Source organism: Hymenobacter polaris (assembly GCF_012927305.1).
Lineage (GTDB): Bacteria > Bacteroidota > Bacteroidia > Cytophagales > Hymenobacteraceae > Hymenobacter > Hymenobacter polaris.
This window is the reverse complement of the sequence record NZ_JABBGH010000001.1, coordinates 972,927-1,030,597: the sequence shown is the minus strand read 5'-3', so window position 1 is coordinate 1,030,597 and position 57,671 is coordinate 972,927. Positions and strand designations below refer to the sequence as shown.

Annotated in this window: 45 protein-coding genes (2 of these 45 cut by a window edge); 36 read left to right on the top strand and 9 right to left on the bottom strand. The window is 64.1% G+C overall.

Translation table 11 applies throughout. The features are described 5' to 3' along the window. Positions 1-381, bottom strand: partial view of a COG4705 family protein gene (locus tag HHL22_RS04350; RefSeq protein ID WP_169529729.1) — the start only. It extends 387 nt beyond the left edge of the window; the window shows 381 of its 768 coding nt (coding positions 1-381); it begins with the start codon at positions 379-381; the stop codon falls past the left edge of the window. Positions 382-412: 31 nt separating this feature from the next. Beyond that, positions 413-1,249, bottom strand: coding sequence for a phosphatase PAP2 family protein (locus tag HHL22_RS04345; protein WP_169529728.1), 837 nt, complete (start codon positions 1,247-1,249; stop codon positions 413-415). Between the two features lie 491 nt (positions 1,250-1,740). Between HHL22_RS04345 and HHL22_RS04340 the strand changes: the two genes are divergently transcribed. The 6 genes from HHL22_RS04340 to HHL22_RS04315 all read left to right on the top strand — a co-directional run bounded on the left by HHL22_RS04340 (position 1,741) and on the right by HHL22_RS04315 (position 11,035). Next, entirely contained in the window at positions 1,741-4,107 is a 2,367-nt protein-coding gene (locus tag HHL22_RS04340; protein ID WP_169529727.1) for a TonB-dependent receptor, read from the top strand. A 3-nt stretch (positions 4,108-4,110) separates the two neighbouring features. Then, positions 4,111-5,160 carry a sulfite exporter TauE/SafE family protein gene (locus HHL22_RS04335; RefSeq protein WP_169529726.1) on the top strand — a complete coding sequence of 350 codons (1,050 nt, stop codon included), beginning with the start codon at positions 4,111-4,113 and terminating at the stop codon, positions 5,158-5,160. Positions 5,161-5,263: 103 nt separating this feature from the next. Then, positions 5,264-5,476, top strand: a complete 213-nt coding sequence (locus tag HHL22_RS04330) for a hypothetical protein (RefSeq protein WP_169529725.1) — start codon at positions 5,264-5,266, stop codon at positions 5,474-5,476. Between the two features lie 20 nt (positions 5,477-5,496). Next, positions 5,497-6,846, top strand: coding sequence for a TolC family protein (locus HHL22_RS04325; protein WP_169529724.1), 1,350 nt, complete (start codon positions 5,497-5,499; stop codon positions 6,844-6,846). Positions 6,847-6,881: 35 nt separating this feature from the next. Further along, positions 6,882-7,805 (top strand): efflux RND transporter periplasmic adaptor subunit, encoded by a 924-nt coding sequence (locus HHL22_RS04320; RefSeq protein WP_169529723.1) that lies wholly within the window; start codon positions 6,882-6,884, stop codon positions 7,803-7,805. Continuing rightward, the gene (locus HHL22_RS04315; RefSeq protein WP_169529722.1) at positions 7,802-11,035 is read left to right on the top strand and encodes an efflux RND transporter permease subunit; all 3,234 of its coding nucleotides are present in this window, start codon (positions 7,802-7,804) and stop codon (positions 11,033-11,035) included. The genes HHL22_RS04320 and HHL22_RS04315 overlap by 4 nt, the downstream gene beginning before the upstream one ends. Positions 11,036-11,272: 237 nt before the next feature. Here HHL22_RS04315 and HHL22_RS04310 read toward each other — a convergent pair whose 3' ends face one another. The 5 genes from HHL22_RS04310 to HHL22_RS04290 form a co-directional block, all read right to left on the bottom strand. Continuing rightward, complete coding sequence (locus tag HHL22_RS04310; protein WP_169529721.1) at positions 11,273-12,013, bottom strand: phosphatase PAP2 family protein; 741 nt, start codon at positions 12,011-12,013, stop codon at positions 11,273-11,275. A gap of 289 nt (positions 12,014-12,302) precedes the next feature. Continuing rightward, positions 12,303-13,577 (bottom strand): sensor histidine kinase, encoded by a 1,275-nt coding sequence (locus tag HHL22_RS04305; protein ID WP_169529720.1) that lies wholly within the window; start codon positions 13,575-13,577, stop codon positions 12,303-12,305. Positions 13,578-13,589: 12 nt separating this feature from the next. Then, the gene (locus tag HHL22_RS04300; protein ID WP_169529719.1) at positions 13,590-14,267 is read right to left on the bottom strand and encodes a response regulator transcription factor; all 678 of its coding nucleotides are present in this window, start codon (positions 14,265-14,267) and stop codon (positions 13,590-13,592) included. Between the two features lie 355 nt (positions 14,268-14,622). Continuing rightward, positions 14,623-15,255 carry a carboxymuconolactone decarboxylase family protein gene (locus tag HHL22_RS04295; protein ID WP_241737962.1) on the bottom strand — a complete coding sequence of 211 codons (633 nt, stop codon included), beginning with the start codon at positions 15,253-15,255 and terminating at the stop codon, positions 14,623-14,625. Between the two features lie 96 nt (positions 15,256-15,351). After that, complete coding sequence (locus HHL22_RS04290) at positions 15,352-15,708, bottom strand: cyclophilin-like fold protein (protein WP_169529718.1); 357 nt, start codon at positions 15,706-15,708, stop codon at positions 15,352-15,354. Between the two features lie 221 nt (positions 15,709-15,929). Between HHL22_RS04290 and HHL22_RS04285 the strand changes: the two genes are divergently transcribed. The 7 genes from HHL22_RS04285 (at position 15,930) to HHL22_RS04255 (ending at position 25,755) form a co-directional block, all read left to right on the top strand. Beyond that, positions 15,930-17,561 (top strand): IS1182 family transposase, encoded by a 1,632-nt coding sequence (locus HHL22_RS04285; RefSeq protein WP_169529717.1) that lies wholly within the window; start codon positions 15,930-15,932, stop codon positions 17,559-17,561. Between the two features lie 32 nt (positions 17,562-17,593). Further along, positions 17,594-18,160: a recombinase family protein gene (locus HHL22_RS04280; RefSeq protein ID WP_169529716.1), complete on the top strand. Its 567-nt coding sequence runs from the start codon at positions 17,594-17,596 to the stop codon at positions 18,158-18,160. A 43-nt stretch (positions 18,161-18,203) separates the two neighbouring features. Continuing rightward, entirely contained in the window at positions 18,204-18,773 is a 570-nt protein-coding gene (locus HHL22_RS04275; protein ID WP_169529715.1) for a hypothetical protein, read from the top strand. A 335-nt stretch (positions 18,774-19,108) separates the two neighbouring features. Further along, complete coding sequence (locus HHL22_RS04270) at positions 19,109-20,749, top strand: glycoside hydrolase family 43 protein (RefSeq protein WP_317172622.1); 1,641 nt, start codon at positions 19,109-19,111, stop codon at positions 20,747-20,749. Positions 20,750-20,818: 69 nt separating this feature from the next. Then, positions 20,819-22,756 carry a glycoside hydrolase family 97 protein gene (locus tag HHL22_RS04265; protein WP_169529714.1) on the top strand — a complete coding sequence of 646 codons (1,938 nt, stop codon included), beginning with the start codon at positions 20,819-20,821 and terminating at the stop codon, positions 22,754-22,756. Positions 22,757-22,806: 50 nt separating this feature from the next. Next, positions 22,807-24,396 (top strand): glycoside hydrolase family 43 protein, encoded by a 1,590-nt coding sequence (locus HHL22_RS04260; RefSeq protein WP_169529713.1) that lies wholly within the window; start codon positions 22,807-22,809, stop codon positions 24,394-24,396. Between the two features lie 12 nt (positions 24,397-24,408). Next, entirely contained in the window at positions 24,409-25,755 is a 1,347-nt protein-coding gene (locus tag HHL22_RS04255; RefSeq protein WP_169529712.1) for a family 43 glycosylhydrolase, read from the top strand. 248 nt (positions 25,756-26,003) lie between these two features. Here the strand turns inward: HHL22_RS04255 and HHL22_RS04250 are convergent, their stop codons facing one another. Together HHL22_RS04250 and HHL22_RS04245 are read right to left on the bottom strand one after the other, a co-directional pair. Next, positions 26,004-27,794 (bottom strand): histidine kinase dimerization/phosphoacceptor domain -containing protein, encoded by a 1,791-nt coding sequence (locus tag HHL22_RS04250; protein WP_169529711.1) that lies wholly within the window; start codon positions 27,792-27,794, stop codon positions 26,004-26,006. A 236-nt stretch (positions 27,795-28,030) separates the two neighbouring features. Continuing rightward, positions 28,031-28,798 carry a response regulator gene (locus tag HHL22_RS04245; RefSeq protein WP_169529710.1) on the bottom strand — a complete coding sequence of 256 codons (768 nt, stop codon included), beginning with the start codon at positions 28,796-28,798 and terminating at the stop codon, positions 28,031-28,033. Positions 28,799-29,310: 512 nt separating this feature from the next. On the opposite strand from HHL22_RS04245, the gene HHL22_RS04240 reads away from it, so the two are divergent. The 23 genes from HHL22_RS04240 to HHL22_RS04130 form a co-directional block, all read left to right on the top strand. Further along, the gene (locus tag HHL22_RS04240) at positions 29,311-30,138 is read left to right on the top strand and encodes a type 1 glutamine amidotransferase domain-containing protein (protein WP_169529709.1); all 828 of its coding nucleotides are present in this window, start codon (positions 29,311-29,313) and stop codon (positions 30,136-30,138) included. Next, positions 30,128-31,903: a thiamine pyrophosphate-binding protein gene (locus HHL22_RS04235; protein WP_169529708.1), complete on the top strand. Its 1,776-nt coding sequence runs from the start codon at positions 30,128-30,130 to the stop codon at positions 31,901-31,903. Before HHL22_RS04240 ends, HHL22_RS04235 begins: the two co-directional genes overlap by 11 nt. A 32-nt stretch (positions 31,904-31,935) precedes the next feature. Further along, a complete protein-coding gene (locus HHL22_RS04230; RefSeq protein ID WP_169529707.1) occupies positions 31,936-33,498 on the top strand; it encodes a GMC family oxidoreductase in 1,563 nt (520 codons plus the stop codon). A gap of 48 nt (positions 33,499-33,546) precedes the next feature. Next, complete coding sequence (locus HHL22_RS04225; protein ID WP_169529706.1) at positions 33,547-34,422, top strand: ester cyclase; 876 nt, start codon at positions 33,547-33,549, stop codon at positions 34,420-34,422. 35 nt (positions 34,423-34,457) lie between these two features. Continuing rightward, positions 34,458-34,871: an ester cyclase gene (locus tag HHL22_RS04220; protein ID WP_169529705.1), complete on the top strand. Its 414-nt coding sequence runs from the start codon at positions 34,458-34,460 to the stop codon at positions 34,869-34,871. Between the two features lie 48 nt (positions 34,872-34,919). Then, positions 34,920-35,729: a nuclear transport factor 2 family protein gene (locus HHL22_RS04215; RefSeq protein WP_169529704.1), complete on the top strand. Its 810-nt coding sequence runs from the start codon at positions 34,920-34,922 to the stop codon at positions 35,727-35,729. A gap of 33 nt (positions 35,730-35,762) precedes the next feature. Then, positions 35,763-36,200: an ester cyclase gene (locus HHL22_RS04210; protein WP_169529703.1), complete on the top strand. Its 438-nt coding sequence runs from the start codon at positions 35,763-35,765 to the stop codon at positions 36,198-36,200. Between the two features lie 45 nt (positions 36,201-36,245). After that, positions 36,246-36,686 carry an ester cyclase gene (locus HHL22_RS04205; RefSeq protein WP_169529702.1) on the top strand — a complete coding sequence of 147 codons (441 nt, stop codon included), beginning with the start codon at positions 36,246-36,248 and terminating at the stop codon, positions 36,684-36,686. An 86-nt stretch (positions 36,687-36,772) separates the two neighbouring features. Continuing rightward, positions 36,773-37,180, top strand: a complete 408-nt coding sequence (locus HHL22_RS04200) for an ester cyclase (RefSeq protein WP_169529701.1) — start codon at positions 36,773-36,775, stop codon at positions 37,178-37,180. A gap of 141 nt (positions 37,181-37,321) precedes the next feature. Continuing rightward, entirely contained in the window at positions 37,322-37,714 is a 393-nt protein-coding gene (locus tag HHL22_RS04195; protein WP_169529700.1) for a nuclear transport factor 2 family protein, read from the top strand. A gap of 64 nt (positions 37,715-37,778) precedes the next feature. Further along, positions 37,779-38,204 (top strand): hypothetical protein, encoded by a 426-nt coding sequence (locus HHL22_RS04190; protein WP_169529699.1) that lies wholly within the window; start codon positions 37,779-37,781, stop codon positions 38,202-38,204. 16 nt (positions 38,205-38,220) lie between these two features. Further along, positions 38,221-38,808 (top strand): DJ-1/PfpI family protein, encoded by a 588-nt coding sequence (locus HHL22_RS04185; protein ID WP_169529698.1) that lies wholly within the window; start codon positions 38,221-38,223, stop codon positions 38,806-38,808. A gap of 9 nt (positions 38,809-38,817) precedes the next feature. Further along, entirely contained in the window at positions 38,818-39,255 is a 438-nt protein-coding gene (locus HHL22_RS04180; protein ID WP_169529697.1) for a VOC family protein, read from the top strand. A 64-nt stretch (positions 39,256-39,319) separates the two neighbouring features. Beyond that, the gene (locus tag HHL22_RS04175; RefSeq protein ID WP_206680685.1) at positions 39,320-41,209 is read left to right on the top strand and encodes an AGE family epimerase/isomerase; all 1,890 of its coding nucleotides are present in this window, start codon (positions 39,320-39,322) and stop codon (positions 41,207-41,209) included. A gap of 88 nt (positions 41,210-41,297) precedes the next feature. Continuing rightward, positions 41,298-41,636: an STAS domain-containing protein gene (locus tag HHL22_RS04170; protein WP_169529696.1), complete on the top strand. Its 339-nt coding sequence runs from the start codon at positions 41,298-41,300 to the stop codon at positions 41,634-41,636. Continuing rightward, entirely contained in the window at positions 41,636-43,984 is a 2,349-nt protein-coding gene (gene glgX / locus HHL22_RS04165; protein ID WP_206680684.1) for a glycogen debranching protein GlgX, read from the top strand. The genes HHL22_RS04170 and glgX overlap by 1 nt, the downstream gene beginning before the upstream one ends. Positions 43,985-44,076: 92 nt before the next feature. Next, positions 44,077-44,547 carry an STAS domain-containing protein gene (locus HHL22_RS04160; RefSeq protein ID WP_206680683.1) on the top strand — a complete coding sequence of 157 codons (471 nt, stop codon included), beginning with the start codon at positions 44,077-44,079 and terminating at the stop codon, positions 44,545-44,547. A 110-nt stretch (positions 44,548-44,657) separates the two neighbouring features. Then, positions 44,658-45,095 carry an ATP-binding protein gene (locus HHL22_RS04155; protein WP_169529695.1) on the top strand — a complete coding sequence of 146 codons (438 nt, stop codon included), beginning with the start codon at positions 44,658-44,660 and terminating at the stop codon, positions 45,093-45,095. 159 nt (positions 45,096-45,254) lie between these two features. Then, positions 45,255-48,443, top strand: a complete 3,189-nt coding sequence (locus HHL22_RS04150; RefSeq protein WP_169529694.1) for a WD40 repeat domain-containing protein — start codon at positions 45,255-45,257, stop codon at positions 48,441-48,443. Positions 48,444-48,563: 120 nt separating this feature from the next. Further along, entirely contained in the window at positions 48,564-51,176 is a 2,613-nt protein-coding gene (locus HHL22_RS04145) for a TonB-dependent receptor plug domain-containing protein (RefSeq protein ID WP_169529693.1), read from the top strand. Positions 51,177-51,232: 56 nt separating this feature from the next. Next, positions 51,233-51,832 carry a GNAT family N-acetyltransferase gene (locus tag HHL22_RS04140; RefSeq protein WP_169529692.1) on the top strand — a complete coding sequence of 200 codons (600 nt, stop codon included), beginning with the start codon at positions 51,233-51,235 and terminating at the stop codon, positions 51,830-51,832. After that, positions 51,786-54,407 carry a HEAT repeat domain-containing protein gene (locus tag HHL22_RS04135; protein ID WP_169529691.1) on the top strand — a complete coding sequence of 874 codons (2,622 nt, stop codon included), beginning with the start codon at positions 51,786-51,788 and terminating at the stop codon, positions 54,405-54,407. Before HHL22_RS04140 ends, HHL22_RS04135 begins: the two co-directional genes overlap by 47 nt. Before the next feature lie 166 nt (positions 54,408-54,573). Next, positions 54,574-57,671, top strand: the 5' portion of a protein-coding gene (locus tag HHL22_RS04130; protein ID WP_169529690.1) for an ATP-binding protein. The gene runs 619 nt beyond the window's last position; 3,098 of the gene's 3,717 nt are visible here — the first part of the coding sequence; it begins with the start codon at positions 54,574-54,576; the stop codon falls past the right edge of the window.

Below are 57,671 nucleotides of genomic sequence, written 5' to 3'. Positions count from 1 at the left end.
ACCGCGGCGGGTGGTAATCTCGCTTACTGATAGTGACTTCTCGCTGAGCCGCCAGGTGCCCAGTACCAGTACCAGCAGCCCCACCAAGATGGCCGAGCCGGTGGCGTAGCCCAGCCCTAGGGTACGGTCCATGTAGTCGGACATAGTCGTACCGGCCGTGCTCGTGGCCAGAATCACGGCCCAGTACAGGGCCGGGATGTAGTGCGTGACGGCCAGCTGCCCCAGCAGCGTAACGATGAAAAACCCGATGAACAGCAGCGAGCTGACGCCGTAGCCCACGTTGAGGGTTTGGGCCAGCAGGTCGCCGCCGGTTTCGCCCAGGGTGGTGGCGCAGATTTTCATGACCCAGAACAGCAGCATAACCTCGGGGATTTTTTTCATGGTATCAACCAAGTAACTGTGAAAGAAAGGGTTAGCGAGGACGCCAGGTCAGGCATAGGCCGGGCGTATTGCCGTAGAAGGTGGGTATGATGCCGAGGTCGCGCCCGATGGGCTTGCGGCCCCAGCGGTTGCGGTGGGTGAGGTAGGCCAGGTGGGCGCTCAGGATGCCGAAGCCCGCGCCGGCCACCACGTCGCTCTGCCAGTGCTTGTCCACCACCATGCGCAGCACCCCCACGCTGGTGGCGATAGTGTAGGCCCCAATGCCGTACCACTGACTTTTGTCGCGCAGCTCGGTGTGCACGATGCTGGCGGCCAGAAACGCCTGCGCCGTGTGGCCCGACGGAAAGGAGAGATTGTCCGACCCGTCGGGCCGCTGCTCGTGGGTGAGCGACTTGACCAGGAAAGTGCTGCCCAGCATAATGGCTTCGCTTTTGGCGATAACCAGCAGCACGTTTACTCGGTCGTTGCGGCCCTGCACGCCCAGTAAGGCCGTGGCACCCAGTTCCAAGTAGGGCGCGAAAATCAGCAGGTCGGCCACGCGGGTCTGCGACGAGGGAAACAGGCGGTGGACGTCGCACTGAGCCTCCTGGTTGGTGTAGAAGCCCCGGTTGCCCCCCACAGTGTAGGCTCCGTAGCCAATGAGCACGGTAGGCACGATAAGGGCTTTGACCAGCTTTTTATGAAAAAACGGTTTGGGCCTAGCCGCCACGGGCACCCCTAGGGGATTTTCGTACTTATGCGTGGTATCGACTGGCGCAGCCGGTGCAGCCGGCGCGGCTGGATTGAGCGGCACTTGCGCTAGGGTGGGGATGGCTAACCCGACGCTTAGCAGCAGAAGCCGTAGGTGTAGGAGCAAGGGAAGATGCATAGCCGGCAAAAGCGGTCGGATAGGAATAGCTGGCTACCGGCCGGTAAGCCGGACGCTTACGCACAGCTTGCGTCCAAACCTAGCGGGCAATTCTGGCGCAAATCTGGAAGTGACTTTTTTAGCCGACTGCCTTTCCCAGGCTTTAACCGCCTACAGCAATTTCAAGCTTCGAGCAGCTCGAAGTCAAGCCTCAGCGGAGCTGCTCGCGCCGAGCGCCTATTCTCCGCCGGCGGATTCACGCAGGATAGGAAGGGCCTTTATTGACTTTTCCTAACCAGTGCCAACTACAAATTGACACCAGAATCGACCGGTAGGTTTGCGCAAATAAACGCGCTGCATTACGAGAAACTGCGAATAAGTAGAAGCCACCGCAGCCAGTGGACCCGACGCAAAAAAGATACCTAGGCAGCGCTTACACCCGCCTAAAAAAATCAAGTAACATGTTGAAGTTGAGAAGGGGATGTCGGCTGGTAGCCTTGCTAACAATGTTGATGAGCACGGCCACCGCCTGGGCCCAGACCGGCACCGTGCGCGGCACCTTGCAGGAGACGGGCGGGCAGCCGGTGCCGTTTGCCAGCGTGGTGCTGCTGCGAGCCGGGGCCAGCGACTCGACGCAGGTAACCGGCGCGCAGGCCAGCGAGAGCGGCGCGTTTGAGGTAGCCGGAGTGCCACTAGGTACCTATCGGCTGCGGGTGCTGGCCGTGGGCTACGGCCCCCTCCGGCGCACCATCAGCCTGACCAGCGCCGCCCCGACCCTAGCCCTGGGGGTGCTGCGCCTGCCCGCTACCAGCACCCGCCTCAAAGACGTGGTGGTGACGGCCGAGCGCCCGCTTGTCAGCGGCGGCTTGGATAAGAAGGTGGTGGACGTGAGCAAAGACCTGACCGTGACCGGCGGCACGGCCGTGGACGTACTCCAGAACGTGCCCTCCGTGACGGTGGACCAGACCGGGGCGGTGAGCATTCGCGGCTCGGGCGGGGTCACGATTTTCATCGACGGCAAGCCCACCACCACCACGCTCGACCAGATTCCGGCCAGCAGCATCCAGAGCGTAGAAGTGGTCACCAACCCCTCGGCGCGCTACGACGCGAGTGGGGCGGGCGGCATTTTGAACATCATTCTGAAGAAGGAAAAGCGCGACGGGTGGAACGGGCAGGTGAGCGCCACCGGCGGTACCGGCGACAAGGCCAACGGCTCGCTGAGCTTGAATTATCACAAGGGCAAGTTCAACCTGTTTGGGCAGTACGACTACCGGCGCGACCGGCGGCGCATCGACGGCTACCTCGACCAGACTACGGCGGCCAACGGGGCCACCCTGCTGCTGCGCCAGGACCGCCGCGGCGTGAGCTTGCCGCAGTCGCACGGCCTTCGCTTGGGGCTGGACTACGACCTGACGCCCGAGCAGTCGCTGACGCTGGCCGTGCAGCCGCGCTTCAACTCTTCGGTGCAGCAGGAAACGCTGGACTCGCGGCAAGTAAATCAGACGGCCGGCGACCAGCTGGTAGCGGCCGGCACCAGCAACCGCCAGAACGCCACCACCGGCACCTTCCCCTCGTCCGACGTGACGCTGGACTACCGCCACATCTGGGACCAGCACAAGGGCCGCGAGCTAACGGCGCTGGCCGTGTACACGCCGCTGCTGGCCGAAACCGACGTGGCCTCGCGCGTGCTCTACCCGCGCGACAGCCTCGTGACGCAGCAGCAGCGCACCACCAACCACACCACGCAGCTCACGGCGCAGGTGGACTACGTGCACCCCCTCGGGGAGAAGAGCCGCTTCGAGCTGGGCGCGCGCAGCAGCCTGCGGCAGTACGACCTGGACTACGTATTCGCCAGCCAGCCGGCGCTGCGCTTCGACCCCTCCAACCGCTTTATTTACAAGCAGTACGTGCAGGCGGCCTACGGCATCTATGCCGGCGCCGTCAGCAAATTCGGCTACCAGTTAGGGCTGCGGGCCGAGCAAACCAACCTCACCGGCACGCAGCTGGCGGGCAGCAATCCGCCCTTCAGCCAAAGCTACCTCAGTTTGTTTCCGAGCGCGGCCTTCACCTACGAGCTGCCCCACGACCAGCAGCTGCGCCTGGGCTACTCCAAGCGCATCGGCCGGCCCGACGCGGGCGAGCTGAACCCCTTCACTGACCGCTCGGACCCGCTGAACCTGCAAACCGGCAACCCGCAGCTGCTGCCCGAGTACGTGCACTCGGTGGAGCTGGGCCACGAAGTAACCTGGGCCGGCGGGCGCAGCCTGAGCAGCACGGCCTTCTACCGCCTCGAAACCAATACCGCCCAGGGCTTCCGCCAGGTAATCACTGATTCGCTGACGGGCAACGTGGTCACGAACACCACGCGCTACAACCTGGGCCAGGAAACCTCCTACGGCCTGGAGGTGGTGGCCGCCAGCCCGCTCACGGCGTTCTGGAAAGTGAACGCCACGGCCTCCACGTTCCGGCGCCTCATCAGGGGCGGGGTGGCCAGCACGCCAATCAACACGGCCAGCCAGGTGTACACGGCGCGCCTCAATAACGTGTTCACGCTCAGCAAAAAGCTCGACGCCCAACTGGCCCTCAACTACCGCTCGCCCATCAACTCGGCCCAGGGCACACGCAGCGCCAACTTCAACGTCGATGTCGCGGCCAAGTACAACGTGCTCGCTGACCGGGGCACCATCACGCTGCGGGTAGCGGACATCTTCAACACCCTGCACTACGACTTCACGGCCTACGGCGCGGAGTTTTCGACCTTCAGCCACTTCAAGCGCGAGTCGCGCATTGCCTACCTAGGCTTCAGCTACCGTTTCGGGCAGGGCCAGGAGAGTCGCAAGCGCCGCAGCGCCGACGAAGAGGGCGGCAGCGACAACTAACCGATGGGAGTAGCCTTGGTTTTTCTGGCGGCGCTGGTGGCTTTCGGCATCAGTACGGTGAGTGGCGGGGGCGCGGGCCTGCTGCTGCTGCCCGTGCTGGCGCGGGTGCTGCCGGCGTCGAGCGTGCCGGCGGCCCTCACGGTGGGCACGGCCACGGGCACCGTGTCGAAGCTGGCCCTGTTTTGGCGTAGCATCAACTGGCCCGTGACGCGGCGCTTTGTGCCGGGGGCGGTACCGGGGGTGCTGCTCGGGGCCTACCTGCTCAAGTACCTCAACCCATTGTACCTCGAAGTCTTCATCGGGCTATTCCTGCTTTCTAACCTGCCGGCCGCGCTCAAGCGTAGCCACCCGACGAGCGAAGCCGCCGCCCCCGAGCGAGCCGGCTGGCTCAAGCTGAGCACCATTGGCTTTTTGGCCGGCTTCCTCTCGGGCCTGACGGGGGCGGTGGGCCTGCTATTCAAAAAGTTCTACTTCCGCTACGGCCTTAGCCGCGACGAAGTGATTGCCACCCGCGCCGCCAACGAAATGCTGCTGCACGCCATCAAGCTGGTGCTCTACCTGTACCTGGGCTTGCTGACGGGGTCGGCCTGGCAAGCGGGCGCGGTGGTGGCCGTGGCGGCAGTACTGGCCACAACCGGGGCCAAGCGGCTGGTCAAGTACTTATCGGAAACCCTGTTTCAGCGCATCGGCTACGCGGCGATGGTGTTGAGCGGGGTATTTATGCTGGCCGGGGCCGGGCAGGAGCTGCGCACTACCGAGAACCTGCGGGCCAGCACCGCCCTGCTCGGCGACAACCTGGAGATAACCGGCTGGTGGCGCAGCACCAGCCTCACGCTGGAACTGGAAATCAACGACAGTCCCGCCATCGAGCAGCCGGTAGCTTTCAGCGATTTGCCCCGTAGGGTGCAGGCCGAAGTACGCCGCTTGCAGCGGGGCCGGCGCCTGCTCAATCTGGAGGAGGTGTGGGCGATAGGCGGCCACTACTACGAGGCGTACTTCAGCGCGGGCGGCCGCGTGCAATCGGTAGACATCAAAGAAGAGTCGGCAACTTAACCCAGCCAGTCTGAAAAGCAGGCCCGCCTGAATAACGCCAGAATATGCACAGAATTGGCGGATAGCTTGCCGTCCGGTAAGGCGCCGGACGCGCCGGTTTCCGATGAGAATAGCCCCCTTCTATTACGACCCGCCAACGGCGGCTACTCCCCCAGCCACCCGGCCACCCCGCGCTCCCTACCACGACAATAGCGACTGTCCCGAGGGCCAGCGCGTGCGCGCCAGCGGCCACTGGCGGCCCTACGAACCGACGCGCGTGGCCGATACCCGGGTGCGCTGCCCAGTTTGCCTGGCCCTCGATAAGCTTTCATCCTAGCTACCTCTTTTCCTAGTGCTATGCGCTTAGTATTGCCTGTTGCGCTGCCTCCTACCTTGCTTATTTGGCTGGCGCTGGCTGGCAGCATGCTCCTATGGCTACCCGGCCGGGCGCAGACGCCGCCTGCCGCCGCTACCCGCGACCTAACCTACTACCTCACTCAGGCCCGTCAGAACAGCCCACTCAGCGCCGACGCGCGCAACCAGGGGCGGGCGGGCCAGCTCGAAACCGAGCGCCTGCGGGCCTTTTACACCAAGGCCACCGGCACGCTGGTGGGCAACTACACGGCCGTACCGGTGCTCAGCACCGACGGGGGGCGCACCCGCCTGAGCTACGCGGCCGACGGCAGCACCGCCAACTATCAGGGCTACGACGTGGCCCTGAGCAACGGCTCGCTTTACCAGGGCTACGCGCAACTCACACAGCCGCTCTTCAATCAGAAGCGCTACCAGGCCTACGCCGCCCAGGCCCAGAGCCTGGCCCTGAGCCAGCAGAACCTCGCGCAGCTCTCGCTGCACGACCTGGAAAAGCTGGTGGGTGACCAGTACATCCTCTGCCGCCAGGACCTCGACCAGCTGACCTACGTGCGCGAGTTGCTCGGCATCCTGGGGCGGCAGCGCCTGCTGGTGCAGAAGCTGGTGGCGGCCAGCTTGCTCAAGCAGTCGGACTACCTGCTGCTGCAAATCGAGGTGGAAACCCAGCAGATGTTTCTCAATACCTACCGCACGGCTTATCACCGCGACCTGTTGGATTTGAACGTGCTCTGCGGTATCGGCGACACGACGGAGGTGCAGCTGGCCGCCCCCTATTTGCCGCTGAAGCAGCCGGGAGTACTGCCGAGCCTGTCGGGCTTCACGCAGCGCTACCGGCTCGATAGCCTGGTGTACGCGGCCAACCAACGGGTATTCGAGACGCGCTACCAGCCGCTGGTCAACGGCTTTGCCAACGGCGGGCTGGAGGCGGTGGACTACCGCGACATTCCGCGCCGCTTCGGGGTGAGCGCGGGCCTGCAATTCAGCGTGTACCTGTTTGACGGGCACCAGCGCCAGCTCAGCCGCGACCGCACCAGGGTGCTGACCAAAACCACCCGCGCCTACCAGCAAAACTTCGCCACCGTCAATCCCGTGCGCCAGCAGCGCCTGCTCTACGAGCTGCGCCAGGTGGAAGAACGCCGCCGGCTGGCCCAGGCCCAGATTGCCAACTACCGCCAGGTCCTCGACTCCTACAAGCGCGAAAGTATTGCCGGGCAGCTCTCCATCGTGTTCTACGTGCAGGTGCTTAAGAACTACGCCACCGCCGCCCGCGACCTGGTGCTGCTGGAGAACAGCCGCCTGCTGCTCATCAACGCCTACAACTACTGGACGTGGTAGCCCGCCGCCCCGTGCCAACCCGAACGACCTTCCCCATGCGCTTTTCCCAATTGCTTGCTACTGCGCCTTTCCTAGGGTTGCTTGCTGCCTGCCACGGGGCGGCCCCGGCCGACGAGGCGGCCGCGCCGGCGCCCCGCGCCCAGGTGCAGGTGGTGCAGCCCGCCACGCAGAGCCTGACGCAGTACCGCACCTTCCCGGCCACCTCGACCTACCCGCGCAAGAGCGCCGTGACCGCCCCGGTGGCGGGCTACATCACGGGCGTGAACGTGCGGCTCGGCGATAGGGTGACGGCCGGTCAGGTGCTCTTTACGCTCGAAACCAAGGAGCGGCGGGCGCTCGGTAATTCTATCACCCGCATCGACCCCTCGCTCAAGGGCTTCGGGCTGGTGTCGGTGACGGCCCCCTCGCCGGGCATCGTGAGCGTGCTCAACATCCAGCAGTCGGGCGACTATCTGCTCGAAGGCTCGCCGCTGGCCACGGTGGCCGAGAGCAGCCAGCTCGTGTTCCAGCTCAACCTGCCTTACGAGTACAATCAAATAGCGCAGGGCAACCCGTTGTGTACGATTGTGTTGCCCGACAGCACCCGCCTGCAAGGACGAGTAGAGTCGCCCCTGGCCAGCGTCAGCCCCGGCCAATCGGAAATCTACCTGGTCCGTCCAATTAACCCCCAGGGGGTAATCCCGGAAAACCTCATCGTGCAGGTGCGCCTCACGCAAACGCGGCAGCCCAACGCGCAGGTGCTGCCTGCCGGCTGCGTCCTCTCCGATGAGACGCTGCACAGCTTTTGGGTGATGAAACTGGTGAATGACTCGACGGCCGTGAAGGTGCCCGTGACCCTGGGGGTGCAGAAGCCCGACGAGATTGAAATTAAAACCCCCGTGTTCGGCCCCCACGACCGCATTTTGAGCGCGGGCAACTACGGGCTGGCTGACACGGCGAAAGTAAAGGTGGTAAAATGAGCGAGCCAACGACCCAGACTCCGCCCGCGCCGCTGGCTTCGCGTCAGCCCGCGCCGCCGCCCCCCGCCGACCCAGCCGACAGCTCTTATTTATACACCCTGCGCAAGCCCATCGTACTGCTGGGGCTGCTGCTGCTGGCCGTGGGCCTCTTCGCCTACTCGCAGATGCAGACGGCGCTGTTTCCCGAAGTCACTTTTCCCAAAATCACGCTCATCGCCGACGCCGGGCAGCAGCCCATCGACCGCATGATGATAACCGTGACCAAGCCCCTGGAAGCGGCCGTGAAGCGGGTGAAGGGCGTGACGGTGGTCAAAAGCAGCACCAGCCGCGGCTCGTGCGTGATTCAAGTATTCCTCAGCTGGAACGTAGACGTGTACGCCACCAAGGCGCAGCTCGAAAGCCGCGTGAACGAGATAAAGGGGCTGCTGCCGCCGGGCGTGACCATCGCCACCGAGGCCATGAACCAGTCGCTGTTTCCGGTGCTGGGCTACTCGCTGGAAAGCAATTCGCGCTCGCCCATCGCCCTGCGCGACGCGGGCAATTTGCTGGCCCGCCCCATTTTCTCGCAGGTGCCGGGCGCCTCCAACGTCATCGTGCGCGGCGGCAAGGCCAAGGAGTTTGTCGTCACGCCCGACCCGGCCAAGCTGGCCGGGCAGCGCCTCACCCCAGCCCAGCTGCAAGCCGCGTTTGCCACCACCAACTTCGTGCAGTCGGCCGGCAATTTGGGCAGCTTCCGCCGCCTCTACCTCACCCTCACCGATACCCGCCTAGGGTCGCTGGATGAGTTGAAGCAGGTGGTGGTGCGCGCCGACTCGGGCCGGGTAGTACGGGTGCGCGACGTGGCGACGGTGGATATTCAGGAACAGCAGGAGTTCGTGCTTATCAACGCCAACGGCCACGCCGCGGTGCTGATTGACCTCGTGAAGCAGCAGGGCGTGGACCTGGCCACCTTCGCGGCTAACGCCCACGCCAAGGCGGCCGAGCTGCGCAAGCTGTTGCCCCCCGGCATGACGCTCAAGCCCTACTATGACCAGTCGGTGTTCGTGGCCGACAGCATCGACAGCGTGATTCATAGCATCGTGGAGGGACTGGCGCTGGCCATCCTGGTGATGATTGTCTTCCTGCGCTCGTGGCGGGCCAGCCTGGCGGTGTTGCTCACTATTCCGGTCACGGTTTGCTTCACCCTGCTGGTGCTCTATTTGTTCGGCATCACCTTGGATATCATGTCGCTCGGGGCCATTGCGGCCTCGGTAGGCCTGATTATCGACGACGCCATCGTCATCATCGAGCAGATATACCGGCAGCACGAGGAAAACCCCGCCCACAGCAACATCCAGGTGGTGCGCGGGGCCATCGCGGGGCTGTTTCCGGCCATGGTGGCTTCCTCGCTGAGCACCATCGTCATCCACTTCCCCTTCCGGTTGATGAGCGGGCTGGCGGGCAGCTTCTTCAAGGAATTATCTGACACCATGCAGATTACCATGGTCTGCTCTTTTTTGGTGACGTGGCTGCTGCTGCCGGTACTGCACCTGTTTATCGGCTACCGGGCGGGCAAAAATGCCCACGCCCACAACGCGGCGCAGGAGCAGGCCGCCAAGCTGAGCTGGCTCACCAACTTATTTGCCCGGCCGCTGCTGGCCCTGGTGCTGGTGGTGGGCCTAGGGGTGGGCGCGTACCTGGTGGCGGGCCGCCTCGAAACCGGCTTTTTGCCCGACCTCGACGAGGGCAGCATCGTGCTCGACTACCACATGCCACCCGGCACCAGCCAGGTAGAAACCGACCGCGTGCTGCGCCAGGTGGAGCGTGAGATTATCACCAAACACCCCGAAATTCAGAGCTACTCGCGCCGCACCGGCATCGGCCTGGCCTTCGACACCCGCCCGCCGGAGTACGGCGACTACCTCATCCAGCTCAAGCGCGACCATAAGCTGACCACGCCCGAGGTCATCGACCAGCTGCGCCAGCGCATCGAGGCCAGCCAGCCGGCCCTGACCGTGGACTTTGGCCAGCGCATCTCCGACCTGCTGGGCGACCTTATGAGCAGCGCCAAACCCATCGAAATTAAAATTTTCGGCGACGACCAGCCCACGCTGGAAAAGCTCTCCAACCAGGTGGGGCAGGTACTGGAGAAGGTCAACGGCGTGGCCGACGTCAACAACGGCCTCATCCCTTCCGGCCCGAGCATCGTGTTCCGGCCCGACATCGCCAAGCTGGCCCGCTACGGCCTCACGCCCGTGGACTTCCAAACCCAGCTCGGCGACCTGGTGGGCGGCCAGGTGCTGAGCAACAGCAGCGGGCCGCAGGCCAGCATCTCGCCCGCGCAGTCGGCCTCCCTAGGAGGCGCGCAGGTGGGCCAGGTGCAGGACGGCGAGCAGCTGCGCCAGGTGCTGCTGCGCTACGTCGATTTCACCCACAACTCGCTGGCGCAGCTGGAGCGTCAGGTTATCGCCCTGCCCAACGGCACGGTGCGCCCGCTCACGTTCTTCGCCACCATTATCGTCGAGCCGGGCAACGTGGAGCTGCGCCGCGAGGACTTGAAGTCGGTGGCCCTGGTTACAGCCCGCCTCAACGGCCTCGACTTGGGCACGGCCATCCAGGACATTCGCCAGCGGGTGAGCCGGCAGGTGACGCTGCCGCCCGGCTACAGCATCGTGTACGGCGGGGCCTACGCCGAGCAGCAGGCCTCGTTCCGCGAGTTGGAGCTGATTCTGCTCACGGCCAGCCTCTTGGTATTCGCGGTGCTGCTATTTCTGTTCCGCGAGTGGCTGATTTCCCTGCTGGTACTCTTCATTTCCGTCATGGGCATTACCGGCTGCTTGCTAGGGCTCTTTTTGGCGGGTATCCCCTTGAACGTGAGCAGCTACACGGGCATCATCATGGTCGTGGGCATTATTGCCGAGAACGCCATCTTCACGGTACATCAGTTCTACGAGTCGCTCCGCGAAACCGGCGACGTGGACACGGCCATCCGCTACGCCATCGCCCTGCGCATCCGCCCCAAGCTGATGACGGCTATCGGGGCCATCCTGGCCCTCTCGCCTCTAGCCCTCGGCATCGGCCTAGGGGCGCAGATGCAGCAGCCGCTAGCCGTAGCCGTTATCGGCGGCTTCGTGGTAGCCCTGCCCATGCTGCTCTTCGTTTTGCCCACTGGCATGCGCCTGATTTATCACCACGTCAGCAAGCCGGAAGCGGTGGAAACGGTTGCTATTGACCCTGGCACGGCTATTTAATGCAGTAGCATCCTGACGCTTTCCCCTGGCAAATACCCACTAAATCGGGCTGCGACCGCTGGCTGGTTGCAGCCCGTTTCGGTTAGCCTGGTGCAGGTCACGCGAAAACCACCATTCGCAGGTTAAGTACAGTAATCAGTCATTCTACTATTACAGCCCAGTCGGCGAAGGGGCTTACCGGCGGGCCGGTGGGGAGGACGAGCGATACAACCGGCCTTCGAGTTGCCCGCGCCTGCCTTACTCGCGTGGGCCCGCGCCTCGCACGCGCTGCAGGAGCCGGCCCAACTCCGTAAGGTAGCGCGACGATGCCAGGTACAGCGTCCCAACCCAGGCCCCGGTCGCGAACCAGCCCGCCAGCACGTCAGACGGGTAGTGCGCCGCCAGGTACAGGCGTGACCACGACACCCCCAGCGCAAACAACGACCCGGCGCCCCAAGCTACCCAGCGCCAGCGCGTGGCCCAGCACAGAATGCCCACCGTGCTGGCCAGCGCCACCGAGGCCATGGTGTGGCCGCTAGGAAAACTAGGGTCGGGGAGCTGCTGAACGGTTTCGCGGCATATCTGGTGGTAAAAATCAGGCCGTAGGCGCTCAAAATGATACTTGGCCAGCAGGTTGAAGGCCACCGTGCCGCCCACCGCGCCCACCGCGAAGAGTAACTCCCGGTAGCGCCGACGGCGCAGCAGCTGCCACGCGCCCAGCGCCGCCAGGGCGTATACGCCCTGGCGGCGCTGGGCGCGTGGCAGCGCACTGAGCTGGTCCGCCAAGGCGCAGCGGGTACCGCCTTCGTGCTGGTGCAAGTAATTGAGGATGGGCCGGTCGAAAGGAAAGCCGTGGTCGGGTTGCCGACGGTCTTCGCGTAGCTCGTGGGCTACTTCCAAAAATAAACCCCAGGACCCCACGATGACGGTCAGCAATAGCCCAAGCAGACGGTGACGGCGGGCTAATCGCAGCAGAATAGGGAGCGGGGGGAAACTCATGGTAAAAGGAGGGGCTGGTGCTTGCTCAGCTAGGAAAGACCCAGTGGGAGTTACTGATTAAAGCGCGAGACTACCCTCTGATTCTGAATATATTCTGGCTTTAGGACCCTGTTCGGCGTCAGCGACGTTTTGCCGCGAAAAAAACCTGCCCGCGCTCAGCTGGCAGCCGAGCGCGGGCAGGTTTCGCTGGCAAGGCGGTCTCGGCTGCTGCGAAGCTGTGCGTGTTCAATCCACCCAGGAGTTGTCTATGCACCACGGTCACAACCACTGTCCGGGGGCGCTGAAACAACTAGGTAAACTCAACCCGTAGCGTGTGCCAGCTCGACCCGGCCACATACTCATAACGCACCCGAAAGCCGTAGTAGGCGCAGATATGCTGCACGATACTCAGCCCTAGCCCCGACGAGTCGGAAGCCGCGTTGTGCTTGCGGAATCGCTCAAAAAACCGCATGGGGTCGCCGGTAACGGCCGGGCCGGTGTTGCTCACTTCGAACGCCGACTTATCGAGTGATACGGCCAGGGTGCCGCCTGGCTGATTATGCTTGATGGCGTTCTGCAGGAGGTTGTGCAGTAGGGAGTCGGCTAGGCCGGGGTGCATGGTGCGGGCGGGCAGGTTGTCGGCAATGTGCAGCGTGACGTGCAGGCTACGGGCTTCCAGCAGGGGTTCGAGCATGGCCAGGCGGTCACGCAGTAGTTGGTCGAGGGGCAGCGGCACGGCTTGAGCCGGTGCGAATTGGTGATTTTCAAGCCTGGTAAGCAGCGTGAGGGACTGGTGCAAACGCGAAAGCCGCCGGGTAGCCTGGTGTAATTCTCCCAGCAGGGTCAGCGTCCTTTCGTCTTCCGTCAGGGTGGGGGTTTGCAATAGCTGCTCTACCTTGGCCTGCATGATGGCCAGTGGCGTCTGCGTTTCATGGGAAGCGTTTTCCGTAAACTCGCGGAGGCTCTCGTAGTCGGCCACCAGGCGCTCACTCAGCTGGTTGAGGGCCTGGTTTAGCTCCGCGAATTCCGTGATGGGTGGGGCCGGTAGACTTAACGGCTGGTGTTTTTGCAAGTCATACTCTCGCAGCCGGGCCAGCGTGTGCTGAAAGGGGCCCCACAGCCGCCGGGCCAGCCAGTGGTTGAGGACCACTACGCCGACTAGTAGCACAACCAAGGCTCCGAGCATCACGCCCACCACCACGCGCAGCAGGTCGTGAGTTTCCACCAACGACTTACGGATAGTAATCCACTCGGTCGATTGGCCGGCGGCTGCGAGCGGCAGTTGAAACGTGAGCTGGCGGTGGGGTACCAGCTCGTGCTCCACTGAGTCGAGCAGCAGCGTATCACTGAAGCCCGTGGGTCGGGGGTGTGTACTGCGGCTAAGCTGATAGGCGAATAAAGTGGGTGGCAGGCGCTGCTCACGCATTACCAGGCGCTGCACGTAGAGTTGCTCGCTGTAAAGCTGCTCGTCGGCCTCGTGGCGCAGGGCCCAGTTCAGGCGCAGCAGCAGCAGGCCGCTGGCCAGCGCAAACAAGCCGGCCACCAGCGGCACATAGTAGCGGGTAGTGGCGGTGAGTAGTTTCATAAGGGGGCGGACTTACTCCAGGCTGAGTTTATAGCCTACCCCGTAGAGCGTGCGGATGTAATTGTCGGCGCCGTGCTCCTGGAGTTTTTTGCGCAGGTTTTTGAGGTGCGTGTAAATAAAGTCCAGCGAGTCGGCCGCGTCAATCTGGTCGCCGCATAAGTGCTCCGCGATGGCCTCCTTGGTGAGCACCCGGCCCGGATTGGCTAGTAAATACAGTAATAAATCATATTCCTTACGCGTCAAGGCCAAGGGCTCGCCGCGCACGGTTACCTCATTTTGTTCGGGCCAAACCAGCAGGTCACGGAATACGATGTGGTGCTGGCCCTGAAATTGCCGCCGCCGGATTATGGCTCGCAGCCGGGCATTCAGTTCCGAGAGGTGAAACGGCTTCACCAGATAGTCGTCGGCCCCCAGGTCAAGGCCTTTGATGCGGTCGTCGAGCCCGTCGCGGGCGGTGAGCACCAGCACCCCGGCGGGCGAGCCATCGGACTTAAGCGCCCGCACCAGGTCGAGGCCATCGCCGTCGGGCAGCGTCAAATCAACCAGCACGCAGTCGTAGCGGTAAAGCTTAATTTTCTCGTAGGCCTGCGTAAAATTGACCGCCACCTCCACCACGTAGCCATTTTGGCGTAGAGCTTCTACTACCGTTCTGCGCAGGGCGGCTTCGTCTTCGACAAGTAGTAGTTTCATGAGTACTGGGCAGCAGGTGGTAAGCTGGTTGCACAAAGCAAGCCGTCAATCCTGAAGCAATTCTGGTGATTAATACCCCTGTTAAATAGTCGCTCTCTCATTAAAGAGTAGTGCCCGGCCGCTACGCTGCCTGATAGAGCAACTGCAAGTGTAGGATAAAGAGCGAGCTGCCTGAAATACTAAAACGAACTGCATCAGCTAGTTGCTCACAAGACCAGTCGGCTCAAAGGCCGCTTGCCAGTAAGAAGACCGAACCGGTTTATTAGGGCGCCAGTACCTTTACCAATACGGCCCGGCCAGCGTCCGCCTTTTGTTTGCCGACAGCCGCTTCCGTCAGGGTCAGCAGTTGCTGGAGTTATGCGGCGGTAAGCCCAAGGTGCAGGCCGATGCCCAGGTGGCCTTGCAGCTGCGCTTCCACGCCGCCCAGGCTCACGAGGGCGGTAATGGTGGTCAGCTCCCGCTCCTGGTACGTGAGTACGTCACGCTCGAAAATATCGGCGAACAGGTGCTCTTTGAGAAAGCGGTCAATTTCCGGGCTGAAGGCCCCGTAACCGGTTTTGACGGCTGGCTCGGGACGGCCGGTGAGGGTTTCCAATACCTTTTTGCCGCGCTCGTACTTGGAGCCGTTCTCGGCAATGGGAGATGCTTCCTTGCCCAACTCACTTTTGAGACCTTTGGCCTTGCGCTCGTCCAGCAACTTCAGCAACGTGTTTAGTCCGTTAATGCTGCGCGGAAAGCCGCAGTAAGCGTACAGGTGCACTAACTCTTCTTTTTCCTCATTCACTGTCAGGCCCGCGTCGAGCCCCTTAGCCAGCGCGTCGTGCAGGTGGGGTAAATCGCCGGTAGCCGTCAGGGCGGAGATAGTGACAATGGCTTGCTGCCGGGCCGATAAGGGCCCGGCGGGCGGGGTGTGGTGGGCCTGCATGGGGAGGATGGGTGTCGTCAGGAGGACAGTCAGACCGGTTAATAATCGCGTGTTTATGTTCATGGAGCTAGCGAATGGAATGGGCTGGAGACCAAGCCCGGCGCAAGTGCTGTTTAGTAGACTGGGGAACAAGCTGCTAAGGTAGACTACTTAAGGCTTTTATACAGCTTCAAACCTGACTTTTTGCGCGCCAGGAATGTTAAACAGCGTAGTGCCTTCCGGCAACCTGGCTAGCACAATCAGTCCGGCTTTTACTTGGTGGCCGTCCTGGTAATAGAAGGCCGCGACGCCCCCACCCAGCCAGTAGGCGATATCGCCCACCTGGTAGGTGGTACGCATAGTACCCGCCTCGGATAGTTTGGCGGGTAGGGCGCCGTATTTTTCCCGGTCGCCGAGGTCCTCCAGGTGCAGGGTTAGCGGCAGCAGTTTCACAAAGTCCCGCGTCGTTTCGCTCGCTACCAGCTGAGCGATAACTGATTGGCTGCCCACCGTTATTCTCAGTTGCTGGTGCGCCATGCTTGGCGGAACTTGCTGCCCGGTGAGTGGAGGATTGAAATTATCCGCTCGTTTACCAGCTGCTGCCAGCAATCTAGTTACTGCTTGCTCAAAGCTGATAGCATACTAGTCAGAGGACTGAGGTTGTTGGGAAATATTAAACACTTCAGGACCTTAGCTGCGTCAGAAAGGTGCAGTGGCTGTTGCAGAAGTAGGTGGCTAGCCCGCGGTACCTTAGGTCTATGCAGGGCCATAAACAGTTCGTCGACAAAGTCGTGCTGCGCTTCCAGTTGTCGGAGCGCGTGCCGAAGCACAATCTCTACCGCCGCCTCGCTGAGCTGCTCAACTGGGATTTTCTGTATGCGCAGACGCAGCCCTTTTACAGCCACACGGGGCAGCCCTCGCTCGACCCGGTCGTGTTCTTCAAGCTGATGCTCGTCAGCCGGTTAGAAAACCTGGTCAGCGACCGCCGTCTCGTGGAGCACTGTAGCCTGCGCTTGGATATTCTCTACTTTTTAGGCTACGAAGTGGACGAGGACCTACCCTGGCACTCCACTATCAGCCGTACCCGCCAGCTCTTTCCAGCCACCGTTTTTGAACACCTGTTTGACCACGTCTTCGCCCAGTGCATGGCCGCCGGCCTGGTCACGGGCCACACCCAGGCCGTCGACTCCGCACCCGTTAAGGCCAATGCCTCGCTCGAGAGCCTGTGCGAGAAGCAGGCGGCCGAAGTGCTTGCTCCCTTGATGCACGTAGCCGGTGAGTCGGCGCCGGACGCAGCCGTCACACAGCCAGCGGCTTTACTCGCCAGCCCAGCGCATGAGTTGCGGCGCGTCGCCGCGGCCCACGCCCGCTACGCCCGGAATGATAGTGGTCCGTTGGGGCGCGACCGGCCGCAAGCGCGGCTGCTGAGCAACAAGACCCACTACAGCCCCGCCGACCCCGATGCCCGCATCTCGGTTAAGCCAGGTAAAGCGCGGGCGCTTAATTACCTATGCAGCATGGCCATGGATGAGGCCAGCGGGATTATCAGTCACATCCAGGCCGATTTTGCCGACCACCGCGATAGCGTGCTGCTGGAGAGCATCGTTGCGCCACTTCAGCAGCGCTTGCTCACCCTCGACTTACCGGTAGTGGAGCTGGTGGCGGATACCAACTACTCGAATGGGGTGAACTACGCCTTGCTTGAAGCCCGGGGCATCACGCCCTGGATTCCTGTTTTCGGCAAGTTTAAAGCCGAAACGGAGGGCTTTACTTACCATGCTGACACTGATTGCTACACTTGTCCCGCTGGTAAGTTGCTGCCTTTTAAGGGCTTCGACCGGAACTTGGATGGCGGCCTACTTAAGAACTACCGCGCGGCCAGTCGGGATTGCCGTCTCTGTGCCCATAAGCCAACCTGCGCGCCGAAGGCCAAGAAGCGACAGCTCATTCGTACCGCCTACGCCGCCCACTACCGTCGGGCGCTTACTCGACAGCAAAGTCGGCAAGGTCAGCGTATGCGTCGGCTGCGGCAGCGCACGATAGAACCTGTTTTTGGCAGCTTGCTCCAGCACTATGGGCTGCGACGAGTCAACACGCGGGGCCGCAGTAGTGCCCATAAGACGATGCTCTTGACTGCTATCGCGTTCAATCTCAAGAAGCTGCTCAAGCACCAGCCCCAAAGACGCTCCGCTTGGCCATCACCCTACCTAAGCCACCGCCTGCGCAGCAGCTTTTGCGCTGCTGCAGGAGGCACTACCGCTATCATAACCAGCTTGGCAACCAGAGGCAGGAATGGGGGCAGGAGTTCTGCAACAGCCACTGCACCTTTCTGCAGCATACCCAAAAGCGCCGATTTAGCCTGTTTTTGCGGGTCAAGAAGTGGGTTCTGAAACGTAGCTTTGTGAGCTATACTTTCAGAGCCATGCAACACACCTTTGGGTACGCCCGCGTTTCGGCCACCGATCAGAACCTCGACACGCAACTGGAAGACCTGACCCGCGCGGGGTGCACGCGCATCTTTCAGGAGAAGGTATCCGGCACTCGCACCCGGAGCCACGCGCTCGACGAGCTACTAGCGGCCGTGCGCGAGGGCGACGTGGTGGTGGTGAACCGCCTGGCGCGGCTGGGGCGCAACACGGTGCACACGATTCAGCTGGTGGAGGAGTTCAACCGGCGCGGTGTGCACTTCCGGGCCCTCGACCTGAGCATCGACTCCCGGACACCAGCCGGTAAAATGATTATTGGGGTGTTCTCCTCGTTCAATCAATACGAGCGCGAGAACAACCGGCAGAAGAGCCTAGCGGGGATTGCCTTAGCCAAGCAGGAGGGCAAGCACTTAGGCCGGCCAGCTGGGCGCGATGCCGAGAAGGTAGCCAAGGTGGCCACAGCTTTGGAGCGGGGCCTCTCAGTGGCCGAGATTGTCACGCTCACCGGCATCAGTCGCGCTAGTGTCAAGCGCTACCGCCAGGAGCTCTTAGCTTCGCGCTAGGTAGTCGCGCGGGTACTTACTGCTACCTTCTTAAACCTCCCGAATGAAGCTTGCCCTCGTGTCACTGCTTGCTAGCATGCTGTTTCCAGCGGCTACCTGGGCGCAGCGCAGTGAATACCAACCACCTTCGTGTTCCGCGATGCAGAAGGCTTATACCGTGCTGCGACAACGAGATACCCGGCCAGCGGAACAAGCTTTCTTACGCGCGTTCCCGGCAACTTATCCCACCTTTACGCGCGTGTTTGGCTATAGCGGACGCGACAGCCGAACGACTTCTGTCCAGTTTGGCTGTCTGTATGAGACTTCCTGGCCGTACATCGAGCACCTGTTTAGTCTGCGCCAAGTAGCGCGCCCGGAAGTATTTAGCAAACTACTCGGGATTGCTCGGCACGCCCAGTGGCAATCAGACGGGTTGAACTACCTGCAAGACCACTGCATCAAGCTCGCAACGACCGATAGGCTCTTCTTAGCTTTTCTCAATCAACAACCGGAAGCTGAGCAGCGCAGCTTTACCCGCTTTTTACTCCTGAATCCGGTACCAAACGAGCCGTTGCAGAAGCAGCTAAAGGCCACGTATGCGCCCTACAGCCAGTTAAAAAAGGTGTTACACTAGAAGAGAGAGTGACACTACATCTGCCACTAGTTTTTGCAAAAGTGCCAATTCAGCTCAGATTGGCCGTTTCAGGTCGTGCCGGGTGGCGCGGCCTTTTTTTGTGCCCTAGGGGAGGGGTACTCGTGGCTGGGTAGTGCTGCTGAGCACCCCAAACCGCAGCGGTACTACCCGGCTCGGGGTGCTCGAAAAAGCGGGCGTGCTACCTATCGGTGTAGTTGCACTGAAAAAGGTATTGTAGTTTAGTTCCGTGCCCGGTCGAGCGCGGGGCAGTGGCCAGCCTACTGCCCCGGCGCCTGCTGTTTCGCTACCAAAACAGGGGCCCTACTTTATTGCCAATGAAAGCCAAACACTGGCTGGCCGCCCTAGGGGTGAGCTGGCTGCCAACCACTGCGTTGCTCGCACAATCGATTGAGTTGGGTAATCCCATCCCAATGGGCTTTTATTCAGACCCGAGCATCGTGAAGGTGGGGCCGACTTATTACCTGGTCAACGCCACCTTTTCGTACTTCCCCTGCCTTCCGGCTATGCACAGCCGGGACCTCAGAAATTGGCGGCAGGTGGGCAGCGTCATCAGCCGGCCGGCGCAGTTGGACTTCCTGGGCGACCGCATGACCCGCGGCTTGTTTGCGCCGGCCATTGCCTACCACAACGGCACGTACTACGTCACCTGCACGCTCATTGACCACCAGGGCAACTTTGTGGTGACGGCCAAAAACCCCGCCGGGCCGTGGAGCAACCCTACGTTTCTGCCCGACGTGCGGGGCATCGACCCCTCGCTGTTCTTCGAAGACGATAAGGCCTACGTAGTCTACAACAGCGACCCGCCCAACAACAAGCCGCTCTACGAGGGGCACCGCTCCATCAAGATGATAGAGCTAAATCCCAGTACGCTAGCGACGGTGGGCGAAGCCTGGATAGTGGTGAACGGGGGCGTGGACCTCAACAAAAAGCCCGTTCGGATAGAAGGCCCACACCTGCTGAAGCGGGGCGACTGGTACTACCTCTACGCGGCCGAGGGCGGCACGTCGGTCAACCACACCGAGGTGATATTTCGCAGCCGGGCGGCCCTAGGGCCGTTTGTGCCCTACGAACACAACCCCATCCTCTCGCAGCGCGAATTGCCTAAATACTGCCCCAACCCCATTACCTCGGCCGGGCACGCGCAGTTGGTAGAGGGGCCGGATGGCCAGACGTACGCCGTTTTTTTGGCGGTGCGGCCCTACCAGGACAACTTCTATAACACGGGCCGCGAGGCGTTTATCACGCCCGTGGAGTGGAAAGACGACTGGCCGGTGATGAACCCCGGCCCCGGCGGCGTGCAGTACCGCTACCGGGCCAGCTACCCCGAGGTGAAGCAGCCCGGCGCCCGGCCCCAGAGCGGCAACTTCGGCTACACCCTCACCTTCGAGCAGCAGCTTGACCCCGCACTGCTGTTTTTGCGCATGGTAGACAGCAGCAGCTTTTTCTTGAGTAAAGCCAAGGGGCTGACTCTAAAGCTAAAGCCCAAAACCTGCGCGGAGCGAGGCAACCCGTCCTTCATCGGCAAGCGGCAGCAGCACCTGCATGGCAGCGCCGAAACCGAACTGACGTTTGAGCCGCGCGGCGAGGTAGAGCAGGCGGGCCTAGTGGCGTTTCAGGACGAAAAGCACTTTTACTACTTCTGCGAGTCAATGGCCGGCGGCAAGCCCGTGCTCGCGCTGTACAAGAGCACCGACGCGCCCAACACAATGACCCTGCTGGCCCAGGCGCCGCTGCAAACGGCGGCCGGTAAGGTGCAGCTGCGCCTACTGACCGAAGGCGACACCTATGGCTTCGCGTATTCAGAAAACGGCAGAGCCTGGCGCACACTCCAGGACAAGGTGGACGCGCGCTTTTTGAGCACCCAAACGGCGGGCGGCTTCATTGGCTGCCTCATCGGGATGTACGCCACCTCCGGGGGCAGCCCACGCGCAACACTGCCTCCTTCAAGTATTTAAAGTACGAAGGCCACGACCCGATGTACCAGCAATAAGGCGCGCGATGTGCCTGGCTTTGCGTTTCATTTTATGCGTTTAGTATCCATGATTTGCCTGCTGGCCCTGCCCCTGGCCGCCGCCCAGGCCGCCCCGCCCGTGCACATCAGCAGCCCCGACGGGGCCGTGCTGGTGACGGTGGCCCTGACGGCCCTAGGGCAGCCCACCTACGCCGTGCGCTACCGCCAGGCCGAGCTGCTGCGGCCCTCGCGCCTGGGGCTGCAGCTGGCCGGCGCCGACCTCACCCAGGGCCTGCAGCTCACCAAAGCCGACCCGCCAACCGCCGTGGCCGACGACTACCAGCTGGCTACCGACAAGCGCGCCAACTGCCGCTACCGGGCCAACCGGCGGGTGCTGCACTTCGCCAGCAAGGCCGGGGCGGCCGGGGCGCCGCGGCTCAGCGTGGTGTTTCAGGTGTCCAACGACGGGGTGGCGTTTCAGTACGTGCTGGAGGGTAAAAGCCAAGACGTACAGCGCATTACGGCCGAGGGCACCACGTTTCACCTGCCGGCCGGGGCTAGGGGCTGGCTGCACCCGCACGCCAAGGCCCAAACCGGCTGGGCCCACACGCAGCCGTCGTACGAGGAGTACTACCAGCGCGGCGTGGCGGCCGGCACGCCCTCGCCGCTGGGCGAAGGCTGGTCGTTTCCGGCCTTGTTTGAAACCGGCGGGCATTGGGTGCTGCTAACCGAGGCCGGCATGGGCCGCAGCTACTGCGGCAGCCACCTGGCGCACCAGTCGCCCAATGCCGAATACGCCGTGGCCTTTGCTCAGGCCCCCGAAAAAACCACGCCCGAGGCGGCGCTGCTGCCCGAAGGCCGCCTGCCGTGGCGCACACCCTGGCGGGTGCTGGTGGTGGGCAACTCGCTAGCTACCATTGTCGAGTCGACGCTGACGACCGACCTGAGCGCGCCCGCCCAAACGGCGCTGCTGCCCGAGGCACCGGGCAAGGCCGCGTGGTCGTGGGTGCTGCTCGGCGACCAAAACACCACCTACGACGTGCAGCGCCGCTTCATCGACTACGCGGCGGGCATGGGCTGGCGCTACTGCCTGGTGGATGCGCTGTGGGACCAGCAGATAGGCTACGACAAGATGCAGGAGCTGGCCCAGTATGCCCGCGCCAAAAACGTGGGTTTGCTGGCCTGGTACAACTCGAACGGCCACTGGAACGAGGCGCCGCAAACCCCGATTAACGTGCTGTTTGAGGCCGGGAGCCGACGCCGGGAATTCGCCCGCCTCAAGCAGATGGGCGTGGCGGGGGTGAAAATCGACTTTTTCGGCGGCGACGGGCAGTCGTTTATGAACTACTACCAGGACCTGCTGACCGACGCCGCCCAGGCCGGCCTGCTGGTGAACTTTCACGGCACCACCATCCCGAGGGGCTGGAACCGCACCTACCCCAACCTGATGACGATGGAAGCCGTGCGCGGCTTCGAGTTCCTGACCTTCGACCAGGCCAATACCGACCAGGAGCCCACCCACTGCGCCACGCTGCCCTTCACCCGCAACGCGGTGGGGCCCATGGACTTCACGCCGATGGCGTTTTCGGAAATCCGAGGTAAGCAGCGCCGCACCTCTAATGCCTTCGAGCTGGCCTTGGCGGTGCTGTTTCAGTCGGGCATTCAGCACTACGCCGAGGTGCCCGAGGGCATGGCCGCCCAGCCCACCTACGTGCAGGACTTCGTGAAAAAGCTGCCCCCGCGCTGGGTTGACGTGAAATTTGTGGCCGGCTACCCCGGCCAGTACGCCGTGCTGGCCCGGCAGGCGCCCGGCGGCGCGTGGTACGTGGCCGGCATCAACGGCACCGACGCGCCCCAAACCGTTCAGGTAGACCTAGGGAAGCTGGGCCTGAAAGGCGGCACGCTCATTACCGACGGCGCCACCAACCGCAGCTTCAGCACGCGGGCCGTGGCGGGCAGCTCGCTTAGCCTGACGCTGCCCGCGCGCGGCGGCTTCGTGGTGCAGCCCTAGGGCCCTGGCCGAACGGCAATTGATACCCTCGCACCGCTAACTTCTGGCTCATGCCTTACTCTCTCAAGCGCAGTGCTTTAGGCTGCGCAATAGCCCTCGCCGCCGCGGCTGCTTCGCCGCTGGCGGCGCAAGTGCGGCCGGCGCAAAACCCCATCATCTTCGCCGACGTGCCCGACATGTCGATGATTCGGGTAGGGAAGACCTACTACATGAGCAGCACGACCATGCACCTGAGCCCCGGCGTGCCGATTATGAGATCGACGGACCTCGTGAACTGGCACCTTGTCAGCTACGCCTACGACACGCTGGCCAGCCTCGATGCGCTGACGCTAACCCACGGCCAAAGCACCTACGGCCGGGGCTCGTGGGCGAGCAGCCTGCGACTGCACCAGGGCACGTACTACGTCACGACCTTCGCCCAAACGACCGGCAAAACCTACGTTTACTCCACCCGAGATATCGAGAAAGGGCCCTGGAAAGTCGCCTCCTTCAAGCCAAGCTACCACGACCACTCCCTGTTTTTTGACGACGATGGGCGCGTGTACCTGGTGTACGGCGCCGGCCGGCTGCACCTGCTTGAGCTGACGGCCGACGCGTCGGGGGTGAAGCCCGGCGCTACGGCGCAGGTGCTTATCGAGAACGCCAGCGCCCCGGCCGGCCCCGACATCAGCTTGCCCGCCGAGGGCTCACAGCTGTTTAAAATCAGGGGCCAGTACTACCTTTTCAACATTGTGTGGCCTAGGGGCGGCATGCGCACGGTGGTGGTGCACCGGGCCGCCAAGCTCACGGGCCCCTACGAGGGCCGGGTGGCGCTGCAAGACCTGGGCGTGGCGCAGGGCGGGCTCATCGACACGCCCGACGGGCGGTGGTTTGCCTATTTATTTCGCGATTTTGGGGCCGTAGGCCGCATTCCGTACCTGGTGCCCGTGGCCTGGGCCGACGGCTGGCCGGTGCTGGGCACCGCCGGCAAAGTGCCCGCCACGCTGGCCCTGCCCCCCAGCACCGGCCCGGTGCCGGGCCTGGTGGCTTCGGATGAGTTTGCGCGGCGCAGGGGCGAGCCCGCCCTGCCGCTGGTGTGGCAGTGGAACCACAACCCCGACAACGCCCTCTGGTCGGTGGCCGAGCGCCCCGGTTACCTGCGCCTCAAAACCGGCCGCCTGGATACCACCTTCCTGCTGGCCCGTAACACCCTGACGCAGCGCACCATTGGGCCCACCTGCGCCGGCACTACGGCCCTGGATGTATCGCACCTCCAGGACGGTGATTTTGCCGGCCTGGCCCTGCTGCAAAAGCGCTACGGCCTGGTGGGAGTTGATGCCCGCCACGGCGCGAAGTTCATTGTCATGGTGAGCGCCGAATCGGAGAAGCCCGTGGAGCTGCAGCGCCTGCCGCTAACGCAGAACACCGTCTACTTCAAAGCCGCGTGCGACTTCACGGACCGCCGGGACGTGGCCACTTTCTACTACAGCCTCGATGGCAAGGCATGGCAAGCCATCGGGGTGCCGCTCAAAATGGCGTATACGCTGCCGCACTTCATGGGCTACCGGTTCGGGCTGTTCAACTATGCCACCAAGCGGGCCGGCGGCTACGCCGATTTCGACTACTTCCGCCTTGCAAACACCACTATCGGCCCCCGGTAACTCCCTAGCTCCATGCTACTTCGTAAACTGCCTTACCTGCTGAGTGGACTGGCGCTTTTGCTGGGCGCCGCCGCCAAAGCCCAAAACCCGCTGATTACCACTCAATTCACCGCCGACCCGTCGGCGCGCGTGTTCAACGGCCGGGTGTACGTGTACCCGTCGCACGACATCCTGGCCACGCCGGGGCGCGGGCGCGTGGGCTGGTTTTGCATGGCGGACTACCACGTGTTTTCGTCGGCCAACCTCACCGACTGGACCGACCACGGCGTCATCGTGACCCAGAACCAGGTGCCCTGGGTGAAGCCCGACAGCTACAGCATGTGGGCGCCCGACTGCATTGCCCGCAACGGCAAATACTACTTTTACTTCCCGAGCACCCCTAGGGATACCACTGACGGCAAGGGTTTTAGGGTGGGCGTGGCCGTGGCCGACCAGCCCACTGGCCCCTTCGTGCCGCAGCCGCTGCCCATCCGCGGCGTGCACGGCATCGACCCCAACGTGTTTATCGACCGCGACGGGCAGGCCTACCTCTACTGGTCGCAGGGCCACCTCTACGCCGCCAAGCTCCAGCCCAATATGCTGGAGCTGGCCTCGGCGCCCGTGACGCTAGGCGAGCTGCCCACCAAAGGCCTCAAGGAAGGGCCGTACATGTTTGAGCGCAAGGGGATTTACTACCTCACCTACCCGCACGTGGCCAACAAGACGGAGCGCCTCGAATACGCCACCAGCCCCAGCCCCCTAGGGCCGTTTACCGTGCGGGGCGTTATCATGGACGAGTCGCCGACCGGCTGCTGGACCAACCACCACTCCATCACGCAGTTCCGCAACCAGTGGTACCTGTTCTACCACCACAACGACTTGTCGCCCCAGTTCGACAAAAGCCGGTCCATTCGCCTGGACAGCCTGTTTTTTGAGCCCGACGGGGCCATCCGCAAGGTAGTGCCCACCCTGCGCGGCGTGGGCCTGACCGCGGCCCGCCAAAAAATTCAGGTGGACCGCTACAGCCGCCTGAGCAGCCGCGGCGCCACCATTGCCTTCCTAGACCCGGCCAACCCTTTCCTGGGCTGGCAAACACTGCTGGCCGACAGCCAGGGCTGGGTGCAGTACAACGGCGTAGCCTTTGGCAAGCAGGCCCTTAAGGCAGTGACGCTGCGTGTGCGGACCGCCGCCGGCGCCACAGTGCAGCTGCGCACCGACGGCGCCACCGGCCCGGTGCTAGCCCAGGTAGCCGTGCCGAAAGGCAGCGAGTGGCAGGAAATAAAAGCGCCCTTAGCCAGCTTCCAGCCCGGCACGCACGCGCTGGTCGTGGCCGCCAAAACCAGTGCGCCCGTTGCCGTTGACTGGGTGCGGTTTGAGTGATTGACTTAGCCGCCACTAAAGTGCCATGCGCATCTGGCTGGATGAGTTGGGCATCAAGTACACGAATACAGCGAGTATCCCGGTGGCTACGCCTGGCCCGTGTGGCGCCACAACTTGTACTTGTTTGCCCAAGGGCTGTTTTAGGGCCCTAGGGCAGTGCGAGCTCCGCCGCTGGACTTTAAAGCACTTCGCCGCCCAGCTGGCCCCTAGGGGCCGGCCTATCCCTAACTGGGTTTGGGGCTGATTAGCTAGGTAGGGCAGGGTAGCAGCAGCTGGTAGTGCGTGCCGTCGGTGATGCTTAGCGAAAGCTGCGCCGCCAGCTGCTTGGCCAGGGCCGGAATAAGGCGCCGGCCGAAGCGATTATTAGCCTGCACCGCCGGGTTGAAGCCCGGGCCGTTGTCCTGCACCTCCAGCAGGAGCCGGCCGCTGGCATCGGGGCCAAACGCCACGCGCAGCCTAGGGGTGTCGGCCTGGTCGAAAGCGTGCTTAAAGGCATTCGTCACCAACTCGTTCAGCAGCAGGCCCAGGGGCACGGCCACTTCCACGTCCAGGTGCACCGTGGCCAGCTCCAGCTGCAAGTCAATTTCCTTGGAGGTTTGGTGGGTAGCCCACAAACTCTGCGTGAGGTCGGTGATGTAGCGGCGCATATCCACGGTCGACACGTCGGACGTTTGGTAGAGCCCTTGGTGCAGCAGCGAGATGGCCTCGATGCGCTGCTGGCTTTCGCGCATGGCGCGCAAGGCTTCCGGGTCGGTGAGGCGGGCTGCCTGCAGGCGCAGCAGGCCCGCCACCGTGGCCAGGTTGTTTTTGATGCGGTGGTGCACTTCCTGCAGCAGCACCGCCAGCCGCTCCGACTGCGCCGTGAGCTGCGTATGGTTGGCCTCGATGATGCGGCTGCTGGCCGACAAGCGCCGGTTGGAGCGTCGCAGCGCCCAGTACTGCCCCAGCACCAAGCCCAGCAGGCCCAGCACTAGCGCCAGGCTCACCCCCAGGTCCCACAGCAGGCGCCTCTGCTGCTGGTTGCTACGATTGAGGCGCCCAATGCGGCTTGCCTGCTGCTCTAGCTCATAAGAGGCGCGCGTTGCCGTCACCGCGCTCACAATATCGGCCGACGCTAGCTTATCGGTGCTTTCCTTCCAGGCGGCCAGCAGGTCGAGCGCGGGGGCCAGCCGCCCGGCGGCGCGGTAGGCCGAGTAGGCTACCTCCAGCGAGTTGTTGAGGCGGTGCGGGTCGCCGCTGGCGCGCCCGAGCGCCAGGCTAGAATCGGCCGTGGCTACCGCCTGCGCGGTATCGCCTAGCTTCTGGTAGGCCCAGCTCAGGTTGCGGTAGGCGTGCTCCAGGCCGTTGCGGTTGTCCTCGCGCCGGTAGAGCGGAATGGCTCGCCGAAACCATTCGATGGCCGCCGCCGGCTGGTGGTCGGCTTCCATCAGTAGCTGGCCGTAGTCGGCGTAGGCCACGGGCAGCGACGAGGGCAGCAGCGGGTAGCGGCGCGCCACCACCATGGCCCGCTGGTAGCAGACGCGCGCCGAGTCGTACAGCTTCAGGTCGCGGTAAATGATGCCTTGCAGCACGTAGGCCCGGCTAAGCACGGCCGGCGGCTGGGCCTGCTGGCCCGCCGCCACGGCCAGGGTAGCCAGGTTCAGGGCCTGCTCGGTCAGCTTGGTTACGTGCTGGGCATCGGCCAGGCGCTTGTAGGTTTGGGCCAGCAGGGTGTAGGCGCTGGCCATGCCGGTAGGCTGCCCCAGCCGGCTGTAGAGCGTAAGCGAGCGCTGGCCGTAGTACAAACTCGAATCGAAGCGGCTCTGGTTGCGGAGCGCGCAGCCCAGCAGCCAGTAGCCTTCGGCCAAGGCGGCCGGCGGGCCATGCTGCGCGCGGGCCACCAGGGCCCGGCTGCGGCGCAGCGCGGCTGCATTGTCGCGGCCGAGCAGCAGCTGAATTTGCTCGCTTTCGGTACGACCCACTGCCGGCGCCTCAGCCCGCGCGGCCTGGGGCAGCCCGCCGCACAGCAGTAATAAGCAGAAGGCAACGCGCCACATCATACTAAGCAGGCAGTAAATACTACCGGCAAATTTAGGGATGGATAAAAGCCCGCCCGTCACCTTGTTAGACCAACAAGCTCTGGCCTGGGTTGAGCTGCGGAAACGGCGGGCTGAACCAGGTTACATGCCCCTGGCCCACGCCTGGCCCTGCCACTGCTGCGCCCGCCTACCCGGCTGCCAGCGAGCTACAAAGCGGGCCCCAAGCCTGGCTGGCTACCCTAGCCCCCCCGCGGGCCCTAGGCATGAAAATGGCGCAAAAACTCCCCCTTGTACTGCCGCCCCAGCGGCACCGATATGCCGTGCGCAATGGCCTCCGTATCGCTAAAAGCTGTGACGTGCGCCAGGTTGAGGGCAAACGAGCGGTGCACCCGCACCAGCGAGGGGTAGCGCAGCTGCTCGAGGATGGCCGCCAGCGACAGCCGCAGCGAGTAGCGGGGCCCGGCCGTCACCACAATGGTCGAGGTGTTGTCGGCTTCCAGCACCACAATGTCGCCCAGGGCCAGCCGCACGAACTGGTAGTTGTATTTCAGGTAGATGTAGTCGTCGCGGCGTAGCAGTATTTCGCGCGCCTCGCCGGTAGGGCGGGGGCTGGGCGCTGGGGGCTGCGGCGCGGGCGGGTTGCTGCTGCTTTGGCGCGCCACTTCAATGGCGGCGCGCAGGCCCGCCACGCTCACGGGCTTGGTGAGGTAGGCGGCAGGCATGGTACCTAGGGCCTGCATTAGGGTGTCGCGGTCGGCCAGCGCCGTGAGGTAAACCAGGGGCACGACGCGCTCGGCCAACAGCCGCTGGGCCGTGTCGATGCCGTTCCAGGGGCCTTGCAGACGCACGTCGCATAGCAGCAGGTCTACTGGTTGCTGGCGAAATAGTTCGAGGGCTTCGGGGCCGCTGGCCACCGGGCCAACCACGGTGTACCCCTCGGCTTCCAAAATATCGGTCAAGTCCAGGGCTAGCACGGCTTCATCCTCAATTAACAGTACATGAAAGCCGCCAGTAGGTGCAGACATAGCAAAAGTAGAGCAGTAGAGCGTGGTGCAAAAGTAGAGGTTGCGCCAACGCTATGTAGCCACTAACCACTAAAAAATTATATTTTATTTTCCTACGGACTACTAATAGGGTAGGGTTGCCTAGTTGATTTAGCATCGCTAGGCGGGCCTGCTACTTCCTGCTTTAAGCGCGGATTAAGGCGCGCGCTTCACAACCTTTTATCGGTTGTTTACAAGAGTTCTTGGGTCGTTTACACCATTTTGTTGGCCTGCGGGCAACCAGTCAACATCTTTGACCATCGACCGGCTTTCACCCAGTTAGCACCCTTTTCTACAACGGTATTCAGTCGCTTTTTGGCCCGGCGTTTCGCCGGGGCCAGGGCGAGCTGCTGCCCCCGCCTGGCCGCACTTCCTGCCGGCTGCCACCCCCCGCAAACCGCCGCTGGCGGAGTTGCTCGGCTTCTTATTGACTTGTAAGCCAAGTATTAATACGTACCGAAAAAATACCTGCCACTCATTCATCTCTTCGTTTCATGTCTAAAAAAATACTGGCTATCCTCTCGGAGTATGGCTACTGGGGCATCGAGCTAGTAGGCCCGCTGGCCAAGCTGGAAGAGGCCGGCTACACCGTCGAGTTTATGACGCCAACCGGCAAAAAAGCTGAGGCCTTACCCCCAAGCTACGACACCACCTACGTGGACCCGCCCCTAGGGGTGTGCGTGACCACGGCCGGCGATGCCGAGCTGGTCAAAGCCTTCGAAGCCACCAACCGCCTGGAGGAACGGCGCAATATGGCGGCTGAAGTGCCCGAGCGGCCGTACTTCTCTAAACCCAATTTCTTGCGCGAGTTTGAGCACTATTTTACCGACGTAAAAAAGGCGCAGGACGCCCTTACCGCTGAGTACGCCGGCCTGCTGCTGGTGGGGGGCAGCGGCCCCATCATCGACATGGTAAACAACCAGCGGGTGCACGACATCATCCTGGGTTTTTACCAGAAAAACCTGCCCATCGCGGCCATCTGCTACGGCGTGGCGCCGCTGGTTTTTGCCCGCGACTTCAACCTGCGCAAGCCCATCATCGCCGGCAAGCACGTCACGGGCCACTGCATCGAGTATGACTACCACGATGGCACGGGCTTTCTGCACACCGACCTCAACATGGGGCCGCCGCCGTACGTGCTCGAGTATATCCTGGCCGACGCCGTAGGGCCCACTGGGCAGTATCACGGCAATTTCGGCAAGGAAACGTCGGTTATCGTTGACTATCCGTTCATTACGGCCCGCTCGCTGCAATGCGCCCACGAGTTTGGCGAGCAGTTTGTGAACGTGCTGGACCACGGCCTCACGCGCTATGGCTGGTAACGAAACCCAGGTGGCCGAAGCGCCGGCCCCGGCCGGTGCGCCCAGCGCAGCCGGCGCGGAACTGCCCAAAACGGGCAACCAGAAAATCATCGAGCAGTTTCTGGCCGATGGCATCGACCACATGTTTGGCAACCCCGGCACCGTGGAGCAGGGCTTTCTGGACGCCGTGGCCGAGTACCCGGCCATGAAGTACATCCTCACGCTGCAAGAGAGCGTGGCCGTGCTCATGGCCGACGGCTACGCCCGTGCCACCCAAAAGCCAGCGCTGGTGCAGCTGCACAGCTCGCCGGGCATTGGCAACGCGGTGGGGGCCCTTTACCAGGCTAAGCGCGGCCACGCGCCGCTGGTAGTCATTGGCTCGGATGCGGGCGTGCGCTACGCCAACATGGACGCCCAGATGGCCAACGACCTGGTGGCCATGCTGGCGCCCGTCACGAAGTACTCGACGATGGTATACTCGCCCGAGTCGGTGCTGCGCACGCTGCGCCGGGCCATCAAGATTGCCACCACGCCGCCCATGGGGCCCGTGTACGTGTGCCTGCCGATGGACGTGCTCGACGCGCCCAACCACGAGCGCGTGCACCCCACCTCGCTGCCCTCGACGCGGGTGCTGCCCGACCACCGTTTGCTCGACCAGGCTGTGGACATGCTGCTGGCCGCCGAGAAGCCCATGCTGTATTTGGGCGACGGCGTGGCCTACTCGGGCGCCACCGACGAGGCCCGGCGCGTGGCCGAGTTGCTGGGCGCCGAGGTGTACGGCGTCGATTTTGGCGACGTCATCTTCGACACCACGCACCCGCTCTGGCAGGGCACTACGGGGCACATGTTTGGCAGCTACAGCCGGCCCATTACCCAGAAGGGCGACGTGAACCTGGTGGTGGGCACCTACATGCTGCCCGAGGTTTTTCCCGAGCTAGGCGATGTATTTGCCGAAGGCGCCAAAGTGGTGCACATCGACTTGAACGCCTATGAGATAGCCAAAAACCACCCGGTGGACCTAGGCCTCGTGAGCGACCCCAAGCTGACCCTAGGGGCCTTGGCCGACGCCCTGGAAGCGCGGCGCTCGTTTGGCTTTCAGCACGCCAGCCGGCAGCGCATCCAGGCCATTAAAGCCGCCAAGGACGCCCGCGAAGCCCAGGAGCGCGCCGCCGATGCCCAGCAGCGCGGCCAGCACCCGCTGCGCATGGCCCAGTTTGGCGAAGCGCTGGCCCGGCACCTGCCCGCCAACGCCATCCTCTTCGACGAGGCGCTGACCAGCTCGCCGGGCCTCACGCGCTACCTGCCCGCCACCACGCCCGGCCAGTACTTCGTGACGCGGGGCGGCTCGCTGGGCATCGGCTTTCCGGGCGCCATTGGCGTGAAGCTGGCTTTCCCCAAGCAAACCGTAATTGGCTTCTCAGGCGACGGCGGCAGCATGTATACCATCCAGGCGCTGTGGTCGGCGGTGCGGCACGGGGCGGGGGCCAAGTTCGTGGTGTGCAACAATGGCTCCTACAAGCTGCTGCAGCTCAACATCGACGTGTACTGGCAGGAGCGCCGCATTCCGGCCCATGCCCACCCGCTGTCGTTCGACCTCTCGTACCCGGCCATCGACTTTGTGGGCCTGGCCCGCGCCCTAGGGGTAGACGGGGTGCGCGTCACCACCGAGGCCGAGATAGGCCCCGCCATCGAGCGGATGCTGGCCGACGATAAGCCCTTCCTGATTGACCTGGTAATTGAGGGCAACCACCACGAAGACTGGGTGAAAACTAATTGCTCGCAGTAGCCTTCGAGGCCCTACTGCTGCTTATGCAGGCTATGAAAACAACCTCTATCCCCACTACTTGCGACTACGCCATTATTGGGGCGGGCGCGGCGGGCAGCGTCGTGGCCAACCGGCTCAGCGCCAACCCCGACGTGCAGGTGGTGGTGCTCGAAGCGGGCGACTGGGACTGGGAGCCCGACGTGACCAACCCCGGCGGCTTCGTGGAGCTGTGGGGCTCGCGCGTGGACTGGGCGTTGCCCACCACGCCGCAGGCGGGCCTAGGGGGCCGCGAAATCACCATCAACCAAGGCAAGGTGGTGGGCGGCAGCACCTGCATCAACGCCATGATGTACGTGCGCGGCAACCCGGCCAACTTCGACCAGTGGCAGGCCCTAGGGGCTACCGGCTGGAGCTACGCCGACGTGCTGCCCTACTTCAAGAAGATTGAGCACTATGAGGGCGGGGCCTCGGCCTACCACGGCGACCAGGGCGAAATCTGGGTGCGCGACTGCCCCGACGAGGTGATGCGCGCCGACGAGTTTTTGCAGGGCGCCGTGGAGCTGGGCTACGACGGCCCGCGCTGGGACTACAACGGCGAGCGCCAGGAAAACGGCGCGGGCTTCTTGCAGTTCCACATCACGCCGGGCAACGAGCGCGATACCAGCGCCTTGTCGTTTTTGCAGCCCGTGCAGCAGCGTCCCAACCTGACCCTCATCACGCAAGCCCAGGTGACGCGCATCGTGGTGGAGCACGGCCGCGCCGTGGGCGTAGAGTACCTGCGCGACGGCGAGCTGCGGCGCCTGAACGTGAGCCGCGAGGTGGTGCTGAGCGCCGGCGCGCTGCAGTCGCCCAAGCTGCTGCTGCTCTCGGGCATCGGCCCGGCGGCGCACCTCCAGGAGCTGGGCATTGCCGTGCAGGCCGACTTGCCCGGCGTGGGCCAGAACCTGCAGGACCACGTGCAGCTGCCGGTGATTTTCCGCAGCCTGGGCACCCGGCCCATGACCACGCTGCTCACCGGCAACGTGCTGTTTGTGAAAACCAACCCCGACGCGCCGGCGCCCGACCTGCAGCTCAATTTCACGCCCAGTATCCCGGCGCCACTGGCCCCGCACCTGCCCGACTTTGGGGGCCCGGTGTGCATTTTCCTGCCCATTCTGGTGCAGCCCAAAAGCGTGGGCGAGGTGAAGCTGGCCTCGGCCGACCCGCTCGATAAGCCGCTCGTCAACCCCAACTACCTCAGCGACCCGGCCGACCTGGAGGTGTTTCACAAGGCCCTAGAACTCATTCGAAACTTGGCCGGCACGGCGGCCTTCGCCCCGCTCAACGGCGGCGAGCTGGCCCCCGGCCCCGGCGACCCCGACGGCTTTATCCGCAGCCAGGGCTCGACGCTGTGGCACCCGGCCGGCACCTGCCGCATGGGCCAGGATGCGCACGCCGTGGTAGACCCCGAGCTGCGCGTGCGCGGCATCGAGGGCCTGCGCGTGGCCGACGCCTCGGTGATGCCCACCGTGACGAGCGGCAACACCGTGGCCGCCTGCTTCATGATTGGCGAGCGCGCCGCCGAAATGCTGCTGCGCCCGCAGCCGGCCGCCAGGCCGCGGGCCGCGATGGCTTGAGTATCAAAAAAATTAGCTTTCTGGGCTACTAAACAAACCTTTTTTACCATGGCTGCTGGCAATGCTAACAAGGCGGTTTCGCGCCGCTACTTCCACGAAATCATGAACCAGGCCAACGAGGCCGTGGCGCACGAGCTGCTGTCGCCGGAGTTCGTGTTCACCCTGCCCACTCACCCCGAGCCGTTCAAGGGCCCCGACGGGTTTATCGGGCTGGTGAAGATGCTGCACGGCGCCTTCCCCGACTTCTATATCGACCCGCAGGACATGGTGGCGGGCGGCGACTGGGTGGCTACGCGCTGGCTGGGCGGCGGCACCCACACCGGCGGCCCGCTGCTCACGGTGAAGGGCAACGTAGAGGCCACCGGCAACTTCTTCCAGATTGACGGCATGACCTGGCACACCATCAAGGACGGCCAGATTACGGAGTCTATCGGCCACGAAGACACCCTAGGGCTGATGCTGCAGCTGGGCGTGCTGCCCGCGCCGCCCGCCGCCGAGGCCGAAACCACGGCCGCCCAGAACGAGGCGCTGGTGGGCCGCTACTTCCAAGACATTATGAGCGAGGGCAAGCTGGAGGTAATCGAGGAAATCCTCACGCCCGACTTCGCCTTTATTATTCCCACGCAGCCCGAGCCGATTACGGGCTACGACGCCTTCCGGGGCTTCGTGCAATACCTGCGCAACGCCTTCCCCGACATCAAGTTTACGGCCCTGCGCCAGCTGGCCGAGGGCAACAAGGTGGCGGCCCGCTGGTCGATTGAGGGCACCCACCAAGGCGAGTTTCTGGGCGCCCCGGCTTCGGGCAACCACATCAAGGACTACGGGATTGACATTTTCACGATTCGCCACGGCAAAATCGCCTCGGTGCACGTGAACGAGAACGACTTCGGCCTGATGCAGCAGCTGGGCGTAATTCCGTCCTAGGTTCAGTATTAACCGCCTGAATAGCAGTAATTAATATGTCAACTGAAGCGAATAAAGCCGTGGTAACCCGCTACTGGCAGGAACTGTGGAACGACAAGCGCGAAGAGGTGATTGACGAGATTACCTCGCCCGACCTGCGCTTCCACTTTCCGCCGGGCCAGGCCCACCAGCCGGCCACGCTACACCAGTGGTTTACTACCTCGCGCCGGGCGTTTCCCAACGTGCGCTTCACCGTCCACGACCTGCTGGCCGAGGGCGACAAGGTGGTAGCCCGCTGGTCATACGAGGCCACCCAAACGGGCGAGTTCCTGGGGCAGCCGGCCACCCAAAAGCAAGTTACCGACCAGGGCCTCAACCTCTTTCGCCTAGAAGATGGCCGCATTGTGGAGATGTGGATGTCGGGCGATAGCCTAGGGCTGCTGCGGCAAATAGGGATGCTGCCCGCCTAAAGCCCCCGCCCCAACTGCCTGGTTTTTACTTTTCAACTGCTCGCCGCCGTGCCCGCTCCCTTTCCCGACGCTGCCGCTGCCCAGGCTTTCCAGGCCGCCCAGGTGGGCTACCTGGAGCGCGGCGACGTGCCCGGCCTGCTGGCGCACTGCTACGCCCCCGATGCCCGGCTGCACGCGTTTGCGTGGCGGGCCGAAGGGCACGCGGCCATCGGGCAGGTGCTCACCACCTATTTGGCGCGGCTGGCGGCCCTAGGGGCGCGGCAGGTCGAGAAGTTCGCGACCGGCCCCGACTACCTCTGGCTGGAACTGCGCATCGAGCAGCCGGGCCAGCCCGCGCCCATCCGGGTGTACGAGGTGAAGTTCGTGCGCGACGGTAAAATCTACCTGCAGCTATTCGGGCTGCGCCAGGGCACGCCCTGGCAGCCCGGCGACCTCGCCCAGCTGCCCGCCCCGCCCGCGGCCACTGAGGCGGCCCGCGCCTTTCACCAGCGCTACCTCGACTACCACCGCCGGGGCGATGCCGACGGGCTGGCCGACGATTTTTTCAGCGCAGACGCGCGGCTGGTGACCGGCCAGGTAGACGTGAGCGGCCGCCCGGCCATTCGCCAGCTCTTCACCGACTTGTTTGCCCGCGAGGCGGACTTCACGCCGCTTTCGGTGCAGCACCTCACCAGCGACCGCGACTACGTGTGGTTTGAAGCCACCGTGGCCAGCAGCCTAGGCCAGCGCCAAGTGTACGACGTGATGCTGCGGCCGGAAGGTGGCCCCGTGAGCCGGCAGCTGGTGGGGCAGCTCAGCGGCGTGCTGCCCACTGATGCGGCCTTTGGTCCGGCGCCAACCCTATTAGCCACCTCTTGACTAACAAACTTTTACCTTCTTTTTCTCTCTCCAATGGCTAACACCCCCGAACAGAACAACGCCGTGTGCGTGGAGTTTTTTGACACTGCCTGGAACACGGGCAACGTGCGGGCCGACCTGCTGACGGCCGATGCGGTCGACCATTCCTTCGTGGGCGGCAAGGCCAAATCGGAGCCCGGCGTGGGCAGCTTCCAGCACATCGTGGGCATGTTCCGGCACGCCATGCCCGACATCCACCTCACCATGCTCGACCAGATATACGCGGCCGACAAGGTAGTGCACCGCTGGAGCCTGACCGGCACCGACACGGGCGGCGTGATGGGCATGCCCCCGAGTGGCAAGCAGCTGACCTTCACCGGCACGACCACCGTGCGCATGGCCGATGGCAAGATTGCCGAGCGCTGGGCCAACGTGGACGAGCTGGGCTTGCTGCAGCAGCTGGGCGTGGTGCCGCCGCCCCCCGGCGCCTAGCCCGCGGTTCCGACCCGTTTTTCCCACCTCTTGCCCCTGCCTTTTATGGACCGCATTGAAGAGAATACCGAGCACATCCAGCGTTTTTTCGACGAGATATGGAGTGCCGGCAACATGGAAACGGTGGATGAGCTGTGCGACCCGCAGTTTCAGTTTATCCTGGCCTTTGCCCACCTCGACGGGCGGGAGGCCTTTAAAAACCTGGTGCGCAATAACCGGCGCATTTTTGAAAACCTCACCTACAAAACGACGCCCGACGACATCGTGACGACCGACCTGAAAGGAGCGGCTTTCTGGAACATGTCGACCACCAAGCACAGCGACACCTGGCGCAACGTGCCGGCCAGCAACAACCCGGTGGCCATCAAGGGCATGACCTTCTTCCGCTTCAACGAGGACGGCAAATTCACGGAGGCGCGGGTGCAGAACGACGTCATCAGCATGATGAAGCAAATTAACGGCATTAAGATGCTGTACGACAGCTAGTAACCTAGGCAGCTGGCGCGGCCCCGCGGCGGGCCGCCGCGGCTAGGCTACTTCCGGCAATTTCTCTTTTTTAATTTCTCTAGCTTATGTCACTCGAAGCAAACAAGGCCGTGGTGCGGGCCTACGTCGACGCCATTCTGGTAAAGCGCGACTTCAGCAAATTTCCCGACTACACGGCGCCCGGCTTTTACATCGACCGCTCGGCGGTGCCCGAGGCCATTGTGGGCGAAAACGCGCTACACTCGCAGATGGACATGCTCTACGGTGCCTTCCCCGACCTCGACCTGAAAGTCGTGGACATGGTGGCCGAGGGCGACAAGGTAGTGGTGCGCTTTGAGGCGCCCGGCACCCACCAGCACCCCTTTGCGGGCATTGAGGGCACCGGCCGCCGCGCCACCTGGAAGGGCCTGGTGATGTACCACGTGGTGGACGGCAAACTGACCGAGGCCTGGGCCAACTGGGACGACTGGGGCCTGATTAACCAGTTGAAGTAAGCCCACCGCCCCTAGGGCCGGCCGCTGGGCCAGGTGGCTGCCTGGTCGGTAAGCCGCCCGCTGAACCTGCCGCACCGCTGGCAGCGGGAAGCGCTGGCGCCGCCGGTAGCCGCCCCTTAACCTACCTGATATTCAGTTACCATGACCAACGTACCCGACACCCCGCTGGGCCGCCTGTACCGCGCGCACATCCAGCTTATTCTGGACAAGAACATCGAGGCCCTGCTCGACCAGTACACCGACGACGCGGTGCTCATCAGCAGCTTCATGAAGAAGCCCATCATCTACAAGGGCCGCGAGCAGCTGCGCGAGCACATGCAGGGCATCCTGGGCATTGAGGGGCTGGAAACGGACATCGTGTTTTGGGCCGAAACCGAGGACCCGCAGACGCTGATGATAACCGAGCAGATAACCATGCACACCAAAGACGGCGACGCCCACATGCGCTTCGCCGATAGCTGGGTGCTGCGCGACGGCCGCATTGCCATCCACTTCGCCGGCATGGTGCAGCACCCCGACGGGTCGCTGGCCTAGCCGGCCGGGCGCCCCCTAGGGGGAGCGTTTTCTCCCAACCCTAGCAGTTCAACTAATTACTTCTATGCTGACCCAAGAATCTATTCAGGCGATGGCCGAGGCCTGGTACCGCAAGCTCGACGTGCACGCCCCCATGGTGGAAGTGCTGCCCATGCTGGCCGACCAGGAGCTGGAAATGGTGTTTCCCGAAGCCACCGTGTACGGCTGGGCCGGCTTCGAGGGCTGGTTCCAGCGCGTTATTCGCATCTTCTTCGACGAGGTGCACACCGTGAAAAAGGCCGAGGCCACCATCCACGGCGACACGGCCACGGTGGCCGTGGTGGTGCAGTGGGAAGCCAGCGTGTGGAACGCTCCCGAAGCTAGCAGCAAGCGCATCAACGCCGACGCCTACCAAACCTGGGAAATGAAGGCCGGCCCCGACGGCTCGCCCATCATCACGAAGTACATCGTGGATGACCTCAAGTACCACGAAGGCTCGGCCACGCTCTAACCCCCTAGCCCCCGCCATGGCTGATACCCAGCGCCTAAAAGGCAAGAAAATCGGCATCCTGTTCGAGGCCGATTATTTTGAGAACGAGATATTTTACTACAAGTTTCGCTTCCCGGAAGAGGGCGCCGAGGTGCACTTTTTGAGCCGCCTCTGGAACCAGCCGAAGCTGACGTTTCTGGGCCACGAGTACCGCGCGCCCATGGACTGCTGGGAAAGCTTCGAGCATATGAGCGACGAGGAGCTGCGCAGCTACGACGCCATCATCGTGCCCTCGGGCATGGTGAGCGACCGCCTGCGCTACACCGAGGACGTGGAGAAGATACCCCCGGCCACCGAGTTTCTGAAGCGCGCCTTTGCCGAGCCGTCCATCCTCAAGGGCATCATCTGCCACGGGCTCTGGCTCACGGCCCCGGCCACCGAGCTGGTGCGGGGCCGCCGCCTGGTGTGCCACAACAACCTGGTGGGCGACGCCAAGGCCTACGGCGCCATCTACGTGAACGAGGACGTGGTGACCGACGGCGACGACCTGGTAACGGGCCGCTCGGGCGGGCACGCCCACCTGTTTGCGCACAAAATCATTGACATCCTGGCTGCACGCGCTTAGCTACCCCTCATGGCCGACCTCCTGTTTTCCCACATCGCCCTTTCGTGCGCCGAGCTAGGCCGCACCGAGGAGTTCTACGCGCAGCACTTTGGCTTTCGCCGGGCGCGGGCGATTCCGCTGGGCGCGGGCAATGAGATTGTGTTTCTCAAAAACAGCCACGGCGTGTACCTGGAGCTGTTTCGGGCCGATGCCGAGCGGCCGGCCGGGCTGCCGCTGCTAACCGGCGATGGTGCCCACTACCCCGGCGTGCGGCACCTGGCCTTCCAGGTAACTAGCGTGGACGACACGCTGGCCGCCCTAGGGCCCGCGGCCGAGGTAACGCTAGGGCCGCTCGACTTCGACGCTTTCATCCCGGGCTGGCGCACGGTGTGGGTGCGCGACCCCGACGGCAACATCGTCGAAATCAGCCAGGGCTTCACCGACGACCCCGCCCTGGCTACCCCCTAGGGCAGCGTTGCCCCGGCCGGCCAGTTAGTCTTTTCTTCCTCTTAACTCCTTCACCTAGTACGCAATGGCTACCGAACAGCTTACTGCCACCGAACAGCATCCTGGCCCGACGACGACCACGCCGGCGATGAAAATCAACTTCACGTTCTCGGATACCATTTCGGGCTACGTGACCGAGTTTACGCCCAGCGAAAAAACGTTCGTCCTCGAAACCTCGGACGGGCGGCCCTTTAAGGCAGTGCTGACGACCAGCGTGTTTGCCCGCACCGTGCGCAACCTCGACGAGGGGTGGCAGGATGCCAGCGGGGTGATGTATGAACTGCTCTCGACCAAGGGCCAGTACGTGCACGCCTACGGCACGTTTTATTCGGCCGATGGCGACTCGGAACCCTTGTTTGAAGTGCAGTGGCTGGTGTTTCCGAGCACCAAGCCCGGCGAGTACCGCCAGGAAAACCAGGACTGGTGGATAAACCAGATTTCGTCCATCGCCACGAGCTACCTCAAGTGGCAGTTCAACTACCCGGCCGAGCCCATCGACTACCACAAGTACCGCACGATGCTGCACCTGGGGGGCACCAAGCACGGCGACTACCTGCAGGAAACCGACACCATCTCGCGCATGGTCTACGGCTTTGCCTCGGCCTACATGCTCACCGGCAAGGACGAATACCTGGAGGGCGCCGAGAAGGGCACCGAGTACCTGCGCGACCACCTGCGCTTCTTCGACCAGGATGAGAACCTGATATACTGGTACCACGGCCTGAAGGTGGACGGCGACCAGGAAACCAAGCTGCTGACCTCGGAATTTGGCGACGACTTCTACTCGATACCCATGTACGAGCAGATTTACGCCCTGGCCGGCCCCACCCAGACCTTCCGCCTGACCGGCGACAAGCGCATTCTGAAGGACATCGAGCTGACGATTGACTTGTTTGAGAAGTACTACAAGGACAACGAGCAGGGCGGCTACTTCTCGCACCTCGAGCCCATTGGCCTCGACCCGCGCGACCCCTCGCTGGCCCACAACCAGGCCCGCAAAAACTGGAACTCGGTGGGCGACCACGCCCCGGCCTACCTCGTGAACCTGTACCTGGCCACCGGCGAGCAGAAGTACGCCGACTTCCTGGAGTACACCTTCGATACCATCACCAAGTACTTCCCCGACTACGAAAACAGCCCCTTCGTGCAGGAGAAGTTTATGGAAGACTGGAGCAAGGACCAGACCTGGGGCTGGCAGCAAAACCGCGCCGTGGTGGGCCACAACCTCAAAATTGCCTGGAACCTGATGCGCATGCAGTCGCTCAAGCCCAAGCAGGAGTACCTGGACTTCGCCACCAAAATCGCCGAAATCATGCCCGAGGCCGGCTCCGACCAGCAGCGCGGCGGCTGGTACGACGTGGTGGAGCGCGTGGACAAGCAGGGCAAGCACCACAAGTTTGTGTGGCACGACCGCAAGGCGTGGTGGCAGCAGGAGCAGGCCATCCTGGCCTACATGATTCTGCACGGCATCCTGGGCAATGAGGAGTATTTGAAGTACGCCCGCGAGTCGGCTAACTTCTACAACGCCTTCTTCCTCGACACCGACGAGGGCGGCGTGTACTTCAACGTGCTGGCCAACGGCATGCCCTACCTGCTGGGCACCGAGCGCTTCAAGGGCAGCCACTCGATGAGCGCCTACCACAGCACCGAGCTGTGCTTCCTCTCGACGGTATACACCAACCTGCTCATCACCAAGAAGCCAACCTACTTCTACTTCAAGCCCTACCCCGGCGCCTTCAAGGACAACGTGCTGTACGTGTCGCCCGACATCCTGCCCAAAGGCAGCGTGCGCATCGCGGAGTGCTTCATCGACGACCAGCCCTACGCCAACTACGACGCCGACGCCCTCACCGTGCAGCTGCCCGACACCGACAAGCAGGTGCGCGTGAAGGTGCTGCTGGCGCCGGCGGGCTAGGGTGCATTTGGCCTCCCCGAGGGCCGTTGGCCGCTGCCAGGGCCCTCGGGGAGGCCACTTTTTTACTACCTCTTTTTTACTAGTTATTATGACTGCAACCACAAGCACGGTCGAGGACATTACCGTCGTGACGGCCGAGGGCAGCATCGACAGCAAAACGGCCGGCGAGTTCGAGCGCACGGCCCTGACGGCTATTCAAGGGCAGCGCGAAGTGATAATCGACCTCACGCAGGTGGATTTTCTGTCGAGCGCCGGCCTGCGCGTGCTCCTGGTGGTGTACCGCCAGCTCAAGGCGAAGAATGGCCAGGTAGTGCTGGTGGGCACGTCGGAAGACATCAAGGACGTGATGAGCGACACCGGCTTCCTAAGCTTTTTCAGCACGGTTGACACGCTGGCCCAAGGGCTGGCCCTTTTGCAAGCGAAGTAATGGCCAAGAAACCCACTCCCGCGCCGCCCAACGGCGCCGACGCTAAGCCCGCGCCCAAGCCCCGCGCCCCGCGCAAGCCCAAAACCCAGGTGCTGGCGGCCGAGCCCGCCCTGGTAGAGGTGCCCGGCGAGGCCGGCCCCCCGGCCGTGGTAGAAGCCGCGGCCCTCGCCACCGATACCCCCCCGGCCACGCCCCTAGGCCCGAGTAGCGCCCCCACGGGCCCGGCCAGCGCCAGCGAAACGCGCATCGACTATTACCCCACCCACGAGCACCTAGGCTACAAGTTCCGGCGCGGCCACGTGCTGCCGTTTGGCGCCACGATGGTGACGGGCGGCATCAATTTTAGCATCTACTCGGCGGCGGCTACCGACTGCACGCTGGTGCTGTTTGAGCGCGGGGCCGAGGCGCCGTTCGTGGAAATTCCGTTCCCCGACGAGTTTCGGGTGGGCAACGTGTACAGCATGATAGTATTCGAGCTGGACTACGAGCGCCTGGAGTACGGCTACCGCATGAGCGGCCCCTGGAACCCCGAGGCCGGCCACCGCTTCAACCCCGACATTATCTTGAGCGACCCCTACGCCAAGGTAATTGGCGGGCGCGACACCTGGATGGCCCCGCCCAACTGGGACAACGTGTACCCCTACCGCTCGCGCCTGGCTTTCGAGGACTTCGACTGGGAGCACGACCACCCGCTGGAAACCCCCATCGAGGACCTGATTGTGTACGAGATGCACGTGCGGGGCTTCACGCAGCACCCCTCGTCGGGGGTGCGCAACCGGGGCACGTTTAGCGCCATGCGCGCCAAGATTCCCTACCTCAAGGAGCTGGGCGTGAACTGCGTGGAGCTGCTGCCCATCTACGAGTTCGACGAGTGGGAGGGCAACCGCACCAGCCCCCTCACCGGCGAGCCGCTGGTCAACTACTGGGGCTACAGTACGGTCAACTTCTTCTCGCCCAAGGCGGGCTACGCCGCCACCGGCCGCTTCGGCATGCAGGTGGACGAGCTGAAAACGCTCATCAAGGAATTGCACAAGAACGGCATTGAGGTGCTGCTCGACGTGGTGTTCAACCACACGGCCGAGGGCGACCACCGCGGGCACACCATTTCCTTTAGGGGCGTCGATAACAAGACGTACTACATGCTCACGCCGGAGGGCTACTACTTCAACTTCTCGGGCACCGGCAACACCTTGAACTGCAACCACCCCGTGGTGCGCAACATGGTGCTCGACTGCCTGCGCTACTGGGCCGCGGAGTACCACATCGACGGCTTCCGCTTCGACCTCGCCGCCATCCTAGGGCGGGCGCAGGATGGCAGCCCCCTGGCCAACCCGCCGCTGCTGGAGTCTTTGGCCTACGACCCCATCCTGGCTAAGTGCAAGCTCATTGCCGAGGCCTGGGACGCGGGCGGGCTCTACCAGGTGGGCTCGTTTCCGGCCTACGGGCGCTGGGCCGAGTGGAATGGTAAGTTCCGCGACGACGCCCGGCAGTTCCTGAAGGGCGACGAGAACAAGGTGGGCGCCATGATGGAGCGCGTTACCGGCTCGCCCGACCTCTACAGCCAGCGCGGGCCCACGGCCAGCATCAACTTCATCACCTGCCACGACGGCTTCACGCTCTACGACCTGACGGCCTACAACGAGAAGCACAACGAGGCCAACGGCGAAAACAACCAGGACGGCGGCAACGACAACGACTCGTGGAACTGCGGCTGGGAGGGCCCGACCGCCGACGAGAGCATCAACTTCTTGCGCCACAAGCAGCTAAAGAATGCGCTGGCCATGCTGCTGGTGAGCCAGGGCGTGCCCATGCTGCTGATGGGCGACGAGGTGGGCCGCACCCAGAAGGGCAACAACAACACCTACTGCCAGGACAACGAGCTAAACTGGTTTAACTGGGACGACCTGAAAACCAACGCCGACCTGTTCAACTTTGCCAAAAGCCTGGTGCACTTCCGGCGGCAGCACCCGGTACTGCGCAGTCACCTGCACTTCCGCCACCAGGACTACGTGGGCAGCGGCTACCCCGACGTGAGCTTCCACGGCACCCGTGCCTGGCAGCCCGATAGTAGTGCGGGCGCCCGCGCCTTTGCCTTTATGCTGTGCGGCAAGCACGCCAAGCAGGGCATCGTGCAGGATAACATCCTGTACATCGCCTTCAACATGTACTGGGATGCCCTCGACTTCGAGCTGCCTGGCCTGCCCGAAGACCAGGACTGGCACGTGTTTGCCAACACCGCCCTGGCCGCGCCCGACGACGTGCACGCTCCCGGCACCGAGCTGCACCTCGACAACCAAAGCAGCTTCCTGGTGGGCCCGCGTAGCGTGGTCATCCTGGTAGCCAAGTAAGCGGGGCTAGTGGCGGCTGCCCCCCTAGGCCCCTCCGCCCCGGCCAAGGGCCTAGGGTCAGTTTCTGCTAGCTCCCTACTTTTTTACCCGTCATGGAAAACCACATTCCCACCACCAGCAACACCCGGCGCCAGGGCCAGCGGCGCCAAGCGGCCCTCTACGCCACCGTGTCGAGCCCCGAGGCCGTGCTGCGGCCGGCCTTTGTGCCCGGCACCGCTTCTTCCACACCCCTTCTTTCATCTCCCCTCATGAGCCTGACTATCAAATCCGAAACCAAGAAAGTAGCCACCATCGCCCTCACCGGGGAAGTCGACTCGCTATCGGCCCGCGAGTTTCAGAAAGAAATCGAGAAGCTGGCCGCCGAAAAGCCCGACGTGCTGGTGGTGCAGGCCGAGCAGCTGCAATTCATCTCGTCGGCGGGCCTGCGGGTACTCATTTTCGCCAAGCAGAAAATGGGCACGCACCTGGCCCTCTACATCGTGAAAGCCCCCGAGTCGGTGGTGGAAACGCTGGAAAAAACCGGCCTGCAAAACAGCCTCCACATCGTGGACCACTACCTGTAGGCTACTTGCCCCGCCGCGCGGCCCGCCCCGACCCCGCGGGCCGCGCGGCCGAGCTAGCTAGCGGGCCGCCGACCCTAAGTGACTTATAAACCATTACGCCTGATAGAGTTATGGAACGAATCACCTTCGCGGGCACGCTCGATGCGCTCGACGGCATTCGGCGGGTGGTGAAGGCGCAGGCCGAAGAAGCTGGCCTGGCCCGCAAACCCACCTACAACTTGCTGCTGGCCGTGGATGAGATTGCTACCAACATCATCACCCACGGCTACGAGGAAAACAACCTGAGCGGCCCGGTAGACCTGCTGACCGACTGCTCGAACGAGTGCTTTACGGTGGTGCTCGAAGACGAGGCCCCCGCCTTCGACCCCCTGCACCACCAGCTGCCCACCGACGAGCTGTTTGCCCGGCCGCTGGAGGAGCGGCCCATTGGGGGGATGGGTATTCACCTCACCATCAAAGGAGTAGATAAGTTTAGCTACGAATACCTGGGCGGGCGCAACCGCAATATTTTTTGCATGAACGTGCCCGAGCTGCCCCCGGCCCCCTAGGCCCGCGCCGCCCGCGCCCCGGCCCCAGCCGGCAGCGACGGGTAAGTTATATAGCTATAAAACAGATAATTAGGGCTTGCGGACCAGCTGCTGCTGAGTTGGCGAGCCACTCAGTTCTCAATCTATTTTCCGCTTTTAGTATCAGGGAAGAGTAACACGATGGAGGTGCTGACCCAAACTGTGCAGGGGAATCCGTTTCCGGGGCTGCGAAGCTTCGACACGGCCGACGCGCACCTATTTTTTGGCCGCGACCGCCAGATTCAGGACTTGCAGGAGCGGCTGACGCGCACGCGCTTTTTGGCCATCGTGGGCTCGTCGGGCAGCGGCAAGTCGTCGCTGGTTAAGGCCGGGCTCATCCCGCAGCTGGTAGCCCACAACATCAGCAGCTCGCACTACGAGCGCTGGCGCATCGTCACCTTCACGCCCGAGTCGACGCCCATCCGCAACCTGGCGCTGGCGCTCTACAACTCGTTTATTGAGCACGACCGCGACTTTGCCCGGCAGCATACCCTGGATGAGGTAGAGGAGCAGCTGCGCACCAACCCGGCCGTGCTGGCCACCTGGTGCGTGCGCGAAAACCTGCTGGTCAACATCGACCAGTTCGAGGAGCTGTTTCGCTACGACCAGCACGGGCGCACCCACCGCGATGCGAAGGTGTTTATCAAGCTCATTCTGGGCTTTAGCCGGGCCGTGGAATATCCCATCTACGTGGTGCTCACCATGCGCTCCGACTACCTGGACCAGTGCACAGCCTACCCCGGCCTGACCGATGCCATCAACAGCGGCTCGTATTTGCTGCCGCAGATGCGCGATGCCGAAATCTGGCAGGCCATCACCACCCCCGTGGCCCTGATGGGGGCCAGCCTCTCGGACGAGCTAACCCAGCGCCTGCGCCAGGACCTGGGCCGCGAGGGCCAGCAGTTGCCCGTGCTGCAGCATGCGCTGATGCGCACCTGGAACTACTGGCAGCGCAACCGCCGGCCCGACGACCTGACCATCGACCTGAACGATTACGAGGCCATTGGCACCATTCAAAACGCCATTTCACAGCACGCCGAGGAGGTGTACCGCAGCCTGCCCGACGAGAAAAGCCAGCTGGCCACCGAAAAGCTGTTTCGGGGCCTGATTGTGCTGGGCAGCGGCAGCACGGGGCGGGTGCACCCGCTGCCGGTGGGCCGCATCAGCGAGGTGGTGGGCGTGCGCGCCGATTTGCTGCTCGACGTGCTGAGCTACTTCCGCGCGCCGGGCGTGGACTTTCTGACGCCGCCGCTGGCCGTCGCGACCGATAACAACCTGGTGGTGGACATTGCCCACGAGCGCATCCTGGACCTGTGGGCCCGCCTGCGCCAGTGGGCCGACGAGGAAACCGCCGCGGCCAAGTTCTACTTGCAGCTCAGCCAGTCGGCCGCGCTCTACCACGAGGGCAAGTCGGGGCTGTGGACCAACCCCGACTTGCAGATTGGCTTGAAGTGGCTGGCCGAAAACCGCCCCACCCAGGCCTGGGCCAACCGCTACGACCCCTACCTGGAGCGGGCGGTCAACTTCTTGGAGTACAGCCGCAAGCAGCACGACTTTGCGATGCGCAGCAACGAGGAGCGCCAGCGCCGGGGGCTGGTGCGCGCCCGCCGCTACGCGCTGGTGCTGGGGGGCGTGTCGGTTATCTCGCTGCTGTCGCTGATAGTGGCGTTGGTGCTGCGCACCCAGGCCCAGCAAAGCAGCACCGAGGCCCAGCGCGAAAAGCAGCGTGCCCTCACCGAGCGCCAGCGGGCCGAAGAGCAAACCCGCGAAGCCGTGACGCAGCAGAAGATAGCCGAGCAGCAGGAGGTCATCACCAACCAGCAGCGGCTGATGACCGAGGAGCAGCGGCAGCTGGCCGTGGGGGCGCAGCGCACGGCCGAGCAGCAGCGCCAGCTGGCCCTAGGGGCGCAGCGCACGGCCGAGCAGCAGCGCCAGGAGGCCGAAACCCAGCGCCAGGCCGCCACCGAGGCGCAGCAGCAAGCCGAAACCTCGCGCAACCGGGCCGTGGCCGCCCGCGAGCAGGCCCAGCAGGCCCAGCAGCGGGCCGAAACCCAGCGGCGAATTGCCACCTCGGCCCAGCGCGACGCCGAAGCCCAGCGGGCCAAGGCCGTGGCGCGCACCGTGGCCATCGAGGCCGTGCAGCTGCCCGACGGCACCGACCCCCAGGTGCCCGCCCTGCTGGCCCTGGCCGCCTTCAACCTCAATATCACCAACGGGGGCCAGCTCAACAACCCCGATATTTTCAACGCCCTGGCCAAAGCCGCCAACCTGCAGGTGGTGCTGCGCGGCCACACCGACAACGTGCGGGCCGTGGCCGTGTCGGGCGGGGCGAGCCCGCTGCTGGCCTCGGGCGGCGACGATGGCACGGTGCGCCTAGGGCCGGTGGCCGGCGCCAGCCAGCCGGGCCAGGTGCTGCGCGCCGCCCGCAAGGGCACCGTGGGCATCCGGTCGCTGCTGTTTGCGCCCGATGGGCAGCACCTCTACGCGGGCAACGAGGCGGGCGGCCTGCTGGTGTGGAACGTGAGCCAGCCCACGGCCACGCCCGCGGTGGTGCCCGCCCACGGCGGCGCGGTGCACACGCTGCTGTGGCAGCCCGCCAGCCAGGCGGCCCCCGGCCTGCTGGTGTCGGTGAGTGCCGACGGCACGGTGCGCAGCTGGCGCCCTAGGGCCGGGGGCGGCCTCGATTCGGTGCAGTACGCGCGGGCGCCGGCGGGCATGGCGCTGTACTGCGCCCGCTTCACGGCCGATGGCAAGCGCCTAGTGGGCGGCGCCAACAAGAACCGCATTATCAGCTTCGACGCCAAGGACTTGCGGGCGCGGCCGGCCATCTTCACCCGCGCTGGCTTTGGCAGCCGCGTGACGGCACTGGCCTTCAGCCCCACGGGCAACCGCCTCATTACGGGCAACAGCCGGGGGCTGGTGTACGCGTGGCAGCTGGCGGGCAGCCGGCCCGATACGGTGGGGCGGCTGCTGTCGGGCCGCCACACCTCCACGGTCAGCGACCTCGTGTTTTCGCCCGATGGCAAGCTGCTGGCCAGCTGCAGCGCCGACTGGACTATTCACCTCTGGGACACGGCCACCATGCTCGACCAGCAGCCGCCGGTGGTGCTCACCGATTTCGGGGGCTGGGTGATGAGCATCTGCTTCACGCCCGACGGCAAGCGCCTGATTGGGAGCAGCGCCGACCGCACGGTGCGCATCCGCACCATCGACATGCCCGACATGTACAACCAGGTGGCCCGCCAGCTCACCCGCCAGCTCACCCAGGAGGAGTGGGAGCAGTACGTGGGCAAAGATATTCCTTATCCCGAAGTCAAAAACTCTAAATAATTTCTTCTCGCTGATTTACTGGCTCTTAAGTACGAGCTGTTGGCCTTGGCGCCCCGGTGGGCCCTAGGGCCGGCGGCCCCTCCCAAGCTGCGGTAGCTCCCGCCTTTGATACGCTTCCTTATGAAAATGCTTTACCTGATAGGTTGGTGGCTGCTGCTGGCGGCTGTGGGCGGGCCGGCGGCGCGCGCGCAGAGCTGCGACGAAGCCGTGACCCTACCGGAAGCGGCGAAGCGCTACGCCAACGGCAACTTCGACGACGTATTTGCCCTGCTGGGGCCGTGCGCCAAAAACAGCGGCTTCAGCACCACCGGCCAGGTGCAGGCCTACCGGCTGCTGGCCCTGAGCTACCTGGCCGTCGATTCGCTGGCGCAGAGCCAGCGCGCCATTGGGCAGCTGCTGGTGCTGAGCCCCCAGGCCGAGCCCGACTACGCCGACCCGCCCCGCTACAAGGCCCTGTTTCAGTACGTGCGCTCGACCCAGGAGCAGGTAACGCAGGTGACGTCGGTGTCGAAGAAAGCGGAGAACATCCTGTTTGCGCCGGCCACGGTGGTGGTGCTCACCAGCCGCGACTTCGAGCAGCGCGGCTACCAGACGATGGAGCAGATGCTGCACGACCTGCCGGGCTTCGACGTGATAAAGGGCAACGGGGTGGGCTACTCCAACTTCTACCAGCGCGGCTACCGCTCCACCTCCAACGACCGAACCCTAATTCTCATCGACGGGGTGGAGGAAAACGACCTGGTGTCGAGCAGCGTGCTGCTTTCGCCGCAGTATTCGCTCTCGGACCTGGACCGGGTGGAAATCATCTACGGCCCGGCCTCTACGCTGTACGGCGCCAATGCCTTTACCGGGGTTATTAACATCATTACCAAGAGCTTCCGCAACCAGCCCGGCCCGGCGCGCATGTTTGGGGTATCGGCCCAGACGCGGGCCGGCACCTACAACACGCAGTACCTGGATGGCGTGCTGTCGGCCCGCACGCCCGACGTGGCCATCTCGCTTACCGCCCGCGCCTACCGCTCCAGCAGCCGCGACCTGTCGGTGTACCCCGAGTGGAACTACAGCGCCCGCACGGCCAACGACTACACGGGCCTGCTCGACCTGACGGGCACCGCCGCCAGCGACTACCTGAAGACGCGCGCGCTGCCCCCAAGCAGCCTCTACACCATCGGCTACGGCAGCAACGGCGCGGCCAACGCCATTCGGCTCACGCCGCAGGGGGCCGCCCGCGCCGCGCAGCTCGACAATGCCGTGTTTGGCGACAGCATCGGGGGCCAGCCGGTGGGGTTCAGCAACAACAAGTACGACTGGTTTGTACGGGGCAAAGTGGAGTTTAAGGACCTGACCATCTCGTTCTTGAACTGGCAAACCGACGAAGGCGCTACGCCCTGGTACACCAACCGCATGACCGTGCCGGCGGGTGGCAATCCGCGCTGGATAACCCACGACCGCGCTTTCTCGCTCACCTACACCAAGCAGTTCAGCGACAAGTTCTCGATTCTGAACCTGACGTCGTACCTGCTGCACGAGATTGACGGAGCCACCAACCTGGTTACCTACCGCGGGTACTACAACAACAGCTTCAGCTTCTTGGAGCTGTCGCGCGACTCGATGGCCCGCGCCATCACCACCTACCAGTACCGCATTTCCACCCAACTGCGCAACGAGCTGCGTTTGTTCTGGTCGCCGCGCACCAACCTGGATATAAACGGCGGCGTGGAAGTGCGCAGCGGCCTCATCCAGGGCAACTATATCACGTCCACCACCGGCTTTGCCGACGAGACGGGCACCATCCCGACCTCGGCGGCGGTGGTGCTGGGGGGCAATAACTTCCGCACCACCGACCTCGGCATTTACGCCCAGGCCAACTACCGGCCCGCCAAAAACCTGAAGCTGGTGGCCGGCGTGCGCGTCGATAATAACGCCGTGCGCGACAATGGCGGCTACGGCACCGTGTCGAACCCTAGGCTGGCGGCCATCTACGGCTACGGCAAGTTCGTGCTCAAGGGCATCTACTCGCAGGCGTTTAAGGATGCTTCCTTTCTGCAGAAGTACGGCACCACCACGGCCCGCGCGCTGGCCAACCCGACTTTGCAGCCCGAGCGCGTGCGCAACTTCGAGAGCAGCCTCTACTACCAGGCCACCAAGCAGCTGTCGGCCAGCCTGGTAGCCTACCGCTCCAGCTACGATAACGCCGTGGGCACGGCGCGGGTGCAGCTCGAAAACGGCACGTTCACCCAGCAGTTTCAGCCCATTGGCAGCCGCCTCATCTGGGGCTTGCAGGCCGAGGGCAGCTACAAGTCGGCGCTGCTCAACATCTGGTGGAACGCGACCTACACCCATCCCACCGACCAGGCCAACGGTCTGCGCATCAGCGACATTGCCGATTACACGGCCAACGCGGGCGGCGACTACCAGCTAGGGCGGCTGAGCGTGTACCTGTCGGGCAACCTGGTGGGCCGGCGCCGCACCGGGGCAGGTACCTCGGGCAGCCTCAACCCCCAAACCAGCTTCGACCCGTTCCTGATTCTGAATACCAACCTGACCTACCACAACTTGATTATCAACGGCCTAGCGGTGCAGGTTTCCGTCAATAACCTGCTCGATAAAGAGTACTTCGTGCCCGGCATCCGGGAAGCCAACAACATCCTGATTGCGTCCCGCTTCCCGCAGGACCGCCGCTTTTTCTCCTTAGGGGCCTACTACACGCTGCCCACGGCTCCCACCAAGTAGGGGTGGGGCTCGCACTTTCCTTCCTGCTGCTACTACGCTCCGCTATGAATGCTTACATGACTACTACCCTGTCGCCGCCCGACCTGCAACCCGAAGCCCCCTTTAGCTTGCAGCAAGTTGATTTTCAAACGCATGGCGATATAATTGGCCGGCTGCGCGTGCGGTCGTGGCGCAATGAGCGGGGCATCGACCCCCTGTTTTTTGCCCGCCCCAGCTGGGTGGAAGAGTTGGACCACCACGCCCTGCACTGGGTGATTACCGACGAAGACGAGGTGGTGGCCGCCGCCCGCCTCAGCCTGCACACCAGCCTGGCCGACGTGCCCTACGCCTACCTGCTGCCCGCCGCCGCCCACCAGCCGCTCGCCGGCCAGCTGGTGGCTTCGATAAGCCGCATGGTGGTGGACCCGCGCTACCGGGGCCACCATTTTTCGGCGGTGCTCGACCAGGTGCGGGTGGCGGCCGCCCTGGCCGCCGGCGCCACCGCCCTGACCGGGGCCACCCAGCTGAATTTTCGCCGGAAAGCCCTCAGTGACTTAGGTTTCCGCACCTTGTGCGAGCTGCGCAACGCCCCCGAGCGGCCCGACTGGCCGCTGCATTTTATGGTCTACTATGCTTCTTCCAGCCACCCTGCCGCCCTGGCGCCCCACCGCCTATAGGCTGCTGAACCTGCAGGCCGGCGAAGGACGCACGGTGCTGCTGTTCAGCCTGTACTCGCTGCTGATGGGCGCCGTAATGGCCGTCTACTACACCTGCACGACCTCGCTGTTCCTGACCAGCTTCGACCGCCAGCAGCTGCCGCTGGCCTTCGTGGCCAGTGGGGTGGGCATCTATGCCCTAGGGCGAGTGGTGCAGTGGGCGCAGCGGCGCCTGCCCTACGGCCGCGTGAACGCGGGCCTGCTGCTGGCCACGGTGCTCACGGTGGGCGGGCTGCTGGTGGCCAGCGCCCTGCACCCCAGCAAGTGGCTCTACTTTGCCCTGTTTCTCTGGAACCGCGGGTTCACCTACGTCAACGGCGTGGTATTCTGGACCACGATGGGGCGCGTTTTTGGCCTGGAGCAGTCCAAGCGCCTGTTCGGCTTCATCGGGGTGGGGGAGGTGGTGGCTTCCATCATCAGCTACCTCTCGGTGCCGCTGCTGCTGCGGGTCATCTCCACCGACTGGCTGCTGCTGCTGGCCTTTGGGCTGCTGGCGCTGTGCGCGGTGCTCATGGCCTACATCCGGCAGCGCTACCGCGGGGTGCTGGAAGCGGACAAGCCCGCGTCGGCGGCGGCGGGCCAGCCGGCCGCTGCCGGCCGGCCGGCTGCCCCTAGGGTCAGCGCGGCTGCCAAGGCCTACTACGCCCTGCTGGCGGTGCTGGCACTGCTGCCCGTGTTCGGGCTGGTATATGTCGAGTTCATGTTCACGGTGCAGTCCAAGCAGGTGTACCCCGACAAGCAGAGCCTGGCCAGCTTCCTAGGGCTGTTTTTTGGGCTGTGCTCGGTGGTCGAGCTGTTCATCAAGGTATTTCTCTACAACAAGCTCATCAGCGCCTATTCCGTCCGGCTGGGCATTGTGCTGCTGCCGGTGCTGCTGCTGTTCAGCTACGGGCTGGCGGCCAGCTACGGCGCGGCCTACGGCGCCACCTCGCTGTTCTTCGCCTACATCGCCCTGAGCCGGTTTTTTATGAGCGCGGTGCGCCGGGCCATCAGCGACCCGGCCTTCCAGGTGCTGTTTCAGCCCATTCCGGCCGCCGAGCGCACGCAGCTCCAGAGCCGCATCGAGGGCGGGCCCAAGGCGCTGGGCAACATCCTGCCGGGCTTGCTGCTGCTGGCCCTCAACAGCATCCGCAGCGTGACGCCCGTCGATTTGTGCTACGTGTTTCTGCTGCTGCTGCTGGGCTGGGTCACGTTGGCCTTCCGCATCCAGAACGGCTACCGCGCCATGCTCAACGACGCGGTGATGCGCTCGGCGCAGCACGTGTACCAGCAGCTGAGTGGCCGCCAGCCGGCCGCCCCCGCGCCCGTGCCCGCGCCGCGTTCTTTCCCGGCGCTGGTGGCCCTGGCCGCCTCGCCCGCCCCGGCCGACCGCGCCACTGCCGCCGTCGAGCTGAGCTACTCGGGGCGCTACCACGCCTGCCAGCACGTCATGCTGCTGCTGCACGACGAAGACCCCGCCGTGCGCGAGGCGGCAATAACGGCCGCCGGCCGCCTGGGCCGGGCCGAGCTGTGGCCCCGCTTGTTCGAGCACCTGGGCCAGCCGCGCTACCGGGCCGCGGCGGTGGCGGCCCTGCTGGCGGTGGGCGCCCCCATTCTGCCCTCGCTGGCCCGCTTGCTGAAGCAAGGCAACCTGCCCGATGGCCAGCAGGTGCAGCTGGTGGAGCTGGCGGCTACCATCGGCGGCGAGGCCGCGCTGCGGCTGCTGCGCGGCCACTTGCAGCACCCGCGCCAGTGCACCCGCGAGGCGGTGTTTGAGGGCCTGGCCCAGCTGCACCACCGCGCCACCGTCACCGAGCGCCCCTACCTGGGGCAGCAACTGGATGAGTACCTCGAGCAGATGGTGTGGCTGATGGCCGCCCGCGTCGATTTAGCCAGCTTCGCCTCCGACTCGGACGTGCTCAATGGCCTGCGGGCCGAAAAGACGCAGCTGATGAGCAAGATTGTGACCCTGCTCGTCATCCTCTACGGCGACAACCGGAGCGACGTCATCCGCGAGCTGATTGACTACCAGAACAACGAGTTGCGCGGCTACCTGCTGGAGCTGATAAGCACCACGCTGCCCGCCCAGGTGCGCGACCGCATCCTGCTGCTGTTCACCCCGCTGCCCCTGGCCGAGAAGCTGCGCCGCGCCGATGCCTACTACCCGCAGCAGCAGCTATCGGTGGAGGAGCGGCTGCTCGACATCCTCAACCGGGACTACAACAAGCTGGGTAGCTGGGTGAAGGCGGCCGTGGTGCTGGCCCTGCCCCAGCACCTCACCACCGACCCCACCCTGCCGCTGGTAGCCGCCGCCACCACCCCCGACGCCGTGCTGGCCGAGGCGGCGCTCTACCTGCTGCACCAGCTCAACCCCACCCGCTTCGAGCAGCTGCGGCCGCTCGACCGCCACCGGGCCGATGGCCAGCAGCTGGCCGAGCGCGTGGCCGCCGGCCTCACCGAAGCCGAGCTGCTGCTGCGCCACAAAGTGCCCCCGCCCCCCTTCGCGCCGGTGGCCAAAGCGTCCGCCCCCCCGGTGCTCGCCCTGTCCGAAATCTAGCTTTTTCCTTATTAACTACTTGTAAAGCAATGCCTCGCCAAGCTGGCGGCCTAGGCCAGTCAGCACTAAGAAAATTCCCTTACGCTGGCTCTTCGCCGGGCCCTAGGCCACCTGCCGGGCCCTAGGCAGTTTGCGCCGCCCGCGCCTTTTCTCCTTCCCATTCGTTATGACTTTCCGTTGTTTGCTTTTGCGTGGCTGCTGGCTTTGGCTGGGGCTGGTGGGCCTGCTGGCCGGGCCGGCGTGGGCGCAGGCCGACGGCGGCACGCCGCCCACCCGCTTCTACCTTCCCACGCTCTACAAGGCGCACAGCCAGAACTTCGCCCTGGCGCAGGACCGGCGCGGCGTGCTCTACGCGGGCAATTTTGCGGGGGTGCTGGAGTACGACGGCCTGGCCTGGCGCAGCATTCCCACCACCGACATCACCAAGGTGTCGGCCCTGCGCCTGGGGCGCGACGGGCGCCTGTACGTGGGCGCCAGCGGCGAGTTTGGCTACCTGCGCCCCGACAGCACCGGCCGCCTGGCCTTCGCCAGCCTGAGCGAGCACGTGCGCACCCGCTTCAGCGAGGTGCTGGCCATCCTGACCACCGCCACCGGGCCCTGCTTCGTTACCCGCGAGGTGCTGTTTTGGTGGGATGGGCGCCACCTGCGCCAGCAGGCGCTGCGCGCGCCGGTGCAGGCGGCTTTCCAGGTGGGGGAGGAGCTGTACCTGTTTCAGCCGAGCGTGGGCCTCAGCCGCTGGCAGGCCGGCCGCTGGCAGCCCCTGCCGCTGGCCGCCGACGCGCCCCGCCCCAGCGATGCCGCCGCCCTGCTGCCCCTGGCCGATGGCCGCCGCCTGCTGGCCACCAGCTCGCAGGGGCTGTACCAGCTGGCGGAAGGCACCCTGGCGCCGCTGGCCAGCAACGCCAACGCCGCCCTACTCAGCCGCCAGGTAACGGCCGGGGCCGTGCTGCGCGACCATAGCCTGGTGCTGGGCACCGCGCGCGGCAGCCTGCTGCGCCTAGGGCCCAGCGGCCAATTATTGCAAGTGCTGGAGGGCGAAGAAGGCTTGGCGGGCCAGCTCATCAACGCCCTCTTTACCGACCAGGAGGGCAGCCTGTGGGTGGCCCTCAACAACGGCCTGGCCCAGTTGGAGCTGCCCTCGCCGCTGACGCTATTTGACCAGGCGGCGCGCCAAACGGGCGAAATCAACGACATGCTGCGCCTGGGCAATACGCTGTACCTGGCGGCCAGCAACGGCCTGTTTGCCCTGGGCGACGGGGGCTTGCGGGCACTCTCTACCGGTGGCAGCAGCTTTGCGCTGGCCAGCCTGGGGGGGCAGCTCTACGTGGGCACCAGCGAGGGCCTGCACCGGCTAGCTGGCGGCCACGAGCAGGCCCTGACCACCGACTACGTGCTGGCCCTGGCCGCGGCGCGCCACGACGCTACCCATCTGTACGTGGGCACCGAGCGGGGCCTGGGGGTGCTGACGGTGCTGCCCGGCCGCGCGCCGCACTACCGCCCGGTGCCCGCCCTGAGCGAGCGCGTATTTGGGGTGAACGAGGACGCCAGCGGCAACGTGTGGCTGGAAACCCTCAAGGCGGGCCTCTACCGCTACGTTCCCGCCACGGGGCAGCTCACGCACTACGGCCGGCCTCAGGGCCTGCCCACCCAGCTCTACAACCGCCTGGCCATCACCAGTCAGGGGGTTCTGGCGTGCAACGAAAAAGGTATCTTTCGCTTCGATACGCTGCGGCAGCGCTTCGCGCCCTACGCGCCCCTAGGGGCGGCGGCCGGGTCTACCATCTGGCTCAACGACCTGGTGCAGGACTCGACCGGCAACCTCTGGGCGGTGAACGGCAACAAGCTGGGCCTCACCCTGTACCGCCGCCAGGGCAGCCGCTTTGTGGGGGTGCCCACGCCGTTTCGGCCCGTGGCGGCCTCGCCCATCAACGTGGTATACCCTGACCGCAACGGCGTGGTGTGGTTTGGGGGGCGCGACGGGCTGGTGCGCTACGACGAGCGCGTTACCAAAACCTACGCCCAGCCCTTCACGGCGCTGCTGCGCCTGGTCGAAACCGTGAACGGCCGGGTGCTGTACGCGGGCGCCACCAGCGCGGCCCCGGCGACCGTGACGCTGCCGCCGCGCGGCAACGACATCAGCTTCGATTTTGCGGCGGCTACCTACCCGGTTACCCAGGCGCTGAGCTTCCAGTACCAGCTCGAAAACTACGACGCGGGCTGGTCGGAGTGGGGGCCGGCCAGCAAGAAGGAATACACCAACCTGCCGGCCGGCGACTACCGCTTCCGGGTGCGGGCGCGCAACGTGTACGGCACCGTGAGCCGCGAGGCGCAGTACGCCTTTGCGGTGGCCGCGCCCTGGTATGCGCACTGGTGGGCCCTAGGGCTGCTGGGGCTGCTAGGTGCGGGCCTGGTATACTGGCTGGTGCGCTGGCGCCTGCGGGTGCTGGTGCAGGAAAAGCAGAGCCTCGAAAGCCTGATTGAGCAGCGCACCGAGGAGGTGCTGAGCCAGAAAGCCGAGCTGGAAAACCAGTCGGAGGAGCTGGCGGTGAAAAACGACCAGCTCGAAAAAATCGACCTCATCGTGCAGTCCATCAACGCCGAGGTCGATTTCTCGCACCTCTTCCAGAACATCCTGGCGCAGTTCTCCATCATCCGCAACATGAACAGCGCCAGCTTCTTGGTGTATCACCACGAGGAGCAGGCCTTTCGCTACCACGCCCTGCGCGCCAGCGTGGACCTCAGCCACCTGGCCGAGGCCCGCCTGACGCTGGAGCAGGCCGAGGCGCGCTACCTCACTGGGGCCGTGGAAATCTACGAGCACATCTACCTCAAGAAGGACGTGCGCTTCGAGCTGCTGGGCAACCCCGCCGACGACCTGCCCGAGCCCAAGTCGCTCATTACCATCGTGCTGGCCAACCAGGGGCAGATTGAGGGCCTGATTACCCTGGAGAATACGACCCGCACCGACGCCTTCGACCAGCGCGACTTGAGCATGGTGGGCAACCTGAAGGAGCACCTGATTGCAGCCTTCATCAAGACGCGGCTGCTGCAAAACATCGAGCACACCCTGCACGACCTCAAGGAAACCCAGGGCGAGCTGGTGCGCCAGGAGCGCCTGGCTTCGGTAGGCCAGCTCACCAAGGGCATTGCCGACCGCATTCAGAACCCGCTCAACTACGTCAAGAACTTCACCGAGTCGTCGAACCAGATACTGACCGACGTGCTCGACGCCGTGACGGCCCAGCAGGCCGCCCTGCCCCCCGA

Bases quoted from the DNA above. Each gene is read 5' to 3' on its own strand.
- HHL22_RS04345 (WP_169529728.1), bottom strand. From the start codon at position 1,249: ATGCATCTTCCCTTGCTCCTACACCTACGGCTTCTGCTGCTAAGCGTC.
- HHL22_RS04340 (WP_169529727.1), top strand. From the start codon at position 1,741: ATGAGCACGGCCACCGCCTGGGCCCAGACCGGCACCGTGCGCGGCACC.
- HHL22_RS04335 (WP_169529726.1), top strand. From the start codon at position 4,111: ATGGGAGTAGCCTTGGTTTTTCTGGCGGCGCTGGTGGCTTTCGGCATC.
- HHL22_RS04330 (WP_169529725.1), top strand. From the start codon at position 5,264: ATGAGAATAGCCCCCTTCTATTACGACCCGCCAACGGCGGCTACTCCC.
- HHL22_RS04325 (WP_169529724.1), top strand. From the start codon at position 5,497: ATGCGCTTAGTATTGCCTGTTGCGCTGCCTCCTACCTTGCTTATTTGG.
- HHL22_RS04320 (WP_169529723.1), top strand. From the start codon at position 6,882: ATGCGCTTTTCCCAATTGCTTGCTACTGCGCCTTTCCTAGGGTTGCTT.
- HHL22_RS04315 (WP_169529722.1), top strand. From the start codon at position 7,802: ATGAGCGAGCCAACGACCCAGACTCCGCCCGCGCCGCTGGCTTCGCGT.
- HHL22_RS04310 (WP_169529721.1), bottom strand. From the start codon at position 12,013: ATGAGTTTCCCCCCGCTCCCTATTCTGCTGCGATTAGCCCGCCGTCAC.
- HHL22_RS04305 (WP_169529720.1), bottom strand. From the start codon at position 13,577: ATGAAACTACTCACCGCCACTACCCGCTACTATGTGCCGCTGGTGGCC.
- HHL22_RS04300 (WP_169529719.1), bottom strand. From the start codon at position 14,267: ATGAAACTACTACTTGTCGAAGACGAAGCCGCCCTGCGCAGAACGGTA.
- HHL22_RS04295 (WP_241737962.1), bottom strand. From the start codon at position 15,255: ATGAACATAAACACGCGATTATTAACCGGTCTGACTGTCCTCCTGACG.
- HHL22_RS04290 (WP_169529718.1), bottom strand. From the start codon at position 15,708: ATGGCGCACCAGCAACTGAGAATAACGGTGGGCAGCCAATCAGTTATC.
- HHL22_RS04285 (WP_169529717.1), top strand. From the start codon at position 15,930: ATGCAGGGCCATAAACAGTTCGTCGACAAAGTCGTGCTGCGCTTCCAG.
- HHL22_RS04280 (WP_169529716.1), top strand. From the start codon at position 17,594: ATGCAACACACCTTTGGGTACGCCCGCGTTTCGGCCACCGATCAGAAC.
- HHL22_RS04275 (WP_169529715.1), top strand. From the start codon at position 18,204: ATGAAGCTTGCCCTCGTGTCACTGCTTGCTAGCATGCTGTTTCCAGCG.
- HHL22_RS04270 (WP_317172622.1), top strand. From the start codon at position 19,109: ATGAAAGCCAAACACTGGCTGGCCGCCCTAGGGGTGAGCTGGCTGCCA.
- HHL22_RS04265 (WP_169529714.1), top strand. From the start codon at position 20,819: ATGCGTTTAGTATCCATGATTTGCCTGCTGGCCCTGCCCCTGGCCGCC.
- HHL22_RS04260 (WP_169529713.1), top strand. From the start codon at position 22,807: ATGCCTTACTCTCTCAAGCGCAGTGCTTTAGGCTGCGCAATAGCCCTC.
- HHL22_RS04255 (WP_169529712.1), top strand. From the start codon at position 24,409: ATGCTACTTCGTAAACTGCCTTACCTGCTGAGTGGACTGGCGCTTTTG.
- HHL22_RS04250 (WP_169529711.1), bottom strand. From the start codon at position 27,794: ATGATGTGGCGCGTTGCCTTCTGCTTATTACTGCTGTGCGGCGGGCTG.
- HHL22_RS04245 (WP_169529710.1), bottom strand. From the start codon at position 28,798: ATGTCTGCACCTACTGGCGGCTTTCATGTACTGTTAATTGAGGATGAA.
- HHL22_RS04240 (WP_169529709.1), top strand. From the start codon at position 29,311: ATGTCTAAAAAAATACTGGCTATCCTCTCGGAGTATGGCTACTGGGGC.
- HHL22_RS04235 (WP_169529708.1), top strand. From the start codon at position 30,128: ATGGCTGGTAACGAAACCCAGGTGGCCGAAGCGCCGGCCCCGGCCGGT.
- HHL22_RS04230 (WP_169529707.1), top strand. From the start codon at position 31,936: ATGAAAACAACCTCTATCCCCACTACTTGCGACTACGCCATTATTGGG.
- HHL22_RS04225 (WP_169529706.1), top strand. From the start codon at position 33,547: ATGGCTGCTGGCAATGCTAACAAGGCGGTTTCGCGCCGCTACTTCCAC.
- HHL22_RS04220 (WP_169529705.1), top strand. From the start codon at position 34,458: ATGTCAACTGAAGCGAATAAAGCCGTGGTAACCCGCTACTGGCAGGAA.
- HHL22_RS04210 (WP_169529703.1), top strand. From the start codon at position 35,763: ATGGCTAACACCCCCGAACAGAACAACGCCGTGTGCGTGGAGTTTTTT.
- HHL22_RS04205 (WP_169529702.1), top strand. From the start codon at position 36,246: ATGGACCGCATTGAAGAGAATACCGAGCACATCCAGCGTTTTTTCGAC.
- HHL22_RS04200 (WP_169529701.1), top strand. From the start codon at position 36,773: ATGTCACTCGAAGCAAACAAGGCCGTGGTGCGGGCCTACGTCGACGCC.
- HHL22_RS04195 (WP_169529700.1), top strand. From the start codon at position 37,322: ATGACCAACGTACCCGACACCCCGCTGGGCCGCCTGTACCGCGCGCAC.
- HHL22_RS04190 (WP_169529699.1), top strand. From the start codon at position 37,779: ATGCTGACCCAAGAATCTATTCAGGCGATGGCCGAGGCCTGGTACCGC.
- HHL22_RS04185 (WP_169529698.1), top strand. From the start codon at position 38,221: ATGGCTGATACCCAGCGCCTAAAAGGCAAGAAAATCGGCATCCTGTTC.
- HHL22_RS04180 (WP_169529697.1), top strand. From the start codon at position 38,818: ATGGCCGACCTCCTGTTTTCCCACATCGCCCTTTCGTGCGCCGAGCTA.
- HHL22_RS04175 (WP_206680685.1), top strand. From the start codon at position 39,320: ATGGCTACCGAACAGCTTACTGCCACCGAACAGCATCCTGGCCCGACG.
- HHL22_RS04170 (WP_169529696.1), top strand. From the start codon at position 41,298: ATGACTGCAACCACAAGCACGGTCGAGGACATTACCGTCGTGACGGCC.
- glgX (WP_206680684.1), top strand. From the start codon at position 41,636: ATGGCCAAGAAACCCACTCCCGCGCCGCCCAACGGCGCCGACGCTAAG.
- HHL22_RS04160 (WP_206680683.1), top strand. From the start codon at position 44,077: ATGGAAAACCACATTCCCACCACCAGCAACACCCGGCGCCAGGGCCAG.
- HHL22_RS04155 (WP_169529695.1), top strand. From the start codon at position 44,658: ATGGAACGAATCACCTTCGCGGGCACGCTCGATGCGCTCGACGGCATT.
- HHL22_RS04150 (WP_169529694.1), top strand. From the start codon at position 45,255: ATGGAGGTGCTGACCCAAACTGTGCAGGGGAATCCGTTTCCGGGGCTG.
- HHL22_RS04145 (WP_169529693.1), top strand. From the start codon at position 48,564: ATGAAAATGCTTTACCTGATAGGTTGGTGGCTGCTGCTGGCGGCTGTG.
- HHL22_RS04140 (WP_169529692.1), top strand. From the start codon at position 51,233: ATGACTACTACCCTGTCGCCGCCCGACCTGCAACCCGAAGCCCCCTTT.
- HHL22_RS04135 (WP_169529691.1), top strand. From the start codon at position 51,786: ATGCTTCTTCCAGCCACCCTGCCGCCCTGGCGCCCCACCGCCTATAGG.